This window comes from Bradyrhizobium sp. USDA 4461 (assembly GCF_054055655.1).
The window spans coordinates 2,222,227-2,278,002 of record NZ_JBSRXM010000001.1 but is presented as its reverse complement, the minus strand read 5'-3'; the positions used below and the strand labels follow the sequence as shown (position 1 = coordinate 2,278,002).

58 protein-coding genes and 1 tRNA gene (2 of these 59 cut by a window edge) are annotated in these 55,776 nt (G+C 62.4%); 39 read left to right on the top strand and 20 right to left on the bottom strand.

All coding sequences use genetic code 11. The features are described 5' to 3' along the window. Both ACVINW_RS10670 and ACVINW_RS10665 read right to left on the bottom strand, forming a co-directional pair. Window positions 1–337, bottom strand: partial view of a tryptophan 2,3-dioxygenase gene (locus ACVINW_RS10670; RefSeq protein ID WP_456751256.1) — the beginning only. 527 nt of this gene lie to the left of the window's left edge; only the first 337 of its 864 coding nucleotides appear in the window; it begins with the start codon at window positions 335–337; its stop codon lies beyond the left edge, outside the window. A gap of 369 nt (window positions 338–706) precedes the next feature. After that, window positions 707–1,360 (bottom strand): FMN-dependent NADH-azoreductase, encoded by a 654-nt coding sequence (locus ACVINW_RS10665; RefSeq protein ID WP_456751255.1) that lies wholly within the window; start codon window positions 1,358–1,360, stop codon window positions 707–709. 286 nt (window positions 1,361–1,646) lie between these two features. Between ACVINW_RS10665 and ACVINW_RS10660 the strand changes: the two genes are divergently transcribed. Both ACVINW_RS10660 and ACVINW_RS10655 read left to right on the top strand, forming a co-directional pair. Continuing rightward, on the top strand, window positions 1,647–2,678 hold the full coding sequence (locus ACVINW_RS10660) for a glutathione S-transferase family protein (protein WP_456751254.1): 1,032 nt from the start codon (window positions 1,647–1,649) through the stop codon (window positions 2,676–2,678). A gap of 194 nt (window positions 2,679–2,872) precedes the next feature. Next, window positions 2,873–3,862 (top strand): glutathione S-transferase family protein, encoded by a 990-nt coding sequence (locus tag ACVINW_RS10655; protein WP_456751253.1) that lies wholly within the window; start codon window positions 2,873–2,875, stop codon window positions 3,860–3,862. A 125-nt stretch (window positions 3,863–3,987) separates the two neighbouring features. On the opposite strand, the gene ACVINW_RS10650 is transcribed toward ACVINW_RS10655, so the two are convergent. Both ACVINW_RS10650 and ACVINW_RS10645 read right to left on the bottom strand, forming a co-directional pair. After that, complete coding sequence (locus ACVINW_RS10650) at window positions 3,988–4,527, bottom strand: hypothetical protein (RefSeq protein WP_456751252.1); 540 nt, start codon at window positions 4,525–4,527, stop codon at window positions 3,988–3,990. A gap of 397 nt (window positions 4,528–4,924) precedes the next feature. Then, window positions 4,925–5,854, bottom strand: a complete 930-nt coding sequence (locus tag ACVINW_RS10645; RefSeq protein ID WP_456751251.1) for a helix-turn-helix domain-containing protein — start codon at window positions 5,852–5,854, stop codon at window positions 4,925–4,927. A gap of 517 nt (window positions 5,855–6,371) precedes the next feature. On the opposite strand from ACVINW_RS10645, the gene ACVINW_RS10640 reads away from it, so the two are divergent. The 15 genes from ACVINW_RS10640 to ACVINW_RS10570 all read left to right on the top strand — a co-directional run bounded on the left by ACVINW_RS10640 (window position 6,372) and on the right by ACVINW_RS10570 (window position 22,103). Continuing rightward, on the top strand, window positions 6,372–7,040 hold the full coding sequence (locus ACVINW_RS10640; RefSeq protein ID WP_456751250.1) for a response regulator transcription factor: 669 nt from the start codon (window positions 6,372–6,374) through the stop codon (window positions 7,038–7,040). 39 nt (window positions 7,041–7,079) lie between these two features. Continuing rightward, window positions 7,080–7,517, top strand: a complete 438-nt coding sequence (locus tag ACVINW_RS10635; protein WP_456751249.1) for a response regulator transcription factor — start codon at window positions 7,080–7,082, stop codon at window positions 7,515–7,517. Continuing rightward, window positions 7,510–9,606 (top strand): ATP-binding protein, encoded by a 2,097-nt coding sequence (locus tag ACVINW_RS10630; RefSeq protein ID WP_456751248.1) that lies wholly within the window; start codon window positions 7,510–7,512, stop codon window positions 9,604–9,606. The genes ACVINW_RS10635 and ACVINW_RS10630 overlap by 8 nt, the downstream gene beginning before the upstream one ends. 215 nt (window positions 9,607–9,821) lie before the next feature. Beyond that, the gene (locus tag ACVINW_RS10625; protein ID WP_456751247.1) at window positions 9,822–10,769 is read left to right on the top strand and encodes a helix-turn-helix transcriptional regulator; all 948 of its coding nucleotides are present in this window, start codon (window positions 9,822–9,824) and stop codon (window positions 10,767–10,769) included. 228 nt (window positions 10,770–10,997) lie between these two features. Beyond that, window positions 10,998–11,855: an alpha/beta fold hydrolase gene (locus ACVINW_RS10620; protein WP_456756363.1), complete on the top strand. Its 858-nt coding sequence runs from the start codon at window positions 10,998–11,000 to the stop codon at window positions 11,853–11,855. 48 nt (window positions 11,856–11,903) lie between these two features. Continuing rightward, complete coding sequence (locus tag ACVINW_RS10615; protein WP_456751246.1) at window positions 11,904–13,109, top strand: NAD(P)/FAD-dependent oxidoreductase; 1,206 nt, start codon at window positions 11,904–11,906, stop codon at window positions 13,107–13,109. A gap of 77 nt (window positions 13,110–13,186) precedes the next feature. Then, window positions 13,187–14,143 carry an MBL fold metallo-hydrolase gene (locus ACVINW_RS10610; protein WP_456751245.1) on the top strand — a complete coding sequence of 319 codons (957 nt, stop codon included), beginning with the start codon at window positions 13,187–13,189 and terminating at the stop codon, window positions 14,141–14,143. Between the two features lie 82 nt (window positions 14,144–14,225). Beyond that, a complete protein-coding gene (locus ACVINW_RS10605; RefSeq protein ID WP_456751244.1) occupies window positions 14,226–15,008 on the top strand; it encodes an acetoacetate decarboxylase in 783 nt (260 codons plus the stop codon). A gap of 33 nt (window positions 15,009–15,041) precedes the next feature. Then, a complete protein-coding gene (locus ACVINW_RS10600; protein ID WP_456751243.1) occupies window positions 15,042–16,217 on the top strand; it encodes a DUF3734 domain-containing protein in 1,176 nt (391 codons plus the stop codon). Between the two features lie 42 nt (window positions 16,218–16,259). After that, on the top strand, window positions 16,260–17,042 hold the full coding sequence (locus ACVINW_RS10595; protein ID WP_456751242.1) for a 3-hydroxybutyrate dehydrogenase: 783 nt from the start codon (window positions 16,260–16,262) through the stop codon (window positions 17,040–17,042). Window positions 17,043–17,063: 21 nt separating this feature from the next. After that, window positions 17,064–17,813, top strand: a complete 750-nt coding sequence (locus ACVINW_RS10590) for an SDR family NAD(P)-dependent oxidoreductase (protein WP_456751241.1) — start codon at window positions 17,064–17,066, stop codon at window positions 17,811–17,813. 13 nt (window positions 17,814–17,826) lie between these two features. Beyond that, window positions 17,827–19,338 carry an ATP-binding protein gene (locus ACVINW_RS10585; protein WP_456751240.1) on the top strand — a complete coding sequence of 504 codons (1,512 nt, stop codon included), beginning with the start codon at window positions 17,827–17,829 and terminating at the stop codon, window positions 19,336–19,338. 2 nt (window positions 19,339–19,340) lie between these two features. Then, entirely contained in the window at window positions 19,341–19,730 is a 390-nt protein-coding gene (locus tag ACVINW_RS10580) for a response regulator (RefSeq protein WP_456751239.1), read from the top strand. Next, window positions 19,727–20,980 (top strand): adenylate/guanylate cyclase domain-containing protein, encoded by a 1,254-nt coding sequence (locus ACVINW_RS10575; RefSeq protein WP_456751238.1) that lies wholly within the window; start codon window positions 19,727–19,729, stop codon window positions 20,978–20,980. The genes ACVINW_RS10580 and ACVINW_RS10575 overlap by 4 nt, the downstream gene beginning before the upstream one ends. Before the next feature lie 97 nt (window positions 20,981–21,077). Continuing rightward, a complete protein-coding gene (locus tag ACVINW_RS10570; RefSeq protein ID WP_456751237.1) occupies window positions 21,078–22,103 on the top strand; it encodes a mechanosensitive ion channel family protein in 1,026 nt (341 codons plus the stop codon). Here ACVINW_RS10570 and ACVINW_RS10565 read toward each other — a convergent pair. From ACVINW_RS10565 to ACVINW_RS10555, 3 genes are all read right to left on the bottom strand, one after another. Beyond that, on the bottom strand, window positions 22,086–22,331 hold the full coding sequence (locus ACVINW_RS10565; protein WP_456751236.1) for a hypothetical protein: 246 nt from the start codon (window positions 22,329–22,331) through the stop codon (window positions 22,086–22,088). The two genes, ACVINW_RS10570 and ACVINW_RS10565, sit on opposite strands and share 18 nt — an antisense overlap. 37 nt (window positions 22,332–22,368) lie before the next feature. After that, window positions 22,369–22,983, bottom strand: a complete 615-nt coding sequence (locus ACVINW_RS10560; RefSeq protein WP_456751235.1) for an RES family NAD+ phosphorylase — start codon at window positions 22,981–22,983, stop codon at window positions 22,369–22,371. Window positions 22,984–23,057: 74 nt separating this feature from the next. Further along, on the bottom strand, window positions 23,058–23,453 hold the full coding sequence (locus tag ACVINW_RS10555) for an MbcA/ParS/Xre antitoxin family protein (RefSeq protein WP_456751234.1): 396 nt from the start codon (window positions 23,451–23,453) through the stop codon (window positions 23,058–23,060). Window positions 23,454–23,647: 194 nt separating this feature from the next. On the opposite strand from ACVINW_RS10555, the gene ACVINW_RS10550 reads away from it, so the two are divergent. Genes ACVINW_RS10550 through ACVINW_RS10535 form a run of 4 tightly spaced genes read left to right on the top strand, consistent with a single transcriptional unit; the run spans window position 23,648 to window position 26,410 of the window. Next, window positions 23,648–24,151 carry a hypothetical protein gene (locus tag ACVINW_RS10550; protein WP_456751233.1) on the top strand — a complete coding sequence of 168 codons (504 nt, stop codon included), beginning with the start codon at window positions 23,648–23,650 and terminating at the stop codon, window positions 24,149–24,151. Between the two features lie 3 nt (window positions 24,152–24,154). Continuing rightward, on the top strand, window positions 24,155–24,670 hold the full coding sequence (locus ACVINW_RS10545) for a DUF7665 family protein (protein ID WP_456751232.1): 516 nt from the start codon (window positions 24,155–24,157) through the stop codon (window positions 24,668–24,670). Beyond that, complete coding sequence (locus ACVINW_RS10540) at window positions 24,621–25,082, top strand: Mov34/MPN/PAD-1 family protein (protein WP_456751231.1); 462 nt, start codon at window positions 24,621–24,623, stop codon at window positions 25,080–25,082. Before ACVINW_RS10545 ends, ACVINW_RS10540 begins: the two co-directional genes overlap by 50 nt. After that, complete coding sequence (locus ACVINW_RS10535; protein WP_456751230.1) at window positions 25,079–26,410, top strand: hypothetical protein; 1,332 nt, start codon at window positions 25,079–25,081, stop codon at window positions 26,408–26,410. The genes ACVINW_RS10540 and ACVINW_RS10535 overlap by 4 nt, the downstream gene beginning before the upstream one ends. A gap of 244 nt (window positions 26,411–26,654) precedes the next feature. Here ACVINW_RS10535 and ACVINW_RS10530 read toward each other — a convergent pair whose 3' ends face one another. Further along, on the bottom strand, window positions 26,655–27,923 hold the full coding sequence (locus ACVINW_RS10530) for an MFS transporter (RefSeq protein WP_456751229.1): 1,269 nt from the start codon (window positions 27,921–27,923) through the stop codon (window positions 26,655–26,657). 464 nt (window positions 27,924–28,387) lie between these two features. Between ACVINW_RS10530 and ACVINW_RS10525 the strand changes: the two genes are divergently transcribed. The 7 genes from ACVINW_RS10525 (at window position 28,388) to ptsN (ending at window position 35,378) form a co-directional block, all read left to right on the top strand. Next, window positions 28,388–29,002, top strand: coding sequence for a ribonuclease H-like domain-containing protein (locus tag ACVINW_RS10525; RefSeq protein ID WP_456751228.1), 615 nt, complete (start codon window positions 28,388–28,390; stop codon window positions 29,000–29,002). A 170-nt stretch (window positions 29,003–29,172) separates the two neighbouring features. Beyond that, complete coding sequence (gene lptC / locus ACVINW_RS10520; RefSeq protein ID WP_456751227.1) at window positions 29,173–29,904, top strand: LPS export ABC transporter periplasmic protein LptC; 732 nt, start codon at window positions 29,173–29,175, stop codon at window positions 29,902–29,904. A 5-nt stretch (window positions 29,905–29,909) separates the two neighbouring features. Continuing rightward, the gene (locus tag ACVINW_RS10515) at window positions 29,910–30,632 is read left to right on the top strand and encodes an LptA/OstA family protein (RefSeq protein ID WP_456751226.1); all 723 of its coding nucleotides are present in this window, start codon (window positions 29,910–29,912) and stop codon (window positions 30,630–30,632) included. 426 nt (window positions 30,633–31,058) lie between these two features. Then, window positions 31,059–32,042 carry an LPS export ABC transporter ATP-binding protein gene (gene lptB, locus ACVINW_RS10510; protein ID WP_456751225.1) on the top strand — a complete coding sequence of 328 codons (984 nt, stop codon included), beginning with the start codon at window positions 31,059–31,061 and terminating at the stop codon, window positions 32,040–32,042. A gap of 204 nt (window positions 32,043–32,246) precedes the next feature. Continuing rightward, window positions 32,247–33,902 (top strand): RNA polymerase factor sigma-54, encoded by a 1,656-nt coding sequence (gene rpoN / locus ACVINW_RS10505; RefSeq protein ID WP_456751224.1) that lies wholly within the window; start codon window positions 32,247–32,249, stop codon window positions 33,900–33,902. Between the two features lie 183 nt (window positions 33,903–34,085). Further along, the gene (hpf, locus tag ACVINW_RS10500) at window positions 34,086–34,685 is read left to right on the top strand and encodes a ribosome hibernation-promoting factor, HPF/YfiA family (protein WP_456751223.1); all 600 of its coding nucleotides are present in this window, start codon (window positions 34,086–34,088) and stop codon (window positions 34,683–34,685) included. Window positions 34,686–34,916: 231 nt separating this feature from the next. Continuing rightward, window positions 34,917–35,378, top strand: a complete 462-nt coding sequence (gene ptsN, locus ACVINW_RS10495; protein ID WP_029082506.1) for a PTS IIA-like nitrogen regulatory protein PtsN — start codon at window positions 34,917–34,919, stop codon at window positions 35,376–35,378. Between the two features lie 237 nt (window positions 35,379–35,615). On the opposite strand, the gene ACVINW_RS10490 is transcribed toward ptsN, so the two are convergent. Continuing rightward, complete coding sequence (locus ACVINW_RS10490) at window positions 35,616–36,254, bottom strand: TetR/AcrR family transcriptional regulator (RefSeq protein ID WP_163153963.1); 639 nt, start codon at window positions 36,252–36,254, stop codon at window positions 35,616–35,618. A 329-nt stretch (window positions 36,255–36,583) separates the two neighbouring features. Between ACVINW_RS10490 and ACVINW_RS10485 the strand changes: the two genes are divergently transcribed. From ACVINW_RS10485 to ACVINW_RS10470, 4 genes are all read left to right on the top strand, one after another. Continuing rightward, a complete protein-coding gene (locus ACVINW_RS10485) occupies window positions 36,584–37,387 on the top strand; it encodes an SDR family NAD(P)-dependent oxidoreductase (RefSeq protein ID WP_456751222.1) in 804 nt (267 codons plus the stop codon). 35 nt (window positions 37,388–37,422) lie between these two features. Further along, complete coding sequence (locus tag ACVINW_RS10480; protein WP_456751221.1) at window positions 37,423–38,553, top strand: DUF5938 domain-containing protein; 1,131 nt, start codon at window positions 37,423–37,425, stop codon at window positions 38,551–38,553. Between the two features lie 141 nt (window positions 38,554–38,694). Further along, on the top strand, window positions 38,695–40,218 hold the full coding sequence (locus ACVINW_RS10475; RefSeq protein WP_456751220.1) for an AMP-binding protein: 1,524 nt from the start codon (window positions 38,695–38,697) through the stop codon (window positions 40,216–40,218). Between the two features lie 73 nt (window positions 40,219–40,291). Next, the gene (locus ACVINW_RS10470; protein ID WP_456751219.1) at window positions 40,292–40,630 is read left to right on the top strand and encodes a DUF6665 family protein; all 339 of its coding nucleotides are present in this window, start codon (window positions 40,292–40,294) and stop codon (window positions 40,628–40,630) included. Between the two features lie 68 nt (window positions 40,631–40,698). Here ACVINW_RS10470 and ACVINW_RS10465 read toward each other — a convergent pair whose 3' ends face one another. The 8 genes from ACVINW_RS10465 to ACVINW_RS10430 form a co-directional block, all read right to left on the bottom strand. Then, window positions 40,699–40,968: a BQ00720 family protein gene (locus ACVINW_RS10465; RefSeq protein ID WP_456751218.1), complete on the bottom strand. Its 270-nt coding sequence runs from the start codon at window positions 40,966–40,968 to the stop codon at window positions 40,699–40,701. A gap of 50 nt (window positions 40,969–41,018) precedes the next feature. Continuing rightward, window positions 41,019–41,444: an Hsp20 family protein gene (locus ACVINW_RS10460; protein ID WP_212019554.1), complete on the bottom strand. Its 426-nt coding sequence runs from the start codon at window positions 41,442–41,444 to the stop codon at window positions 41,019–41,021. Window positions 41,445–41,614: 170 nt separating this feature from the next. Further along, window positions 41,615–42,697 carry a sn-glycerol-3-phosphate import ATP-binding protein UgpC gene (locus tag ACVINW_RS10455; protein WP_456751217.1) on the bottom strand — a complete coding sequence of 361 codons (1,083 nt, stop codon included), beginning with the start codon at window positions 42,695–42,697 and terminating at the stop codon, window positions 41,615–41,617. After that, complete coding sequence (gene ugpE, locus ACVINW_RS10450; RefSeq protein WP_456751216.1) at window positions 42,697–43,545, bottom strand: sn-glycerol-3-phosphate ABC transporter permease UgpE; 849 nt, start codon at window positions 43,543–43,545, stop codon at window positions 42,697–42,699. The genes ACVINW_RS10455 and ugpE overlap by 1 nt, the downstream gene beginning before the upstream one ends. Next, window positions 43,545–44,426, bottom strand: a complete 882-nt coding sequence (gene ugpA / locus ACVINW_RS10445) for a sn-glycerol-3-phosphate ABC transporter permease UgpA (RefSeq protein ID WP_173639768.1) — start codon at window positions 44,424–44,426, stop codon at window positions 43,545–43,547. The genes ugpE and ugpA overlap by 1 nt, the downstream gene beginning before the upstream one ends. Before the next feature lie 62 nt (window positions 44,427–44,488). After that, window positions 44,489–45,805, bottom strand: coding sequence for a sn-glycerol-3-phosphate ABC transporter substrate-binding protein UgpB (gene ugpB, locus ACVINW_RS10440; RefSeq protein WP_456751215.1), 1,317 nt, complete (start codon window positions 45,803–45,805; stop codon window positions 44,489–44,491). Window positions 45,806–46,006: 201 nt separating this feature from the next. After that, entirely contained in the window at window positions 46,007–47,212 is a 1,206-nt protein-coding gene (locus ACVINW_RS10435; RefSeq protein ID WP_456751214.1) for a CaiB/BaiF CoA transferase family protein, read from the bottom strand. Window positions 47,213–47,499: 287 nt separating this feature from the next. Then, window positions 47,500–47,925 (bottom strand): organic hydroperoxide resistance protein, encoded by a 426-nt coding sequence (locus tag ACVINW_RS10430; protein WP_456751213.1) that lies wholly within the window; start codon window positions 47,923–47,925, stop codon window positions 47,500–47,502. A gap of 170 nt (window positions 47,926–48,095) precedes the next feature. Between ACVINW_RS10430 and ACVINW_RS10425 the strand changes: the two genes are divergently transcribed. Next, a complete protein-coding gene (locus ACVINW_RS10425) occupies window positions 48,096–48,557 on the top strand; it encodes a MarR family winged helix-turn-helix transcriptional regulator (protein WP_456756362.1) in 462 nt (153 codons plus the stop codon). 19 nt (window positions 48,558–48,576) lie between these two features. Here the strand turns inward: ACVINW_RS10425 and ACVINW_RS10420 are convergent, their stop codons facing one another. The 3 genes from ACVINW_RS10420 to ACVINW_RS10410 form a co-directional block, all read right to left on the bottom strand. Continuing rightward, window positions 48,577–48,813, bottom strand: coding sequence for a GIY-YIG nuclease family protein (locus ACVINW_RS10420; protein WP_456751212.1), 237 nt, complete (start codon window positions 48,811–48,813; stop codon window positions 48,577–48,579). 159 nt (window positions 48,814–48,972) lie between these two features. Beyond that, window positions 48,973–49,048: transfer RNA gene (locus tag ACVINW_RS10415), tRNA-Ala, on the bottom strand. 95 nt (window positions 49,049–49,143) lie between these two features. Beyond that, window positions 49,144–49,551 (bottom strand): TIGR02300 family protein, encoded by a 408-nt coding sequence (locus ACVINW_RS10410; RefSeq protein ID WP_456751211.1) that lies wholly within the window; start codon window positions 49,549–49,551, stop codon window positions 49,144–49,146. Between the two features lie 145 nt (window positions 49,552–49,696). Between ACVINW_RS10410 and aroA the strand changes: the two genes are divergently transcribed. The 6 genes from aroA to ACVINW_RS10380 form a co-directional block, all read left to right on the top strand. After that, complete coding sequence (gene aroA, locus ACVINW_RS10405) at window positions 49,697–51,034, top strand: 3-phosphoshikimate 1-carboxyvinyltransferase (RefSeq protein WP_456751210.1); 1,338 nt, start codon at window positions 49,697–49,699, stop codon at window positions 51,032–51,034. Next, complete coding sequence (gene cmk / locus ACVINW_RS10400; protein WP_456751209.1) at window positions 51,031–51,660, top strand: (d)CMP kinase; 630 nt, start codon at window positions 51,031–51,033, stop codon at window positions 51,658–51,660. Before aroA ends, cmk begins: the two co-directional genes overlap by 4 nt. 394 nt (window positions 51,661–52,054) lie before the next feature. Beyond that, the gene (gene rpsA / locus ACVINW_RS10395) at window positions 52,055–53,764 is read left to right on the top strand and encodes a 30S ribosomal protein S1 (RefSeq protein WP_076863580.1); all 1,710 of its coding nucleotides are present in this window, start codon (window positions 52,055–52,057) and stop codon (window positions 53,762–53,764) included. 281 nt (window positions 53,765–54,045) lie between these two features. Further along, the gene (sppA, locus tag ACVINW_RS10390; protein ID WP_456751208.1) at window positions 54,046–55,023 is read left to right on the top strand and encodes a signal peptide peptidase SppA; all 978 of its coding nucleotides are present in this window, start codon (window positions 54,046–54,048) and stop codon (window positions 55,021–55,023) included. A 174-nt stretch (window positions 55,024–55,197) separates the two neighbouring features. Next, on the top strand, window positions 55,198–55,527 hold the full coding sequence (locus ACVINW_RS10385) for an integration host factor subunit beta (RefSeq protein WP_456751207.1): 330 nt from the start codon (window positions 55,198–55,200) through the stop codon (window positions 55,525–55,527). Between the two features lie 118 nt (window positions 55,528–55,645). Next, window positions 55,646–55,776, top strand: the start of a protein-coding gene (locus ACVINW_RS10380) for a LapA family protein (protein WP_456751206.1). It continues 253 nt past the right edge of the window; the window shows 131 of its 384 coding nt (coding positions 1–131); its start codon is at window positions 55,646–55,648; its stop codon lies beyond the right edge, outside the window.

Below are 55,776 nucleotides of genomic sequence, written 5' to 3'. Positions count from 1 at the left end.
TCGCTCCAGCCGCGCCCAGCATCGGAAGCAGGTCGGACGGGGTCAGCCACGATAGAGAACGCCACGTGGCATTGAGTGGTTCATGTGCATCGACCACTCGGCGCAAGGCTTGCTGAGCCTTCGCAAGGTCATTCTGTCTCAGACTGCTCTGAGCGGCCTGAAGTTCTCGGACAATGAGAGCCCAATAAAGCTCCATTACCTGACAGTTGACGATGAACGAGTACTCGCCTGGATGATCGCTCACCGTCCTTTGCAGCGTGTGCAGAATCTCTGTCTGCAGCCACATGCTATACGGTGTCTGTTCAAATCTGTCTTTGTCGGTGATCTGGACGTTCATCGCGTTGGTGCTCCCATTCTGTAAGAGTTTCGTTACTGGTCCGGAATCGAACGTCGCCAGGCAAATGTTGGCCTGGCGAGCTTGATACGCGAACATGCGTCGCAAGCAGCCGCCGAGTCTGTCGATCGAACGCCGCCGACGGATTGTCCAAAACGTCCAATCCTCCAATCAATGTTCGTGGTGTTTTGCGCTCATTGGAAAGACGCCCGCACCTGAACACATCGTCCATAGTTTTGAACAGGAGGGCACGTATCTCTTCCGGCCCATCTGAGTGTTGCTCCAGCGCGATGTCTTGGAAGGTGTTTTGGGTTGCAGGATGCTGGCACGGCCAGCATCCTCAGCGATTAATCTACTACTCAAAGAGTGCCATCAAGCGACGGTAAGAGACTCCAAACGGTCCGTCCTCTGCCATGCTGCGGCTGCAGAGATTTCGGCATCGAACCGTTTGGCAAAATCCGCAAGGGTCGTCTCGCCTTGATCGATAGTGAGAGTCTTGGCGGCGAGAACGATGTTCACATCGGTAATGCCGACAAACCCGAGAATCTGTTTGAGATACGAGCTCGCCACGTTGGCTGAGGCGAATGGGGCTCCAGGAGAAAAGTCGCCGCCAGTCGCAAGGATCACGGTCGCCTGTTTGCCCTTCAACATGCCTTCATAGGTGGTTGAGACCGTAACGCCGATGCGCACGATCTGATCGATGTAAGCTTTGAGGAGTGCCGGTATGGAAAAATTGTACATCGGCGTGCCGATGACGATGTGGTCGGCAGCCTTGAGTTCTTCGATCAAGGCGTTTGAAGTCTTCAACGCTGCAGCGGTTTCCGGCGAATGTTGGTCAGGCGGTGTAAAGGCGGCCCCGATCCACGGAAGGTCAACGAATTGTAAGTTGGATCGCGCAAGGTCGCGCCTAATGACGGAAGCATTCGGATGTAGGCGGCACCATTTCTCGACAAACTGAGCGGTCAAGACGCGGGAAGTCGAATGTTCAAAGCGTGGACTCGCTTCAATTACCAAGAGACAAGTCATTTCTTAGCTCCAGAGTTTTGAGGAGTCAGCCGCCGACGACGTCAATGCGGCAGCTGATGACCGTCTTGGAAGTAAATGCAGCACGGGCAGGGCGGGAAGCCGGGCGTTATCGGACACATCGTTCCATGAATTGGAACGATGGTCGCGAGATCCTGCCTTGCATCGCCGGTGGAAGCATCGTCCGATAGCTTGGACGCTTGGTTCTAAAAATGTCGGCTTCAAGTCGCGCAGTCTGCGACTAGTCTGACCGTAGCGGGAGTGTCAGACCCAACTTTTAGGAAGCGCTATGACCATCAATTTCAGAACGTCTGTCGACGCGTTGGCGGAGCAAGCGCGGACTTCCGCAATCGGAGATCCTGAGCGGAGGTGCATAGTTTCAAGTGGCAGTGTGCATCCGAAGCCGAAAGGCGACCAGTCGCCCATCCCGAGGCTCGAACTTTTTCATTTCACTATGTCGATCTGCTCTCAGAAGATTCGCGGGGCGTTATTCCAGATCGGGGCTCCATTCGCCAGCAGCGAGCTAATCATTATGCCGCCGTTCAGTGAAAACTATTCGGCGGAATATGTGAAGCTCCGCATGGCGTCTGCCATCGCGCGTAGCCGCCCATTCGTGAAGGGATATTCCGGAAGCTCAAGTGTTGAGAACGAGGGCTTCGATCCACTGGCGGTACCTACGCTTGTCGATCATGAAAAGGGAGAGGTTGTCGCGGATTCGCGCCTGATTGCGGCCTATCTCGACATGTTGAGTGGAGGTGCGTTGGTTCCGTTGCAGTGGCAAAACAGGATCTGGAATGAAATAGCAATCGTCGACACATTGCCACATGCTGGGTTGTTCTATGGCGCGAATCCAGACGGCGACGATCGGCCTGAAGAGATCCGTGCGGGAATGCGGGATGCTCATAACAAGAAGATCGAACTGGTGCGCAAGCGTTTAGAGGGCCTGCCGGCGGACTCCCTTCTTCGCGAGGCTTACAGGCAGAAGATTATAAAGGAAGAAGCGGGGCGTGAATTCATATCGCAGCCGGCCAATATGCGGAGGATTATCGAGGCAACGCACAGCACTATCGTGCAGCTGGATCGAAGATTGGAAAGCAAAAACGAGTGGTTGATGCCCGATGGATTTACCCTGGCTGATATCTTCTGGGGTGTAAGTCTCTTCCGGCTTCTCTTTCTTGGTTACAATTGGATGTGGAAGGACTGCCCGAGGGTGCCCGAATACGCTGAACGGCTTTTTGCCTCGCCGGCGATGCAAAATGGCGTAATAAATTGGCCTGGTCATCCGCCCGGCGAGCGCATCGAGCGCTTCAAGAAGCACTAGAATTTGGGCTTGTCTTTGGCGCTAGAACGGGCTCCCGATCGGAACCTCTTTTAGTGATTAGAATACGTGACATGGGCGCAATTCAAGTACCGCCGATTGGCATTCTCGACAAACCCACCGGTGCCAGCCATAAACACTTGTCTCTCGTTCTTACCAGAGATGACCCCGCGAGATGATAACTCCTGGAGGACGGTATGGGACTGTTGGTGGAAGGTGAATGGCGTGACACCTGGCATAACACCGGCGCGACCGGCGGCTTCTTCGTTCGCAAGGACGCAGCTTTCCGCAACTGGATCACCGCGGACGGAAGTCCCGGTCCGAGCGGTGTTGGCGGGTTCAGGGCCCAAGCGGGTCGGTATCACCTCTACGTCAGTCTTGCTTGTCCCTGGGCTCATCGAACGCTGATCATGCGAGTGCTCAAGGGTCTTGAAGACAAGATCTCCGTATCCATTGCGCATTGGCTAATGGCCGAACGCGGCTGGAGTTTCGCGAAAGGCCCGGGGGTGATACCGGACCATGTCAACGGAGCGGAATTTCTGCATCAGATCTACACGATGGCCAACAGCCACTATTCGGGCAGGGCCACCGTGCCAGTGCTGTGGGACAAGCAACAAGGCACTATCGTAAGCAACGAATCTTCCGAAATCGTTCGCATGATGAATTCTGCGTTCGATCATCTCGGTGCAAGATCGGGCGACTTCTATCCGGTGCAGCTTCGAGACGAAATCGATGCTGTGAATACCCGGGTCTACGACACGCTCAACAACGGTGTCTACAAGGCCGGATTTGCTACCACACAAGCTGCCTACGATGATGCTGTCGGTCCGCTGTTCGAGACACTGGATTGGCTCGAAGAGCGTCTGGCGGATAGCCGCTTCCTTTTCGGCGATCGTCTGACCGAGGCGGACATCCGGCTCTTCACAACGCTGATCAGGTTCGATGCCGTCTATTTCGGCCATTTCAAGTGCAACATTCGATCTGTTGCCGACTATTCAAACCTCTCCGCGTACGTCCGTGACGTTTATCAATGGCCAGGAATCGCATCGACCGTGAACTTTGAGCACATCAAGCGTCACTACTATCAGAGCCATCGCTCCATCAATCCCACGGGTATCGTCCCTGCGGGCCCTCTGCGTGATTTTGGCGCGGCGCATGGGCGCGAACGGCTCTCGGCAGATAAATAGCAGTTTTCGGCCTTGGGCCGACGGGCGTTTGATAATCTCCAACGCCCGTTAGCACGCGAGGATCCGTTCACGTAAAGCCCGCTGTGCTCGGGGAGGAGCACGAAGCGGGCATCAACAAGTCGTTCTCAAGTCCGCGTGTCGACTTGATTTACGCGGCCAAGTGACGCTGCCTGGTTGGTTGCATAGGCAGAGGCCGCGGTCGAAGCCGGCGAATATCTTGCAAAGACCTCCGCCAGTTCCTCCGCGGCATCTGTGAGCTCCTTCATGACAGCGGCATTGTCTGTCGTTTGACCGGCGGAGGAGTGTCGCACCTCGAACGAAATCCCGTTCGGAAGATCCACGTGGATTTTGTCCAACCCAGCGATGTCTGATGCCTCATCGCCGCCTGAACTTGCGCTTGGCTCATCCGTGGCCGATGCCTGCTGTCCGGGGATATCCTGGCTCGCCAATCTCTGTACGAAATTCTCGATCGTTTTGAGGGTCTCGCTATCGAGTCCTGTTCCGCCGAAGCTGTAGACTCCGACGGACATGCCATTTGGTAGATTGACCTTAATCTCGTCGTAAGGCGCATCGGCGCTCATGCCGAGTGCGAGCTTCGAACCTTCGCCTTTTGAACCGGCTGCCGAAACGGAATTGGTTTGGCGGACCGAAGAAGGCCAGCTCACGGCGTTTCCGCCGGCTATGCTTCCGATACCCACGCTGAGACTCCACTGTCATTTCAAACATTCGGGCTGCCAGCAATAGATATGCCAATTTCGATCACTTGCGTTCTCAACGACATATTGCACGTCACGGACTTCACGCGCTGCCCAGCGGCAAATGCTATCCGGCAAAAGCTGCCCGTCTGGACGCGCGCTCTTGTCGGTATCGATGCTGCGCGCGCAGCAGGATCAGATAAAACATGCCGGTTTTAGGAAATGTCGCTTCACCACTGCTTACGTAGAACGCGCATGTCGCTCGCGATGGTCAGGAAAACAGGGCACGAATGTTGCGGCTTGGGCGATCGGCATACGAGTGTCGGTTTGACGCTGCGTGGCATGCGCCGCAATAAAGTAATCAGGATCAGGTCTCGCTGTCCGACGAGCCCCGCACTTCTCGCCGCCAGGCTCCCGGGCTGACGCCAACTATGGTCGAAAAAACCTTGGTAAAGTGGCTCTGATTGGCAAACCCAGCCGATTTCGCCACCTCGGATAGCGGCAGATCGCGGACGGTCATCAGCTGTTGGGCCGTCTTCACTCGCTGGCGAAGCAGCCATCGATGCGGCGGCAGACCCGTGGAGATTCGAAATGCTCGCGAAAAATGATCGACTGAAAGACCGAACTCGGCCGCGATCCGCCGTAATGGAATCTTTCCAGCGAGATCGGCCTCGAGCCTATCGCAAGCACGGTCTAACTGCCACGGAGCAAGACCACCGCGGATCGGCTTGGCGTTAGGTCGAAGTCCACCATAGGTCTGAGCGACGTGCGCAGTAAGTGCGTGCAACATGTGGTCGACGAAAAGCTGGTTGGTCTCGTCCGATCGACGGAGAGCGTCCAATAGCGATGCACCGAGGTTACGGATGACTGTGTCGTCGTGGCCTATACCCGGCTCATAGGCGAGCTCGCCAATGCGCGGTGCGCCGGCCTGCCTCGCAATGTCGTTAAGAGCGGAGCGTGGAAGATAGAAAAAGAGGGAGTGAAACGGCTTGTCGATGACGTAGCGCGGATCGCGCTTCAGATCGTAGAGATAGGTCGCGCCGCCGTGGACATTCGTCTTGATGACACATCGGCCCCGCTCCCAGCACTCGCAGTCCGGGTAATCACGAAATTTAAGGCTGACGAGGTAAGCGTCCTCGGAGGGCAGCGAACCGGAAAGGCTCGGCACCGGATCGTCGTTTCGGGTTTCGGTCACCGCCAGCTCGGCACTGCGCAGCGTACGTGCAATCAGCGAAGGTGCGTTCTTCGCCTGTAGGGGTCGTCCGAGCCTCAATCCGTAGACGCCGGCCTGTGCCATTTGAGTTGATCCGGAAGGTTAGACCGCAGGCGCTGATTGCCCTGCGAATTTTGCGGTGCATTATCGGAAATAGGCAAGCGGCTGTCCACGGCCACCCGGCGATGCGCAACTTTTCGTGAGGGCAAATCGTCGCGAAAGTCGCGACGGATCCGGAAGCAATTTCAATGCAGGTCGACTCAATCAACTGCCGCCAGGAACTGGGGTGGAATCCGGAGCGCAGGTCGCCATTATTCGCAAGCACACGTGATTCCGCGACTCGCGGTCGCATGGTCCTCGTTTGGCACGGAATGGGGCAAGAAATGACGGTTTTGGGAAAGACGCGGGCGCCCTGCGAGCCCTAGAAACACGCCGTAGAAGCCAAGTGACCGTGGCGGCCGTGTCGTGACATGGACCTTACGGGCATCTGCGAAGAAGCAGCGAAAGACCGCGGGACAGAAGAGATCGGGAGGCCACGCACTTGCTTAGGGCAACCGAATCCACGGGCTCGCAGCCTTCATCGCACGTAACGCGCTTACCTATGACTCTCAATTCCAACAGTGCAGACCGCCCACTTGTTTTGATCGTGGACGACGACGAGGAGATCCGGTCGGCGCTTCGGGAGCTTTTGCTGTCGGTCGGCATCGACGCGTGCTGCTTTGGCTCGACGCAGGAATTGTTGCGTGCCGATCTTCCGGAGCGGCCCGGCTGCCTGATTCTCGATGTTCGCATGCCCGGAGCAAGCGGGCTGGATCTGCAACAGCGTCTGGCATTGAACGGCAACACGAGACCGATCATTTTCCTCACGGGTCATGGCGATATCGCCATGACCGTCCAGGCAATGAAGGCGGGAGCCGTCGACTTCCTGACGAAGCCAGTCAGAGACCAGACGCTCCTCGACGCTGTCGCGGCGGCGATCGAGAAGGATGTCTCGCAAAGAGCTGCGGCCAGACGCATCACGCAACACGCTGCCCGCTTCGCAACGCTGACACCGCGCGAACGTGAAGTCCTGGGTGAGGTAGCAAGGGGCCGCCTCAATAAGCAGATCGCCTTTGATCTCGGCATAAGCGAGATTACTGTGAAGCTGCATCGCGGCAACGCGACAAGAAAGCTGCAAGCAACGTCCGTCGGAGACTTGATCCGGATTTGGGAAGCACTTCCTGCGGAACTTCGAGGGAAAGTAGGTAGCCCAGCCTACACCAAGGAATAGGTACAACTCAATCAACAATGGGCAGATGGTCGTCGGGCCATGCCAGCGAAAGACATCTGTTTGTCCAACACGCCCCTAGTTGCCATCGTAGATGACGACCAAGCTGTACGAGAGGCTCTTTGCGATCTCCTCCTGGTGTTGAGCGTTGCGTGTCGCTCGTTTGATCGGGCGGAGGCCTTCATGGCCGAATTTGTGCCGGGCCGCTTCGATTGCTTGATTACCGATGTGAGCATGCCCGGCCGGAGCGGGCTCGAACTACAGGAGCGATTGCGACAGCTGGGCTCGTCAATGCCGGTCATTTTTATCACCGCGGACACAAGTCCGGCGACAGAGGCTCGCGCACTGAGGGGCGGTGCCTATGCCTGCCTGACGAAGCCGGTCAATGATGAGGTCCTCTTTCATCTCTTGCAGAACGCAATGAACTGCGCAGGCCGCTCGCGACGCAACGAGCGACGGGGTCCGCCGTCAGATGACTAATCTCGTCCGACAGGTATCGCAAGGCGGCCAGCCGAACCTCCTTGCCTCTGGCACGGAACTGGCTGACCTTGTGTCCGAAAGCATCATCGTCAGCAACCTGCACGGTGTCATCCAGTACTGGAATGCCGCATCGGAAGTCCTGTATGGCTGGCCTTCCATGGCGATGGTCGGTCGACACATGGCGGAGGTCGGCTCGCGCGGTCAATCCGGTATCGATCACATCGACATACTGCTCCGCGAAGGTCGATGGGAGGGTATCGTCTTTCGGCGTAGCCTGACCGGAGTCGAGGTTGCGGCCGCCGTGCGGCAAGTGGTGCGGCGAGACGCAACCGGCGCCGTGCTTGACATCGTTGAGTTTGGCCGAAACGCGGGACCACTCACCGAAGCAGCATACCTGCGCATGGATGCCGAGTTGCAGGGATCTCTGGCCGCTGCTTGGGAGCTTGATGCCTCGCCGGCCCGGCCCCTGCTTGATGCAATCGCGGAGCACAGGCGCCGCGGAGCCGCTATCAATCTTGATCAGCATCCGGACTGGGTCAACGGACTGCTTACCGCAACTCGAATTCTGGCTGTCAATGATCGCGCGGTTCGCATGTTCGGCGCACATGCTGGGCACGAGCAGATGATCAGTCAACCGGTCGGTACATTCTGGCCGGCTGAAAGCCGCTCAATCCTGGCCGGACTAATCGAAAATGTTGCCACAGACCGCTCGCGCCTCGAGACCCGCAGAATGGTCCTGAGCGGCGCGATACGCAACCCCATCATCAGGGCCTGGCATTCTGCCGACCCGAAGCCGCCGGGCACCGTGCTCGTGACGATCAACGGCGCGATCGATGACGACCGCACGTCCTGGGAGCTACAGGCGAGCGAGGATCGGTATCGCAAGCTCATTCAGTACTTACCGACCGCTCTCTGGCAAGTCGATTCCCGACGCGCGGGTGAGGTCTTCGACGATCTGAAGGCGAAAGGCGTTCGCGATATTGCTTCCTATCTGGCGACAAACCCTGATCTTGTCGAGCACGCCAAGGACGTTGTTCGTGTGACGGACGTCAATCACGATGCAGTTTCACTGTTTCGAGCTCATACTCTCGCCGACCTGATCAAGCCCGTTCGATACCTGTTTGCTGCCGCCCCGGGGCTCGCCGAGCGGGTCATGGTGGCTCACTTTGAAGGTCGACGCAATCTCATAGAAGAGACCAGAATCCGTGCATTCGACGGTTCGCTCATCGATGTCCTGTTCACGGTCACATATCCTGTGCCTCCCGAGCAACTCGACAACACCTTAATCACAATCCAGGACATCAGTGAGCGCTTGAACGCAGAGCGGCAACTTCGGAAGCTTCAAGCTGATTTCGCGCATGCGGGCCGCATCGCAACTCTCGGAGAGTTGGCAACTTCGATCGCACATGAAATCAACCAGCCGCTTGCAGCCATCGTGACCAATGGCGAGACAAGCTTGAGGTGGCTGGCGCGCGCTGATCAAAACATCGAAAAGGTCACCCAGCTCACGTCCCGAATCGTGACGAACGCGCGGCGCGCGAGTGAGATCATTAATCGCATCCGGGGTATGGCGGCGAAGCATGAGCCAGAGAAGCGCCTCATGGATATCAATGAGGTCGCAAGAGAAGCGCTGTTATTCATTCGCCACGACATTGATTCAAAATCAATTGCCTTGTCGACGACCTTCGCGTCCGGGCTTCCCCAGGTGCTGGGCGATCGCATTCAGTTGCAACAGGTGATCATCAACCTGCTCGTCAACAGCGTCCAGGCCATTGTGCAATCCGGTCAGCCGATTCGCCGGATTGACGTTCAAACTTCGATCGACGAAGCCGGCTCGGTCGGCCTTTCCATCTTCGACAACGGGCCTGGCATCGCCGACGCAAACCTCACGCGCATCTTCGACAGCTTCTTCAGCACCAAGGATGCCGGAATTGGCATCGGCCTCGCGATCTGTCATTCGATCATCAGTGCCCACGGCGGCAGCATTTGGGGCGCGAATCGCCCGAATGGCGGCGCACATTTTCGCTTCACGCTTCCCGTGCCGGTGACTGCCGGTCCCGATTCCAGCGTTGTCGCGCTCGTTCGCTAAGTGCGCCTACTTTTGCAAGAAATTGCGCCCGTGATGGGGAGCATCTCTCCCGAACTATACCGAGGTATAGGTCGATCTATTCGCTGAATCAGCGCGACCAGACCCGCTGCACGATACCCTCGTACAGCGCTCGCCGCCATGATCGCAGCACACGGGAAGCGATGCATCCGCAGACGCGCGGAATGAGCGCACTTCCCCAATGCGAGCGGAAGTTCATGAGCAAGCCCATCTTGGCCCCCCTGGACAATGCGCCCGGCGCGACGCAATCGCATAGGAGTGACTCGCCGGTCAGTGAGCGGCGCCCCGCCAATGAAGAGATGGCACGCGTGCTCAGGACCAAGCCCTTTCGCGTTGCTTTGGAACCGTCCAGCGGCACGATCGCATACTGGAAGCACGAGCCCGTACACGACATCGTCAAGCCGATGGTCGATCACGTCATCATGACCTACCCGACCGGCGTACAACGGCTCGAGCGGCGCACCGGGCGATCAGTTGCGATCGGAACGGCTCGTCCCGGCGTCGTGACGCTCATTCCGGCTGGTTCGACCTCTCGGTGGGATATTCACCGGCCGATGCACGTCCTTCAGCTCTATCTTCCGCACGCAACACTCTCGCGCGTTGCCGACGAAGCCGACGTGACCGCGCCCGGCGATCTTCTGGAGCGGACAGTGCACTCGGATCCCGTTACATCCCGGTTGCTGATGAGTGCAGTGGATGTTCTGGAAGGACACGCGACGCTGGACGCATTGTTCAGGCAGCAATTGATGGACCTGCTGGCAACGCGCCTCTTGGCAGCACATGCTGGCTCGTCGATCACGGTCCAGCCAACTCTGGGCGGTCTGTCGCCGAATGCCCTGCGCCGCGCCGTCGAGCGCTTGCGCTCCGATAGCGATACCGACGTTTCCCTCGGAGCACTCGCTTCCGAGGCCGGCCTTTCGCGCTTCCACTTTTGCCGTGCCTTCAAGGAGAGCACAGGCCTTTCGCCCCATGCCTGGCTGCGCCAGCGGCGGCTCGAGCAGGCCATGGAGCTGCTGCGGGACACTGACACGTCGGTCGTCGCGGTCGCGGAGGCTCTCGGCTACGGCTCTCAGACCGCGTTCGCTGCGGCATTCAAGCGTTTGACCGGCGAAACACCGACCAATTGGCGGCGCAGCATGCGTTAGCAGCAATCGCGCTGCAATCGGCGCAATCGCTCTTGGGCAGTGGTCCGCGAGATCCCCTAGATAACCCGTAAAGAAATCTGACCACACGGAGACGAACAGATGATTTCCAAAAAACCCTTCAGCGACCTCGCCACGTCACGTCGAAACTTGCTGGCGAGCACGCTCATTTGCGCGACGTCGCTGACCGTTCGCCCGTCTTTGGCGATTGGCAAGGAAAGGGACCATTCTATGTCGCCTACACAAGGAAGCGATCCCACGACCTCTGTCACGACCAAGGATGGCGTGCAGATCTTCTACAAGGACTGGGGCCCGAAGACCGCGCAGCCAATCGTTTTCCACCACGGGTGGCCGCTGAGCTCTGACGACTGGGAGACCCAGATGCTCTTCTTCCTCGGCAAGGGCTATCGTGTCATCGCCCATGACCGCCGCGGCCACGGACGCTCGACCCAGGTGAGCAATGGTCACGACATGGATCATTATGCAGCAGATGTCGCTGCGCTTGTCGAGCAGCTCGATCTTCGCAATGCCATTCACGTCGGACATTCCACTGGCGGCGGAGAGGCCACGCGCTATGTTGCACGCTATGGCAAGGATCGCGTGGCCAAGCTGGTTCTCATCGGTGCCGTACCGCCGTTGATGCTGAAAACGGAGGCCAATCCGGGTGGCCTGCCGATCGAAGTGTTCGACAACCTTCGCGCTCAGCTCGCCGCGAACCGCGCGCAATTCTATTTTGATTTCGCGAGTGGTCCCTTCTACGGCTACAACCGGCCGGGTGCAGCGCCATCCCAGGCCGTGATCTGGAACTGGTGGCGTCAGGGCATGATGGGAAGCGCCAAGGCGCACTACGATTGCATCAAGGCCTTCTCGGCGACCGATTTCACCGAGGATTTGAAGAACATCGCCGTCCCCACGCTCGTCGTGCACGGCGGCGGCGATCAGATCGTGCCTGTTGCGGATTCTGCCCTCCTGTCGGCGAAGCTGCTGAAGCACAGCGTCCTGAAGATCTACGATCTCCTGCCTCACGGCCTGTGTACGACCCACGCCAACATCGTCAACGCCGAGCTCCTCTCGTTCATCTCGGCCTAGTGCGTTCCGCCGACCTCTCTGCATCACCCAGATCTACAGGAGTATTACATGCGCCTCGTCATCATAGGCGCCGGCTTCGCCGGCATGTACGCCGCACTCTCCGCCGCCCGCCTGCGCGAAATTCAGGGTGTTTCCCCCGGAGACCTCGAGATTGCGCTGGTCGCACCGGAGCCGACGCTGGTGATTCGACCGCGCCTCTATGAGCCGAAACCGGAGACCCTGACAGCTTCGCTTCTGGATGTGCTGAAGGCCGTTGACGTTGCCTATGTGAAAGGCAGCGCCGAGTCGATCGATACCAAGTCCAAAGTGGTAGACATCGTTGCGGCCAAGGGTGCGAAGCAGAGACTCACTTATGACCGATTGATTGTCGCCACTGGCAGCCGGCTATTCCGTCCCAGCATCCCCGGGCTCGCTGAACACGGCTTCAGCGTCGACCAGCTCGACGACGCGATCGCCCTCGACCGGCATTTGCATCATTTGGTGGGGTGGCCGGTATCACAGATGCGTGACACGGTTGTCGTGGCCGGCGGCGGATTCACTGGCATCGAAGTCGCGACAGAAATGCCCGCGCGGCTTCGTGAGATCCTTGGCAAGGATGCCAAGCCGCGCGTCGTCATCGTCGAACGAAACAGTTCGATCGCCCCCGACATGGGCGAAGGTCCTCGTCCTATCATCGAAGCTGCGCTGCATAAGCTTGGGGTGGAGACTCGGCTCGGCGTTGGCGTCACCTCGCTCGACAAGTCCGGCGTCACGCTTTCCAGCGGAGAGCACATTGACAGCGGGACCGTGATCTGGGCGGCCGGCATGCGCGCCGCTCCGCTAACCGCACAGATTCCAGCCGAGCGAGACAGCTTTGGACGCCTGCTCGTCGATCCCGACTTGCGCGTGCTGTCGGTGCCTGGCGTTTTTGCAACCGGCGATGCCGCGAGAGCGGCATGTGACGAGGTTGGCAACTACGCGCTCATGTCCTGCCAACACGCCACGAGGATGGGCGCCTTCGCCGGCAACAATGCGGCCGCCGAGTTGCTCGGGGTCCCGACCAAACGGTACCACCAGAAGGCCTACGTCACCTGCCTCGACCTGGGAAAAGCCGGCGCGCTGTTCACGCGAGGCTGGGAGCGCAAAGTCGAAATGGTTGGCGACGAAGCCAAGAAGACCAAGAAAGATATCAATACCGTCTGGATCTATCCGCCGCGAGCCGTGCGTGCCGCTGCTCTTGCGTCCGCTGATCCGGAGCGTGTCACTGATCTCTGAACACCTCACGAGCATTGACCGCGCTCTCTGCGCGAAAAGCACGAGCCGCTCAGGATCCAGCGCAGAAGTTCTTGAAAATGGATCGGATGATCCGCAATACTCAACAGGAGACAACCATGAGCTTAGACACTGCCGCACGCTCCGTTAGATCGAAGCCCGACGAATTGGTACCATCGCGCTACGCGCTGAAAATCGGCGACATCGATGTTATGGTGATCAGCGACGGCGTGCTGCCGCTGCCGTCCAAGATGCTGGCGCACAACGCCGACCCGGCCGTCCGCGCCGCCTGGCTGGACGACATGTTCCTGCCGCCGGACGCGTTCGACTGGGCACTGAACGTGGTTGTGGTACGCAGCGGCGCGCAGACCATCTTGATCGACGCGGGTCTCGGACTGGACCCGGATCTGCACCTGCCGCGGGCCGGGCAGTTGGTCAAGCGACTGGAAGCCGCCGGCATCGATCTGGCATCCGTGACCGACGTGGTGCTGACCCACATGCACATGGACCATGTCGGCGGCTTGCTGGTCGAGGGCGTGAGGGACCGGCTGCGGCCGGACCTGCGGATCCACGTGGCGGCCGCGGAGGTCAAATTCTGGGAGGCGCCCGATTTCTCCCGCGTCTCCATGCCGCCGGGATTCCCGGACGCGCTTCGGGCCACCGCAAAGCGGTTCGCGAACGAGTACCACAACCAGCTGCGGACGTTCGAAGATGAGCACGAAGTTGCGCCGGGCGTCGTAGTCCGCCGCACCGGTGGCCACACTCCCGGACACAGCGTGGTTCGCGTGGCATCCGGCGGCGACCGGCTGACATTCGCAGGCGACCTCGTCTTCACCGTCGGGTTCGAGCACCCGGATTGGCACAACGGCTTCGAGCACGATCCCGAGGAAGCCGCTCGCGTCCGGATCGAACTTTTGCGCGAACTGGCGGCGAACCGCGAACTGCTGGTGGCCACGCACATGCCGTTCCCGTCGGTCGGTCACGTCGCGGTCGCCGGCGACGCGTTTCGTTGGGTGCCGGTCTTCTGGGACTACTGACCGCGCGTTGAGTCAAATCCGAACCAGGGGCGGGTGCTGCAAGCGCGATGCGCCCGCCACTGATAAACTTGGAGCTTACCCCGTGAAACACGAGACCGTGCGCGCATCGTCGTTCGCGATGCCGCTAAGCAGTCCGGCCTTTCCTCCCGGTCCTTACCGCTTCGTCGACCGCGAGTATTTCATCATCCAGTACCGCACCGATCCCGACGCGCTGCGCCGCGTGGTGCCGGAACCGCTGGAGGTCACCGAGCCGGTGGTGAACTACGAGTTCATCCGCATGCCGGATTCCACCGGTTTCGGCGACTACACCGAGAGCGGCCAGGTCATTCCCGTATCCTACAAGGGCCAATTGGGTGGCTTCACCCATCAGATGTTCCTGAACGACCATCCGCCGATTGCGGGCGGGCGCGAGCTGTGGGGGTTTCCCAAGAAATTGGCGCAACCGAAGCTGGAGGTCGAGATCGACACGTTGGTTGGCACATTGAACTACGGCTCGGTCCGCATTGCGACCGGCACCATGGGGTACAAGCATCGCACGCTCGATACCGCGGCAGAAGCCCGGAAGCTCGCAGCTCCCAATTTCCTTCTCAAGATCATTCCGCATGTCGATGGTTCGCCGCGCATCTGCGAGCTGGTGCGCTTCCACCTCGAGGACATCACCGTGAAGGGCGCTTGGACCGGGCCCGCTGCCCTGGATCTGTACTCGCATGCCCTGGCACCCGTCGCCGAGTTGCCGGTGCTGCAGGTTCTGTCGGCCAAGCACCTCGTCGTGGACCTGACGCTTGGGCTCGGCGGCGTGGTCTATGACTATCTTGCTACCGACCAGGCAACTCCGCGCCGCGGCATCGAAGCGAATGCCGGCTGACCGAGATCAGCCCTACATCTGGAGCTCCAGAAAATGCTGAACGTCATGCGCGGGAAAATCGATCCGGCGCCGCAACCGGCCAAGCCGTTGCCATATGATGTCGTGGCCCTGGTGCTGCAGGGTGGCGGCGCGCTTGGTGCCTATCAAGCCGGCGTTTACGAAGGCCTGCACGAAGCCGGCATACGGCCGAACTGGTTGGCTGGCATTTCGATCGGTGCGCTGAACGCCGCCATTATCGCCGGCTCGCCCGAGGCCGAGCGAATCGAACGGTTACGCAAGTTCTGGGAGAGCATCTGCGCGGCGGCGGTGGAATGGCCGGTCGGCGAAGGGCTTGCCAATGCGATGCCGTTCGCCTTCGATCTCCGCTCAGCGCACAATGCCCTGGCGGCCCTCAGGGCCCTCCTCCAGGGGCAGCCCGGCTTTTTCAAGCCACGCTTCCCGCCACCGTTCCTGTCGCCCTTCTCGGGCAACGCGGCGACGAGTTTCTACGATACCTCACCATTGCGGCAGACGTTGGAGCGGCTTGTCGACTTTGATCGGCTGAACGCGGGGGAGGTGCGCGTCGCCGTTGGCGCGGTCAACGTCCGTACGGGCAACCTGACCTATTTCGACACGGCTGAACGCCGGCTCGGACCGCAGCATTTCATGGCATCCGGTGCCCTGCCGCCGGGCTTCCCTGCGGTCGAGGTCGACGGCGAGCACTATTGGGACGGCGGCGTCGTTTCGAACACGCCTCTATCCCGAGTGCTGTCGAGCGAACCGCGCGACACGCTGACCTTCCAGGTCGATCTTTGGTCGGCGCGGGGCCGTGTGCCGAATGACCTGATGGAGGTGTCGAGCCGCCAGAAGGACATTCAGTATTCCAGCCGCACACGCGCCATCACGGACCAGGCGCTACGGATGCAGAAGATGCGTCAGGCGTTGCAGCGAATGCTCGAAATGTTGCCGGATGGCGCGAAGCAGGATCCGGAAATCCGCGCCATCGCGGACATGGCTCGCCATCGCTCCTGCAACATCATCCATCTGATCTACCAGTCCAAGATCTACGAGCGCCATTCAAAGGATTACGAATTCGGGTTGAACGCGATGCGGGCGCATTGGCAGAGCGGTCTGGAGGATATCCGCCGTACGTTGGCCGATCCACGACGGCTCGACCCGCCTGCTCCCGAGCTCGGCATTGTTACGCACGATATCCACCGCCGTGACTGATCTCGCGGCCAATCTCACCCCAAAGCATCGAAAGGAAGTCCCATGTTGAAGGGCAGGGTAGCCGTCGTCACCGGATCGACCAGCGGTATTGGGCTCGGTATCGCTAGGGAGTTGGCCAAGCTCCGGGCTGATATCGTTTTGAATGGCTTTGGCGATGCCAGCGAAATCGAGGCGATCCGCGGCGGCATCGAACGTGAGCATGGTGTACGCGCCGTTTACGATGGCGCCGATATGTCAAAGGAGGAGGCCGTGCGCGGATTGATTGCAGCGACGGTCGAGAAATTCGGCCGGCTCGACATCCTCGTCAACAATGCCGGCATCCAGTTCACTGCGCCGGTCGAAGAATTCCCAGCCGCCAAGTGGAACGCGATCCTGGCGATCAATCTGTCGGCCGCGTTCCACGGCATTGCGGCGGCGGTCCCGCAGATGAAGAAGCAGTGCTGGGGGCGGATCGTCAACATTGCCTCCGCGCACGGCCTCGTCGCTTCGACGCATAAGGCAGCCTACGTCGCGGCCAAGCACGGCCTGGTCGGCCTTACCAAAGTGGTTGGCCTGGAGACTGCCGGGAGCGGGGTCACATGCAATGCGGTCTGTCCGGGCTGGGTACGAACGCCACTGGTCGACAAGCAGATCGACGACATCGCTGCGCAAAGAGGGGTCAGCCGGACGGAAGCCGCTAGGACACTCCTGGCGGAGAAGCAGCCGTCCCTCGAATTTGTTTCTCCGGCGCAGCTTGGCGGCACTGTCGCCTTTCTATGTTCGTCCGCCGCCGACCAGATCACCGGAACCGCGATCTCGGTTGATGGCGGCTGGACCGCCCAGTAATCGCAGAGGAGCGCGATCAACATGCATAGCAAAGAAAAAGTCATTGTGCTGACTGGCGGCACTTCAGGAATCGGGCGAGCGGCGGCGATCCGCCTTGCCAATCAGGGCGACAAGGTGCTCGTGACCGGCCGCCGGGCGGCTCCTCTGGACGAAACGGTTGCTGAGCATCCGAACATCGCGGGTATCGTTGCGGATGCGGCCTCGACCGATGATGCCAAGCGCACAATTGCCAAGGCGATGGATCTCTGGGGCAGAATAGACGCCTTGGTCAACAACGCCGGCGCCGGCGCAATCCTTCCATTGGCCGATACCACGGCCGATCGGATCACGGATATCTTTTCGGTTAATGTGCTCGGTCCTAGCCTGCTTGCCTCCGCTGCCCTTCCGCACCTGAAGGCGAGGCGCGGCACCATCATCAACGTGTCGAGCACCTTTGGTCACCGGCCCGCAGCCGGACTGTCTCATTATGCAGCGAGCAAGGCGGCGCTGGAGCACCTGACCCGTTGTTGGGCGCTGGAGCTTGCGCCATTCGGCATACGGGTGAACGCCGTCGCCGCTGGGCCAACGGAATCCGGCGCCCTCACCGGCATGATGGGGCTGACGCAGGAGCAGGCCGCCGCAGTCAAGGAACAGGAGCGTGCGCGCATCCCGCTCGGGCGGCGCGGCGTCCCGGACGATGTCGCAGAATGGATTGTCCGGCTCGCCGGCTCAGCCTCGGAATGGATGACCGGCCAAGTGGTTGCCATCGACGGCGGCCTGGGGTTGGCCTAGTCGCGATCGGGGGGTGGCGCTGAACCCGGAAGTGATGATCAGCAGAATGGATGCCGACCTGAGGAACAGGGTCGATGAGCTCGAACAACGACTGCAGAGCGGAGTAGCGGAGAATGCCCGCCTCCAGGGCGAACTCGCTATCGCGTTGGAGCGGCAGACCGTCACGGCAGGGATCCTCAATGTCATCGCCAGTTCACCAACTGACGTGCAGCCGGTATTCGACGTCATCTCCGAAAGCGCGAGGCGGTTGCTTGCCGGCCAAACGGCGCTCGTGACACGTGTCGTCGGCGACATGCTTCATCTGGCGGCATGCACGGCAGGAAGCGTGGCCGGTGATGAGGAGATCCGAATCTCATTTCCCACGCCGCTCACGTCCTCCGGGATCCACAGCCGGGTCGCACTCACGTCGACGATCGCATTTCGCTCCGATATCGAGACCGAACCGGGTGTCCATCCGGCGATCAGGAGCATGGCACGCGCGAGGGGATATCGAAGCATCGTGGTCGTGCCCATGCTCCGGAAAGGCGTGGCGATCGGTACAATCGGCGTTTCGCGCGCCGAACCAGGAACCTTCACTGGTAGCCAGATCAACCTTCTCAAGACGTTTGCCGATCAGGCCGTGATCGCGATCGAGAACGCGCGGTTGTTCGAAGAAGTAGAGGCCCGCACGAAGGAGCTCGCCAGATCCCTCGACGATCTACGGGCGGCCCAGGACCGCCTGGTTCAGACAGAAAAGCTCATTTCACTCGGTCAGCTCACCGCTGGCATTGCGCACGAGATCAAGAACCCGCTCAACTTCGTTAACAATTTCGCCGCGCTCTCCGTCGAGCTGACCGGCGAGTTGAATGAGGTCCTCGCTCCGGTCATGCTCCCCGACGACATCCGCGGCGAAGTGGATGAACTGAGCGAGCTGCTAACGGACAATCTTCAGAAGATCGTACAGCACGGCAAGCGCGCCGACTCCATCGTCAAGAACATGCTCCTGCATTCGCGTGGCGGCGGCGGCGAGCATCGGCCTGCCGACGTCAATGCGCTGGTCGAGGAGAGCCTCAATCTTGCCTATCATGGCGCGCGCACCGAGAGACCACAGTTCAACGTCACCCTCAGGCGCGAGTTCGATCCGGACACAGGGATCGCCGACGTGTTCCCGCAGGAGATCACGCGGGTGCTGCTGAACGTCATCTCCAATGGCTTCTATGCCGTCGCCAAGCGCTGTGACGACGGTGATCCCGGATTTGAGCCCGCGCTCTGCGCCATCACGCATGATCGCGGCGATTCCGTCGAAATCCGCATCCGCGACAATGGCGTTGGTATTCCACCGGAGGTGAAGGAGAAAATGTTCAATCCGTTCTTCACGACCAAACCGCCGGGCGAGGGAACAGGCCTCGGACTTTCCATGAGCCACGACATCATCGTGAAGCAACATGGCGGCAGGATCGATGTCGAGACTGAGCCCGGCGAATTCACCGAGTTCACCATCCTGCTGCCGCGTAACATCGGTGTTTCTCACAGTATCGGGGGCTGATTATGACTGTATCGGTTCTTGTGGTGGATGACGAACCCGATTTGGAGGTTCTGTTTCGCCAGCAATTTCGACGCGAGCTTCGCGCCCGGCGCTTTGTGATGGACTTTGCCGGCTCGGCAGCGCAGGCCCTGAACCGCATTTCCGATACCGGCGAGCAAACGCTGATCCTCATCCTCTCCGACATCAACATGCCCGGGATGAGCGGGCTAGAGATGCTGCCGGAGCTTCGCGCACGGCGACCCGACGTTCCGGTGATCATGATCACGGCGTACGGTGACGCCGAAACGCGCAAGACGGCACTTGAGCGGGGCGCGCAGGCCCTGTTGACCAAGCCGATCGACTTTGGCCAGGTCCGTCAGGCGATCCAGGCGAGACTGGAACAGGCCGCATGACCGCCACCGTTCTTGTAGTCGATGACGAGCCGGATCTGGAGGCGCTCGTCCTCCGAAGGTTTCGCCGGCAGATTCGCGAACGGCAGGTAAGCTTCGTGTTCGCGCGTGACGGTCTTGAGGCGTTGCAATCGATCGAGCAGCATCCGCATATCGATCTCGTGGTCTTGGACATCAACATGCCGCGCATGGACGGCCTTTCACTGTTGGCGAAACTGCAGGAGCGAGAGGACAAGAAGGTGGCGATTGTCGTCTCGGCGTACGGCGATATGAGCAACATACGTACCGCAATGAATCGCGGCGCGTTCGACTTCCTGACCAAGCCCATCGATTTCGCCGACCTGGAATCCACGATCCACAAGACCATCCGTCACATCGAGGTCTTGCGAGAGGCGCGCCGGCGACAGGCGGACGCGGAGCGCGCTCATGCGTCGCTGTCGAGATATTTCTCGCCTGAGCTCGCTAAGCGCCTTGCTGCGGTAGATGGTGACGATGGAATGCAGGTCCACTGGCGCGACATTGCGGTGATTTTCACCGATATTACGGGCTTTACCTCACTCGTCGAGATGGCCGATTCGAATGTGCTGACAGATATGCTCAACGAATACGTCGGTGGACTGACGGATGTCGTCTTCGCCTATGAGGGGACGGTGGCGAAGGTGATCGGTGACGCCATTCAGGTCCTGTTCAATGCACCCGGCGACCAGATCGATTACCCCAGCCGTGCAATCGCGTGCGCGCAGGCGCTCGATCGATGGGCCGAAACATTTCGGGAGCGCTGGAAACAGAGGGGCGTTGATTTCGGTGTCACGCGGATAGGCGTCCATGCCGGGCCTGCGCTGGTCGGCAATTTCGGCGGCGGCCGTTACTTTGACTATACAGCCTACGGGGACACAGTTAACACTGCCGCCAGACTGGAGGCGGCGAACAAGACATTGGGCACGCGAATCTGCGTCAGCGACTCGATCGCGTGTAAGGCTCGAGAGTTCAGGGGGCGGCCGATCGGCGATCTTGTTCTGCGGGGACGAAGTGAGGCGCTACGCGCCCACGAGCCCTTGTCAGCTGCGGAGAGTAATGGGCCGGCCGCGACGCAGTATGCGACTGCCTTTAACAAGTTGGAGGCGAATGACACTGACGTGGTGCCAGCCTTCGCAGCACTGGTTGGTCTCAACGCCCATGACCCGCTGGCGAATTACCATCTGAAGCGGCTCCTCAACGGGGCCAAGGGGGTTCGAATGCATGTGGGTGATTGATCTCACCTCCGATGCGTGGACGCATTGATGCGTAGCTTCACCTGAGCGTAAGGCCTTTCCGTCGATCGCAGCCGACCGCTATTGCTGAGTCTCAACTATGTTAAGCGAAGATCACATGATGCCGCTTGTTCTGACCAACACTCTCGGAATTGCCGGTATCGTCGTTTGGCATGTTCAGGGGAGCAACCGTCCGACAGGCCGACTGATCGCCCAGATTCTGTTCTTTGTCGGCATGAGCCTCGTGCTCTATCTTGGCGGCATCTCTCCGCACCACGTCGATGGCGCTCACTTGCGGGGTTTCGGCGCGTTGCTCTCCATATCGGCTAGGATCCTGTGGTGGACCCATCTCGCATGGGCCATTATTGGCCTGGTCCACATCTATATGTTGGTCAATCGCCGGCCACGGGAAGCGCATCTGATCCAGGACATGGCCGTCGGTGTCATCTATCTCGGTGTGGCGCTGTCGATCATTGGCTTTGTATTTGGTGTCCCGGTCGGCACGCTGGTCGCGACCTCAGGCGTTGTCGCGATCATTTTCGGCTTGGCGCTGCAAAATACCCTTGGTGATGTCTTCTCAGGGATCGCGCTGACGCTGGGGAGGGCCTATGCCATAGGCGACTGGATTCAGTTGAAGGACGGTACGGAAGGCCGCGTCGTTGAGACCAACTGGCGCTCCACCAATCTGCTCACCGGAGGGTACAATGTCGTCGTTGTGCCGAACAGCATCCTGGCAAGACAGGGTGTCACCAATCTCAGCCGGCCCGACGAGACGCACCAGATCACGTTGACCGTACGCATTGCCACCACGACGCCAAAATTCGTCGAGCAAATCATGCGGTGCGTACTGGAAGCCAGCACGCGGATCGTCCAGGACCCGTCGCCGATTGTCGCCCTGAATTCGATTGACGCAGCCGCGATTGAAGTCGAGTTGTTGTTCCGTGTGGAGAGTCCCGCCGGCTGGACGGCGGCCCGCAACGAAGTCATCGACCTCCTTTACAGCCAATGCAAAGCAAACGGTCTTTCGTTGGCCGCGCCGGCCGAAAGCCTTGTCTTCGGCCCGGCCGCGATGAGCGGCGAACATTCTGCCAGGGCAATCGAGGCGCATTCATCCCGCGCGGGATAAGACCCACGCGAACGTATCCTTCCAGAGCGCCGCAGGTGTTTCCTTTGAAATGATTTGCACGAGATCGGACAGCGTGACGCTGCGCGGTTTCTCGCGCCAAGCTTCGTCGCCCATAATCCGTGCGCCAGCGCACATGCCACGGCTGCGATGGTTCTCGATCAGGCAGGGATTGTTGTCCCGGATGTTGTTGCAGACGAACGTGGACGACTTGCCTTCCTCAGCCTCCACCCAACGCGCAAAGCGACCGGTGTTTGAACCGGACCGACTATGCCGCCGTGACGGATCTCATCAAGTCTTCCGGTACCATCACCTTCGTTTCGGCCGGCAGCAAAAACAGCTGATGGATTCGCTCGCCGTTCCAAAGAAAGCAGTAGTGCTCAGTCTGCGACGCTGGCTGAACGAAGGCGGTAGGCCTCAGTACGACCGCCAGGGGATCGTCTTTTCCCCGCGGCCCGCGCACGAGCACGCCGTGAGATTTGGTGGCACGCAGATCCGCAATGAGACCTTTCAACGAAGGGTCCTCAAGATCAAGATGGGTAAGATCTTGAAGCGTCGCCTTCAACGGGACCTTGATGACCCGCATCACCAGCCGCGTCGGCGCTTCCGCCGTTCGGCGAAGAAATGTCTCGCGACGTGAGATCGCGAGCAATAGGGCGGAGTGAAGAGATTCGGCGACGATCGAGTAACCAAACGATCCGTCGCTGAAGGCAGACGGTTCAGGGTCTGGATATGCAAAGGGAGCGACCAGCCAGCTCTGATCGACTTTTCCTTCATCCTCCGGAAGAAGCGTCCCTCGGCGCAGCCGCGGATTGGTGAGCTCTTCGATGCGTTTGACAGCGTCCCAATCCTGCGGGGCCGACACGCCCTCGTACAGCTGCACGGGCGGGAAGCGGGACGGGATCAGCCTAAAGCATGCCGGCCAGTTGATCTTCCTGTTTCGCACGCGACTCAAATTCAACCCCCGCGCTGAGCGTCCAGATACGATCGGACCCTGAAGACGTCGGCGACGTGCCCCGTCGTCGTCATGAACTCGACGGCCGAGAGACCATTCAGGAACGGAGCCTGATTAGGTTTTCTGACCCAGTTGTCGCCGGTGCCGTCGTCGGTGAAGAGGATGCGCAGGCATTTGTGGATGCCGAGAACGTGTGAGAGTCGTTCGACGGTGTCCGCAGGGATCGCGCCGCCTTCCTTCTTCCACTTGAAGAACGTCGATCGGGGAGGCGAGCCGAGAAGCTTGATCTGCTCCTCGGTCGACAATCCCCATTTCTCCGCGATGCCGAAGAACGCGCGTAAGGCCGCTTCAGCGTCGTTCTGACGTCTTTCCTCCCGCTCTCGATCTGGTAGCTGCATACCATCTCCCGTCTCGTTATGGACTTTTAATCCAATTAGTCTATTAATGGACAAGTCCATTGGTGGACCCGAATCGCATCTTAGTCCGGCGAATCAGGCCGGGGAAGACGGGACACCGGGGCTCCGAGCATGCCGGTCAAGCCTGCACATCGAACTGGCTGGGTATTCCAGCCGCTCATGAACGAGGACTGGAAATGACTGAATTGATCGAAGAAGTAACTGAGCGCGTCGCCGTCGTGTTTGCGGCGGAGGGGCAGGCCGGGCACCACGACGCCGAAATCGGCCCCACCACCACCGTGAAGGAATTCATCGAAATCGCGGTCACCAAGACGGGCATCGAGGGTCTGCTCGAGGTCTACCTCGAGGACGCCGAAGAGCCGCTCGGGCACGAGTTGATCCTGATCGAGCACCTGTCGATTGAGTTCGCGCCGCTTCACGTCGCCAAGCCGGGCAAGATCGCGACCACGGTGCGCTATCAGGGCAACCGTCACGTCGAGCACGAGTTCCGGCCGGCGGCGACGATCGCGAAGGTGACGAAGTGGGCGGTTGGAAAGCTCGCCCCGACCGAGGACCCGAGCGACTTCCAGCTGAAGCACGACGGCAAGGTGTTGCCGCCGGACTTGCACTTGGGCCAGGCGGCTCACGGCGCGAAGTCGATCGTCCTCGATCTCGTCTTCAAGGTGAAGCCGCAGGGCTAGTCCATGGGACCCGATCAGAACGCTCTCCTGCGCGACCTGGCGTCGCCGACCTTCAAGGTCGGCGTACGCCGAGGTCGTTGGGCCTTGCTCGGCCTGAAGTTTCCGATCGCGATGTTCTTCGTCGCGGCGCCGGTGCGGCTCGGCGGGCCGACCGGATTCCTGCTGCGGTCGGATTGCTCCGGATATCCCGCGACGGCGCCGAACTCGCAGCTTTGGCACGGTCGCGACAACCAGCCGCTCGCCGACGCGCATCGTCCCAAGAACAGGCAGGCCGGCACCATGATCTCGTTCAGCGTGTGGGGGGCGTGCCTCTATCACCCCATCGATCGGTTGGCGCGGAGCCATTGGCCGGGTCAGCACGAAGAACTGTGCTGGACTGCCGACAAGACCATCGTTTTTCTTCTGGAGACTGTACATGGCATTCTCGATTCTACGGACTATGCGGGCGCTAATCTTCCCGCCGCGGCACTTGAACTGCCGCCGGAGTTTGTGGCTAGACACGCTGGCGCTGCTGCGTGAGCGCGGCCGTGGTCATCGCGAAAGCGGCGGTTTCCTTCTCGGCCGTCGCGTCGACGGGCTCAGGACGATCGAAGCCTTTCTGCCGTACGACGATGTCGATCCGCACGCCTTGCGGGGTACCATCCTGTTCGACGGCTCGAAGATGGACGTCGTCTGGGATCTCTGCCGTCGCGAGGGCCTGGAAGTGGTGGCCGACGTCCACACTCATCCCGCTGGCGTCGGTCAGAGCCAGACTGACCGCGACAACCCGATGATCCCGGAGGTCGGGCATGTCGCGCTGATCGTGCCGAACTTCGCCGACCGCGCGTATTTCCCCGGCGACATCGGCATCTACGAATATCGCGGGCGCCGGCAATGGACCGACCGCAGCGACGACGCGGGTCGGTACTTCGCGGTCAGGAGGTTCGCATGAACCTCTCGATCGAGAACGATCGCCTAGCGCATCTGCTCATGCGCGGCGATGGCCATGCCGGTTACGACGCAGCGCGGCGCAAGCTCGACCGCGCCGCGCTCGTCCTGACTGCGGATGTCGCTGCCAGTCTGCCGTGGGGCCAAGCGGCGCTGCTGACCGCCGCGGAATGCGGCGTGCGGATGTTTCCCGGCGGCGTCTATCTCGGTTCGGATTTCGGAGAAACGACCATGGTCGGCCAATTCGGCAGATGGCCGCTCAGGCGGCATCTCGAAGTCGCCGGCTGCAGGACTACGAACGCACCCGAGCATGCGATCGCCTTGCATGTCGGCGCCGGGCGGCGGCGAATGCAACGCGGCGCGCTATGTTGGGCCGACGGCTGGGCCGGCCTGGTTGGCATCGAGGCGCCGGCCGATCCGCCCCGCGGCGGCAACGAGATCGGTGGCGTGCTGGCGGGCGCTATGGGCATCGGCGAGGTCTTCCGTAGCGCCGTGCTCGGAGACAAGCTCGCCTGTCGCAGGACGTCGAGAATCTCGGCGTTGTCGCCCGGCTATGAGGACGGGCACGACATAGATCTTGCCTACCTGCCAGCGGCGTTCTGGCTGCTCGGGCTCGGCAATCTCGGGCAAGCCGCGCTGTGGACGATAGGACTTCTGCCGTATTCCGATCCCGGCCTGGTCTCGCTGTTTCTCCAGGACGGGGACAAGTCGGAGTTCGGCAATCTCGCCATCCAGGTTCTAACCAAGCCGGACTGGATCGGTCGCAAGAAGGCCCGCAGCGCGGCGCTGTGGGCAGAGGAGCGTGGCTTCGGCACCACGATCATCGAAAGCAGGTTCGTCGAGGGCACGAAGCGCTCGGCGGCCGAGCCTGGCTTGGCGCTCGTCGGAGTCGACAATCTGGCGGCGCGGCGCGCCGCGGCGGGTTCGAACTTCGAGCTCGTGCTCGATGCGGGCCTGGGCGCCACACCTTCGGAGATTTTCGACATTCGCATCCACGGTTTTCCGGGTGCGCGATCGCCGATACAAGCTTGGCCCGAACCCGACGTCCAACCGGAAATGCCTCTCGACCCGACCCTTCAGGAGCTCGTCGATGCAGGTCGCATCGATCGATGCGGTGCCGTCACCATCGCCGGCCGCAGCCTTGGAGTGCCTTCGACCGCGGTCGCCGCGGCTGCGATCCAGATGGCGCAGGCTTGCCGGGCCGTGAGCGACGGCGGCTTCTTCGATCTGGTGGATGTGACGCTAGTCAATTGTCGTCGTGCGACAGGCCGTCGGCACGCGTTGGCCAAGCCGGGCATCCTGCCTTTCCTGCAGGCCAGGAGCGAATACTGATCGCGTCCCGGCGATCAGAGCAGGATCGACACGAGCACAATCCAGTGGTACAAACGTCGGACTTGGCGCAGAGGTAAGTTACTGTTTTTGCTGTAGTTTGACGGATCGAGCCCCAATCCTTTCCTGGGCACCACCCACTTTTTAAGCGATTGAAATCGCTCAGCATCCGGAGGGTGGGTGCGACGAGGCCGTGACCCGCTGAGGATGCGGTGGCAGAGTACGCCGACGCCGGGCCGAGCTTGCCTCACACCACCCGCCGCCCAGCCCGCCGCGCGATCGGCTTCTGCACAAAATACATCGCGATCATCGAGATCATCGAGCTCGCCACGACGACGTAGCCGATCCGGTCGAAATGCAGCAGCGAGCCGTCCGCATTCTCGGCGACGATCGCGGCTGCGACCACCGAGCCCAGCCCGCCCGAGAGCTGCTGCACCGAGGCCGAGACCGCGCTGAACGCGCCGCGCTGGCTGGCGTCGGGGATCGCCGACATCAGCGCCTGCGACGGGATCATGCGCGAGAAGATGCCGACGAACATCAGCACGTTGACGATGATCGCGGTCAGCAGCGAGACGTGGCCGAGATGAGTGTAGATCAGCACCATGATCGCCGACACCACGCAGCCGAAGATGAAGGTCGGATATTTGCCGAATGCATCGCTGGCGCGGCCGACCAGCGGTCCCATCAGGATGCTGAACAGGCCGGAGACCAGATAGATCGTCGGCAGATGGACGATGTCGATGCCGAGATTATGCACGGTGAAGGCGCTGCCGAACGGCATCAGCATGAAGCCGCCGGTCGCCAGCAGCGTCGTCACCAGGAAGGCCAGCGTGTAGCGCGGCTGCGTCACGGTCGCGAACAAATGCTGGAACGGGTTGCGGTCGTGCTGCAGCTTGAGATGGCCGTCGACCGGCTCCATGAACAACGCGATGGTGGCGATCGCAGCGATCGACAGGCCGACGATGGCGACGAAGCAGACGTGCCAGTTCCAGTGATTGGCGAGGAAGAGTCCGGCCGGCACGCCGAGCACCTGGCTTGCGGCAAATGCGGTCTGGATCAAGCCCATCACCCGGCCGCGCAGCTGCAGCGGAAACAGGTCGGTGACGATGGCGAGCACCACGGAGCCGATCACGCCGCCGAACAGACCGGTAACGATGCGGCCGAGCAGCAGCACGTGGAAGTTCTGCGCCAGCGCGCACAGCACGGTGCCGAAGGTGAAGCCAACATAGAAGAACAGCAGGAGCCGCTTGCGGTCGAAGCGATCGGCAAAGCCGGCGGCGAGGATGCCGGAGATGCCGGCCGCGAAGGCGTAGGCCGACACCGCGACGCCGAACTGCCCGGCGGTGATGTTGAGCGACGGCATCAGGATGGCGCCGAGCGGCGACATGATGATGAAGTCGAGGATCAGGGTGAATTGCGTGAAGGCGAGCAGCGCGATCAGGAACGTTTGATAGCGCGAAAAGCCGCGCTCCTGCTGGTCGTCATCGATCGGCGCGGCGATGGTCTGTTCCGACATGAGGCTCATTTCTGAAGATGAGTAGGACGTGCGAGCGGCTGGCCACAGATAGGGCGCCGCTCGTGGATTTCATCGGCGCGGATACGCAAAAAATGCGCGGAAGTGCGATCAAGAACCGCGAGATTTCCGCTTCTTCATATGGGTGTTGCCGGGCCTCGGGTCATCCCGGCGCCTATCGTTTGAATTGCAGCGTGATCCAAATGCAACAGGGTCGGCGCGATGCTGGGCAGCCGTGTCGGGATATGGCAAGAGCAGGGAGTAACGCCCGGCTGAGCCGCCCGGCAACTGCCTATCCGCTCGCATCCGGGGCGTTTGGGGCAGAGCGTTTTCGAGCGAAGCGGATACCGGTTCGCGTAAAGAAAACGCGTCAAAACAAGAGTCTAGAGCTCCGTTCCGATTTCATCGGAACGGAAAAGGCTCTAGTGTCGCCTGTCGAATCGAACCGAGACCCGAGGCCTTGATACATGACCATCCGCCTGCATCGCGGCGACCTGCCCGATCTCACGCGCTACACCGATTCCGTTGCGATCGACACCGAGACCATGGGGCTGCATCCGCATCGTGACCGGCTCTGCGTGGTGCAGATGTCGAACGGCGACGGCACCGCCGACGTGATCCAGATTCCGAACGGCCACACCGATGCGCCGAACCTGAAGGCGCTGCTCGCCAATCCCAAGATCACCAAGATCTTCCATTTCGCGCGGTTCGATGTCGCGGTGCTCTACAACACCTTCGGCGTGATGCCGACGCCGGTCTATTGCACCAAGATCGCCTCGCGGCTGTCGCGCACCTACACCGACCGCCACGGCCTGAAGGATCTGGTGCGCGAGGTGCTCAACGTCGAGCTGTCGAAGCAGCAGCAGTCGAGCGACTGGGGCGCGCAGAGCCTCAGCGAAGCCCAGCTCGCCTACGCCGCGTCCGACGTGCTGCATCTGCATGCGCTGCGCGACAGATTGAATGCGATGCTCGCGCGCGAAGGACGCACCGACCTCGCTCAGGCCTGCTTCGATTTCCTTCCCGCCCGCGCCAGGCTCGATCTCGATGGCTGGGAGGCCGAGGACATCTTCGCTCATTCATGAATTCGCCGTTCATGATGGGCGTCGAATTCGTCGCGGCAGGGGCCGTTCCGCCCCGTTTCGGCCAAACTGTTCACGCGTGGTCTCCTTGCGGGGGCGCGACGCGAGGTCCGGGCTGCATGATTGGGCGGCTCCGGCTAGAATAGGGGCAATTTCGTGCCTCTGGAGCTCAGGTGAATTCGGTTCAGAATCCAGCCTATGTGACTGGCCTCGAGGCGCGCTTTGCTGCCGCCGCGCGGCACAGCCGCATGGTGCGGATACTGCGCGTCGCGGTGCCCGCTGTGGTCGGGCTGTCGATGGCCTCGATCATCTTCGTCTCGGTCTACAATCCGTTCCGCGAACTGATCCCCAAGCTGCCGGTCGAGATGGACAACCTCGTGGTGTCGGGCACCAAGATCACGATGGAATCGCCGCACATCGCCGGCTTCTCGGCCGACGGGCGGCCCTACGAGATGTGGGCCAAGGCGGCGATCCAGGACGTCACCGATCCCGACCATGTCGAGCTGAAGACGATCCGCGCCAAGGTCGCGCAGCAGGACGAGTCGACCGTAACGATGGATGCGCGCACCGGCTTCTTCGACAACAAGAAGCAACTGCTCGATCTGCGCCAGGATGTCTTCCTGCAATCCTCCACCGGCTATGAAGCGAAGCTGACTCAAGCTTTCGTCGACATCAACAAGGGCAACGTGTCGTCGGACGAGCACGTCGACGTCAAGCTGCTCCAGGGCACGCTGACATCGGACCGGCTCAGGATCTACAACAGCGGCGAGCTCGTGCGTTTCGAAGGCAATGTCGTGATGTATCTCGACAAGCTCGGCGACAACAATCCGAGCCCGCAAGCCGAGCCCGCACCGCCTCCTCCTCCGGCGCCGCCGAAGGCGCGCAAATCCGCCAACCCGAAATGATTTTGATGATGAGACGTTTTCCGTACGGCACGGCAATTGCGACTTTCCTGCTTGCGCTGCTCGCGAGCGGCGCGGCCTTCGCGCAAGGCTCGATGAGCGGCGTTCCCAACGCCATGCAGGGCTTTTCGCAGAACCGCGATCAGCCGATCCAGATCGAGGCGGCTGCGCTCGAAATGCGCGACAAGAAGAAGGAGGCGACCTTCTCCGGCAATGTGAAGGTCGTGCAGGGCGACACCACCATGACCTCGAAGATCCTGGTCGTGTTCTACGAGGATAAGTCGACCCAGACGCCGGCGCCCGCGCCGGCCGGCACCAAGGCCGCGGCCGCCAAGGGGGGTGCCGCGCCGATGCAGTCGGCGACGCCCGGGCCCGGCGGCGCGTCCTCGATCAAGCGGCTCGAGGCGAAAGGCAATGTCGTCGTCACCCAGAAGGACCAGGTCGTCACCGGCGAGACCGCGATCTTCGACACCAAGACCAATCTGATCACCATGCTCGGCGGCGGCGGCGGCGGCGGCCAGGTGGTGCTGACCCAGTGCCAGAACGTGCTGCGCGGCGATCGTCTGCTGGTCGACATGACCACCGGCGTCTCGCGGGTGGAATCCGACAGCGGCAAGGTGCAGGGCCTGTTCAATCAGAGCGCCAAGGGCGGCTGCGGAACGCCGGCCGCCCCCGGCGCAGCCCCGGCGCCGTCGCCGCTTCAACTGATTCCCGGCAGCAAACCGAAATAGCCGACTGGTGGTGCGCGGATGGCCATCAGAGTTGCTGGCGGCGCGCCGGCTGCGGCCAGCCCGTAAGCCCCCCGTCAGCTTTGGCCAAGCCACCAAAAGCAAGATAGATCAATGCATTAGATAATATTTTGCAGCCGCGAGGTTGAAGCGCGCGGGGTGAGGCTGTATCTACTGCTGCGGCCCGGCCGAACGATGCGCCTTGAGGGGGAGTCTTGTCGGCCGGAGGGGCATCCATTCATTCAAGGCGCGGGCGATCGCGCTTTGCCGTGTTGTTTGAGCATGATCTCCGCCGCAAACGCGTCCGCTTTTGTTGCGCAGGGAAGGCCGGTGTTCAGTTTTCCGGCTCATGCTTGCGCCTTCGCATGCGAATCGATTGGTCCGCAGGCAAAAGTCGCGGGATCCGTGAAAGGCTGAAGCGAAGCGGGGATGGTGGATTTTCTCGGCATGTTCCGGCGGCGCCCTGCGAAACGCAGTTCCGGATTTGCGCGCGCGCATGACGACATCACGGCGCTCGGCGACCAGTTCGGCGAGATGCTGACGTCTCCGGTGCGCGACGCACCGCCGATGGCGCGCGCCGCCTCGGCGCCCGCAGTCGAGCTGCGAGCCCAACCGGCCGCAGCGCCCGCACCGGCGCGTGCGCGGCCCGCCCGCAACAACGCCACGGCGGCGCCCCAGCTGATCAAGCGGCCGGGCTATCTGGCTGTGCATAGCGTGGAAAAGAGTTTTGGCAGCCGCCAGGTCGTGCGCGGCGTCAGCATCTATGTACGCCGCGGCGAGGCGGTCGGCCTGCTCGGGCCCAACGGCGCCGGCAAGACCACCGTGTTCTACATGATCACCGGCCTGATCAAGGCCGATCGCGGCGCGATCGAGCTCGACGGCCACGACGTCACCAAGCTGCCGATGTACCAGCGCGCACGCCTCGGCATCGGCTATCTGCCGCAGGAAGCCTCGATCTTCCGCGGCCTGTCGGTGGAACAAAACATCCGCGCCGTGCTCGAAGTCGTCGAGCCTTCGAAGAAGAAGCGCGAGCACGAGTTGGATTCGCTGCTCGACGAGTTCAACATCACGCGGCTGCGCAAAAGCCCGTCGATCGCGCTGTCCGGCGGCGAGCGCCGCCGCGTTGAAATCGCGCGCGCGCTGGCGACGCGGCCCAATTACATGCTGCTCGACGAACCGTTCGCCGGCATCGACCCGATCGCGGTCGGCGACATCCAGGACCTGGTCCGCCATCTCACCAACCGCGGCATCGGCGTGCTCATCACCGACCACAATGTCCGCGAGACGCTCGGCCTGACCGACCGCGCCTACATCGTCTATGCCGGTGAGATCTTGACTGAGGGCAGCCCGGAGGAGATCGTTAACGATCCGGATGTACGCCGGCTTTACCTTGGCGAGGAATTCCGCCTGTAGCGCATGATCCGCCAAAGTGTGAAGCGGTGTGGCGACAAGATCATGCGCAAATTAGAGAATCTGACGCGCGATCGGACGCAAAACCGGACGTCCACTTTTGCTGATCGCGCTTACCCCAAAAATTGCATCCGTCAAGCCGTGTACAAGCTTCACGGACTAAGATAAGCAAGAATCGAGCCAACTTTCAGGGTCGATCTTGCCTCCATGGCGCTGACGCAAAGACTAGAGTTCCGCCAGTCGCAGTCGCTGGTGATGACGCCGCAGCTGATGCAGGCGATCAAGCTGCTGCAACTGTCGAACCTGGATCTGTCGACCTTCGTCGAGGAAGAGCTGGAGCGTAACCCGCTGCTGGAGCGGGCGACGGACGGGCCGGAACCCCCGGTGGCGGGCGAGCCGACCATGGAGCGGGCGGACTACGACGATTCCGACGGTTCGAGCAGCTACGGGGATGAGGGCGACTCGTCCGACATGGCCGCGGGTTCCGGTGGCGAGGCCGCTTTCGAACCCGGCCAGGAGGAATGGCTGAACCGCGACCTCGGCACCCGCGCCGAGATCGAGCAGACGCTCGATACCGGTCTCGACAACGTGTTCTCCGAGGAGCCGGCGGAAGCCGCCGCGCGCGCCGCGCAGGACGCGCCGCCGTCGGTCTATACCGAATGGGGCGGAGGCGCCTCCAGCGACGACGAGTACAATCTCGAAGCCTTCGTGGCCGCCGAGCTGACGCTCGCCGATCACCTCGCCGAACAGCTCGCGGTGGCGTTCTCGGCGCCGGCGCAACGCATGATCGGGCAGTACCTGATCGACCTGGTCGACGACGCCGGCTATCTGCCGGCCGACCTCGGCCAGGCTGCCGAGCGGCTCGGCGCATCGCAGGAAGCGGTCGACGAGGTCGTCGCGGTGCTGCAGAAATTCGATCCGCCGGGCGTGTGCGCCCGTAACCTGAGCGAGTGCCTGGCGATCCAGCTGCGCGAGCTCGATCGCTACGATCCGGCAATGCAGGCGCTGGTCGAGCATCTCGACCTGCTCGCCAAGCGCGACATCGCGGCCTTGCGAAAGCTCTGCGGCGTCGACGATGAAGACATCACCGACATGATCGCGGAGATCCGCCGGCTCGATCCGAAGCCCGGGCTGAAGTTCGGCACCTCGCGGACGCAGACCATGGTGCCTGACGTCTATGTGCGTCCGGGTCCCGATGGCGGCTGGCATGTCGAGCTCAACAGCGACACTCTGCCGCGCGTGCTGGTCAACCAGACCTATTACTCTGAGCTGTCGAAGACGATCCGCAAGGACGGTGACAAGTCGTACTTCACCGACTGCCTGCAGAACGCGACCTGGCTGGTCCGCGCGCTCGATCAGCGCGCCCGCACCATCCTCAAAGTCGCGACCGAGATCGTCCGCCAGCAGGACGGCTTCTTCACCTATGGCGTCGCGCATCTGCGGCCGCTCAATCTGAAAGCGGTCGCGGACGCGATCCAGATGCATGAATCGACGGTGTCGCGCGTCACCGCCAACAAATACATGGCGACCAATCGCGGCAGTTTTGAATTGAAGTATTTTTTCACCGCGTCGATCGCGTCCGCCGACGGCGGCGAAGCGCATTCGGCCGAAGCGGTGCGTCACCACATCAAGCAGTTGATCGACGGCGAGGCGCCGTCAGCGATCCTGTCCGACGACACGATCGTGGAACGTTTGCGGGCCTCGGGCATTGATATTGCCCGCCGCACCGTCGCGAAATATCGCGAGGCGATGCGGATACCATCCTCGGTGCAGCGCCGCCGTGACAAACAGAGCATGCTTGGTAATGCCCTTTCGGCCCCTGCCTCCTCATCCGACCGGTCGCGCGATACAGCCCCCGTTTAGGTTACTTCTTGAGCATGCCCCCGTCCGAGTACGGAGCGGCCCATGCGCTCGTTGCGTTCGCGCCAAATCGGGATAGTCTCAATCTCCAGGTGAAGCGTCGTCCAGAGAGGGAGGTTACCGGAAGCCCAGCAAGCATCATGCTCCAGCAAGAGTGATCGAGGCATCCAGCAATCGAGGCATCAAATGACCCTTCGTATCTCGGGAAAGAGCATCAGCATCGGCGAGGCGCTTCGCGCGCGCGTCAGCGAGCGCACCGACGAGGTCCTGCGAAAGTATTTTGATGGCAACTATTCCGGTCACATCACCCTGAGCAAGGATGGCTTCGGCTTCCGCACCGACTGCGCGCTGCATCTGGATTCCGGCATCACGCTGGAAGCCGAATCCAACGCCGCCGACGCCTATGCCAGCGCCGATGCCGCGCTCCTGATGATCGAGAAGCGTCTGCGCCGCTACAAGAGCCGGCTCAAGGACCGCTCCGCGCGCAAGGCCTACGCCGCGACCGCCGCACTTGCCGAGTTGAACGGCGCAGGTCTCGACGCGCCGAGCTACGTGATCGAGGCGCCCGAGAACGAGGACGAGGTCACCGAATACAGCCCCGTGATCATTGCCGAGGCAACCACCGCGCTGAAGCGGCTGTCGGTCAGCGAAGCCGTGATGGAGCTCGACCTGACCGGCGCCTCCTGCCTGGTGTTCCAGCACGGCGGCAGTGGCCGGTTGAACATCATATACCGCCGTACGGACGGCAATGTCGGCTGGGTCGATCCGCCCGCGGTGAGCCCCTGAGGATAGTTGGCCGATGGCATTGACGTCCGAAGCCAGCCCTGCTTATGGTCCGCCGCCTCCAGGAATAAGGGGGCGGAACAGGGTTCGCAGGTGTTGGCACCGCCGATACGTTGGAGTAGAAGCCCTGCCAGCTGGACCCGGGCTAAGCCCGCATCCCACCTCAACTTCTTGACGCCGCCGCTGTAAAGCCCATTTCGCAACCTGACGGTTCATTCACCTCGGAACGTCCCAATGCCGATTACCGATTTGGTCGCACCCGAGGCGATACTTCCGGCTTTGAAAGTCATCAGCAAGAAGCAGGCGCTGCAGGAACTCGCCGCGCGTGCATCGGCGTTGACCGGGCAGAACGAGCGTGCCGTTTTTGAAGTGCTGCTGCAGCGCGAGAAGCTCGGCACCACGGCGGTCGGCTACGGCGTTGCGATTCCGCACGGCAAGCTGCCGAAGCTCGAGAAGCTGTTCGGCTTCTTCGCCCGCCTCGAGCGCCCGATCGATTTCGAGGCGATGGACGGCCAGCCGGTCGATCTGATCTTCCTGCTGCTGGCGCCTGAAGGCGCCGGCGCCGACCACCTCAAGGCACTGGCGCGCATCGCCCGCTTGCTGCGCGACCAGGACGTCGCCAAGAAGCTGCGCGCCTCACGCGACGCCCAGGCGATCTACTCGGTGCTCGCACTGCCGCCGGCGAGCGCGGCGTAATCATCCCCGTCAGCGAATTCGTTCGCGCTGCTGTCACCAGAGCATAGCCGATGCGTGACGTGATGACGTTCGCCAATGCGTTGTTGATGTTTGAATTCCCGTAGCCCGGATGGAGCCAACGGGTCGCGCGAACGCGCGCCCGATGACAGGCTCCGCGCAATCCGGGAAAGTCTCGCCGCCGGCACAAATCCCCGCTGCGCTTCATCCGGGCTACGAAGCTGTGTACGTCGCAACGTCTCAGCAGATCGTCGGCAGCAGACGGCGGACTTCGTCGAGCAGGTCCGGAACGGCTTTTTTGTCGTCTGCGAGATGCCTGAGCAGCGCGCTCTGGAACAGGCCGTCGAACAGCGCGTAGAGCGCCGCCGGTGACGATGCCGGGCGTTTGTTGCCGAGCTCGGCATAGCGCGTGGCGATGCGCCAGATCATCGCTTCCAGGCTCTTGTCGATCTCCAGCACATCCTTGCGAAATGCCGGTTCGAACATCGCCTGCGAGCGCAGATCGTACCAGAGTCGATGCATGCGCGCTTCATTCTCGAGCGTCGCTGCGAGCTTGGCGAGGAAGCCTTCGGTCAATTCGTCGCGGCTCTGTGCCGTCGTCACCACCTCGTCATAGCGCGTCACGCATTTCGCCTTGTAGTGACGCACGCAGCAGCAGATCAGATCGAGCTTGTCGCTGAAGTAGTAGTGAAACACGCCGTGCGTGAAGGCGGAGTTCTGCGCGATCTCGCGCAGGCTGGTGCGCGCGAAGCCGAGTTCGCCGAGCGTCTCAAGCGCGGCCTCCGCAAGTTCGATGCGCCGTGCGTTGAACTTTTCGTCGCGCAGCGTCTCGGCCGCTACGGCAACACGCTGGGCCGCTCCTGTCGCTTGCCGCGCCATCCGGTGCCTTTCCTCTTCTTCCTTTCAGCAGCTTATACCGCGGCAACCGCGGCGCGCTCCATCTCTTCACAGCATCCTCTTTGACACTTGTCAAATTCAGGCTTGACAAGCGTCAAGTTCCTGGACGAGGGTTGGGTCAATAATTCGGACAACCGTCAAGACGGCTGACCAATCGACAAAACAGGAGGAAATGCACCGCGGGGCGCCAAGGCTGCGCCCCGCCGCCGCCGGCCGCGACCACCAATGCGCTCCAAATGCGCGAAGCGCCCCGGCCCGCGCTGCCCCCGTCCGCAGCACCATCAATCAGCAAGCAAAGGGAGGACTACGTCATGAGTGGGAAGAGCCTCGAAGGCAGGAAAGCCCTGGTGACCGGCGGCGCCCGGGGGATTGGCGCTGCGATCGCACAGGCGCTGGCGCGCTCCGGCGCCGCGGTCATGATCGGCGATATTCTCGAAAGCGTCGGCAAAGACACCGCCGGCGAGATCGCCAGGGCCGGCGTGAAGACCGGCTTTGCCAAGCTCGACGTCACCGACGATGCGCAATGGGAGCGGGCCGCCGCCGCGACGGTCGAGACGCTGGGCGGCTTCGACATCCTGATCAACAATGCCGGCATCGAGATCACCTCGCTGGTCGCCGACATCAAGGCCGAGGACGCGCGGCGGATGTGCGACGTCAACATCGTCGGCACCGTGCTCGGCATGAAGTACGCCTTCCGCGCGATGCGGCCGGGTGGCGCCGCAGGCAAGGGTGGCGCCGTGGTCAACATTGCCTCGGTTGCCGCGACGATCGCCTTCCCGAGCATCGCCGTCTATTCCGGCACCAAATCCGCGGTCGATCGCATGACCCGGGTCGGCGCGATGGAAGCCGGCAAGCTCGGCTACGGCGTGCGCGTCAATTGCATCTATCCCGGCCTGATCCCGACCGACATGGGCCTGCAGCTCGCCAACGACATCGTGAAGATCGGCCTCGCGCCCGACGTCAACGCCGCGGTCGGCTCGGTGGTCGAGCAGACGCCGCTCGGCAAGCTCGCGGAGGTCACCGACATCGCCGACGCCGCGGTGTTCCTGTGCTCGAACGATGCCCGCTTCATCACCGGCATCGGCCTGCCGGTCGACGGCGGCATGGGCATGTAGCAACAAGCCGACAACAGGCATTTCGGAGGAACGCAATGAGCGAGAAGAAGCCCGTCATCGTCTATGGCGCATCCGGCTACACCGGCCGGCTGGTCTGCGAATATCTGCGCGAATACAACATCCCCTTCATTGCCGCCGGCCGCAGCGCCGACAAGCTCAACGCCGCGATGAAATCGAACGTGGCCGGCATCGAGACGGCCGACTACGAAGTGGTGACGGTGCCGCACACCGCGAGCGCGCTGACCGAATTGTTCAAGGGCGCTTCGGTGGTGCTCAACACCGTGGGCCCGTTCGCCAAGTTCGGCATTGAGGTCGTGCAGGCCTGCCTCGCCGCCAAATGCCACTACGCCGACACGACCGGCGAGCAGGACTGGCTGATCATGCTCGAGCAGGAGTTCGGCACCAGGTTCGGCAATGCCGGCCTGCTGCTGGCGCCGGGCATCGCCCAGATGTACACCACCGGCGAGATCGCCGCGCAGCTCTGCCTGGAGACACCCGGCCTCGACACGCTCGATATCGCCGTGTTCTGGGGCGGCAGCCCGACCATCGCCTCGACGCAGACCATCCTGGTCAACGCCGCGATGGCCAAGGCCTACTACCTCGAGCAGAACAAATACGTCGAGCATCAGCCCGATGCCGGTCTCACCAGCCTCGCGATCCCCGGCCAGCACGAGCTGGCGCTGGCGCTGCCCTGGGGCGGCACCTCGCACCCGGTGTGGTTCAAGCGCGATCCGCGCGTCGCCAATGTGAAGGTGCTGGGCGGCGTGTTCAATCGCGCGCTGATGCTGGGCGTGCCGCAGATCGTCGCCGCCGCGCTGGAGGCGACCAAGGACATGAAGCCGGATGAGCGCTACGCCGCGCTGGCGCAGACCGCGGCCGGCGTGATGAACACCATGCCGCCGCGCGAGAACCCGCGCGTCAACAAGTCGCTGGATTCGGTGTATGCCTCCGGCCCGCTGGGGCGCGCGCACTGCGTCATCTACGGCAACAGCAACTACAAGCAGACCGGCATGCTGCAGGCCTATGCTGCCGCGCACCTGCTGCAGCAGCCGCCCAAGCGCGTCGGCTTTGCCTCGGCCTGCCAGGCGTTCGGCCATCATGAGCTGCTCGGGCAGTTGCGCAGCTTCGGCCTGGTCGGCAAGCCGGTCCTGACCGTCCACGACTAGGCCTGAGCCCCGATCGGATCGGGGCTCAGCACTCCGTTCCCTGAAGCGTTTTCGTCAAGCGGACAGGTATCCGCTTTGCTCGAAGACGCACTGCGGGTGACGCAGTCGCGCGTCACCCGCCCCCCTTTCGCGAGACCCGCCATGCGCTTCATCGATTATCTCGATAAGGGTGCCTCGCTCGGCGCCGACGCGCCGTGCCTCACGATGGATGGCCGCGACCTCAGCTATGGCGAGGTGCAACGGCTGAGCTACCGCATCGCGCGCGGGCTCGAGCGATCCGGCATCACGCCCGGCGAGAAAGTCGCGATCCTCTCAAGCAACGATCCGCTCGCGTTTGCCTGCGTGTTCGGCATCTCGCGCGCCGCCGCGGTGTGGTGCCCGATCAATCCGCGCAACGAGGCGGCCGAGAACAAGTTCATCCTCGATCAGTTCGATTGCAGCCTGCTGCTGTTTCATTCGAGCTTCGCCCCGATGGTCGACGCCGTGCGTCAGGATCTGCCCAAGCTGCGCGCGCTGGTCTGCCTCGATACCGAACTGCCGTTCGCGCCGTCGTTCGACCACTGGCTCGGCGGGCTCGCCGGCGATGTCTATCAGCGCGACACGATCGACGATCTCGCGATGATCCCGGGCACCGGCGGCACCACCGGCAAGCCGAAGGGTGTGATGCTCTCGGGCCGCAACATCGAGGCAATGACCGCGCTGACCCTGATGGGCTACCCGTTCGAGGGCCGCCCGATCTATCTCGCGCTGGCGCCGCTGACGCACGCCGCCGGCGTGCTGTGCTTTCCGATCATGACGCTGGGCGGCCGTATCGTGATCATGCACCATCCCGACATCGGCGAGTTCCTGGCGCTGATCGAGCGCTACCGCGTCACCCACACCTTCCTGCCGCCGACCGTGATCTACATGCTTCTCGATCATCCCAGGCTCGACGCGACCGATCGCAGCTCATTGCAGTGCTTCTGGTATGGCGCAGCGCCGATCTCGGCGACGCGGCTTGCCGAAGCCTTGCGGCGGATCGGGCCGATGGCGCAGCTGTTCGGCCAGACCGAGGCGCCGATGATGATCTCGATGATGGCGCCGGCCGATCATTACAATGCGGACGGCACCATCGCGCTGGAGCGCCTTGCGTCCGCGGGGCGGATCGGCCCGCTGGTGCAGGCCGGCATCATGGACGGCGACGGCAAGCTCTTGCCGGCGGGATCGCGCGGCGAGATCGTGGTGCGCGGCTCGCTGGTCATGGAGGGCTACTACAAGAACCCGGAAGCCACCCGCGAAGCATCAGTGCATGGCTGGCACCACACCGGCGACATCGGCTACATCGACGGCGACGGCTATCTCTACATCGTCGACCGCGCCAAGGACATGATCATCACCGGCGGCTTCAACGTCTACTCGATCGAGGTCGAGAACGCGTTGCGCGCCCATGCAGCTGTGCAGGATTGTGCGGTCATCGGATTGCCCGACGACAAATGGGGCGAGCGCATCGTCGCCGTGGTGCAACCGCGCGCCGGCCACACCGTCGACGCGGGAGCGCTGGCTGCGTTCGTCAAGCAGCAGATCGGCAGCATCAAGACGCCGAAGCAGATCGAGGTCTGGGACGACCTGCCGCGTTCCAAGGTCGGCAAGGTGCTGAAGCCGGACATCCGCTCGCGATTGACCTGAGCGTGTATTGACATCCGGCCTGTGGCGCCAGACAAGCGGGGATAGTATCGCGCTTGCGACCCGAGGGATCGGTATGTCCCGTGACTTTCGCCTTGATCGCGTTCCCGTCGACGTTCTCGCCTACGAGCTCGCCGAAGAGAGGGCGAGCGCGCTTGGGCGCATGGGCCGCGCGCTGGAACAGGCGCTCGCCAGACTGCGGGAGTTTGATGCCGCGCATCCGCCCTCCGAAGCTAGGCAGCAGGCCCGGCGCATCCTCGTGCGGGAAGCCGGTCATGCGCTCTGGATGTTCGTGGTGCAGCGGGAGGCCTGCGGGCTGCGCAACAACCGGATGCTGATGCGCGACTATAGCGTGCCCGGCGAGGTGCAGCTCAGCATGGGTCCGCTACTGGCCACGTCGACCTCATCCCAATAAAAAAGCGCGGGCCGCCTCGGTGTCGAGGCCTGCCCGCGCATTGTATCGGCGGATGCTTCAGCCGTGCGTCAGTGGACGCTGACGGCCTGCAACTCGTTGCTCCAGGCGTTGGCGATCGCGGCTTCGCGGCTGTCGGTCAGCATGATCGGCGTGCCGTCGGCGGCATGTAGTGCGAACAGCTTGAGGCCGGGCGCGATCTTCGGCGCCTGTGGAAAGAGGTCGGGCACGTCCTCGGAACGGACCTGCTTCACATAGGCGATGTGGCCTTCGCCCAGATGAGCCAGTGCTTCCGGCGTGACGCTGGTGGATTCGATGGTCGTGGTACTCAGCTCACTCATGGTCTCGACTCCTCAGTCAGATAAGCGGTCGAGTCCGCTCGTTGTTTCTATTATTCGTGTTCATTGATAGCGATTGTCTTAATGACCCGTTCAGGTTCTGGCCTGGCCAGGTCGATCGACAACAGCCCGTTCTTCAGATCCGCGCCCAGCACCTGCATCCCCTCCGCCAGCACGAAAGTGCGCTGGAAGTGGCGCGCGGCGATGCCGCGATGGATGTATTGCCGAGCCTTGTCGTCCTGCTGGCGGCCGCGGATGACGAGCTGATTTTCCTCAATAGTTACATCGAGTTGGTCGCGGGTGAAGCCCGCCACCGCCAACGTGATGCGCAGCTTTTCAGGCTGCCCGTTGGACCGGTCGCACCGCTCGATATTGTACGGAGGATAGCCGTCGGCGCCCTTGACGACGCGGTCGAGCGCACGCTCGATCTCGTCGAATCCCAGCAGGAACGGACTGGACAACGATGGAACACGAGACATTACAAAGTCCTCTCGAAGCGACTTTGAGGGGCCCTTGCGGCGCCCCATGCAACCGGCGGGCCGTCGGGCCTCCGGTCAGTGAGGGATATGGGGGCGATCTGGATAGCGTTCAAGCAGCCCCGAAACCAGCCTAAACGCCCGCAACATGAGGGCAAATTCTTCTCGATCTGTTACCCCGCGAGCCGCGTGCGGCCATCGGCGGTAAAAAGATGCAGTTTGTTGCGCGGGGCCACTGCCCGGATCCGCTCGCCGGTCGCCGGACCGGTGGCGCCGGGAACCCGGACGATCACCTCGCCCGGCGGCAGCTCGCCCGGATTGGCAGCAACGCCCCGCTCCTCGCGCTGGCGGCTGCCATAGACGAAGGTTTCGGCGCCGACATGTTCGATGGCCTCGACCGTCAGGTCGAGCGCAACGCCGCCGGACGCGGTCTCGCCCGTGATCACAAAGTCCTCCGGGCGGATGCCGACAATGCCGGCACCGTCGGTGCCTGATATCTGGGAGGTCAGCTCGTCCGAGCGCAGCGGCATCAGGTTCATCGGCGGGGCGCCGATGAAGGAGGCGACGAAGGTGGTCGCCGGCTTCTGGTAGATCTCGAGCGGATTGCCGATCTGCTCGACCTGGCCGCCATTCATGACCACCAGGATGTCGGCCAGCGTCATTGCCTCGAGCTGGTCGTGGGTGACGTAGATCGAGGTGGTGTTGAGCCGGCGCTGCAGCTTGCGGATCTCGACCCGCATCGCGATGCGCAGCTTGGCGTCGAGGTTCGACAGCGGCTCGTCGAACAGGAACACCTTCGGCTGGCGCACGATGGCGCGGCCCATCGCGACCCGCTGGCGCTGGCCGCCGGAGAGCTGCCGCGGCTTGCGCTCCAGCATCGGCAACAGCTCGAGCACGCGCGCGGCTTCCTCGACCCGGGTCCTGATCTCGGCTTCGGCCATGCCGCGGTTACGCAGGCCGTAGGCCATGTTGTTGTAGACGCTCATATGCGGATAGAGCGCGTAGTTCTGGAACACCATCGCGATGTCGCGATCGGCGGGCTCAACCTGGTTGACGACGCGGCCGCCGATGTCGATCTCGCCGCCGGTGATGGTCTCGAGCCCGGCGACCATGCGCAGCAGCGTGGACTTGCCGCAGCCGCTTGGGCCGACCAGCACGCAGAACTGGCCGTCGCCGACGTCGACATCGACGCCCTTGATGGCCTCGAAGCCGCCGGGATAGGTCTTGCGGACACTGCGCAGCGTGACGTTGGCCATTACTTTTCCGTCTCCACCAATCCGCGCACGAACAGTTTCTGCATCACGACGACGACGAATACCGGCGGCAGCATCGCGAGCAGCGCGGTCGCCATCACCACTGGCCATTCGGTTAGCGCGTCGGTCGTGGTGATCATCTTGCGGATGCCGACCTGGATGGTCTGCATGTCGTCGCGTGTCGTGATCAACAGCGGCCAGAGGTACTGATTCCAGCCGAGGATGAACAGGATCACGAACAGCGCGGCCATGTTGGTGCGCGACAGCGGCAGCAGCGTATCCCAGAAGAAGCGGAACGGGCCCGCCCCGTCGATCCGCGAGGCCTCCAGCAATTCATCCGGCACCGTCATGAAGAATTGCCGGAACAGCAGCGTTGCGGTGGCGGACGCGATCAGCGGCAGCGACAGGCCTGCGTAACTGTCGAGCAGATGCAGGTCGGCGACGATCTTGTAGGTCGGATAGATGCGCACCTCGACCGGCAGCATCAGCGTGATGAAAATGATCCAGAAGATCGCCATCCGGAACGGAAAGCGGAAATACACGATCGCATAGGCCGAGATGATCGAGATCGCGATTTTGCCGACCGCGATCAACAGCGCCATGATCAGCGAGTTCAGCATCATGTTGAGCACCGGCTCGCGGGTCGAGCCGCTCGTGCCGACAAACAGCGTCTGGTAGTAGGTCTCGAGGAAATGGCCGCCGGGCAGCAGCGACATCTGGCCGTTGGCGATGACGGCGTTGTCCTGGGTCGAGGCGACGATCGCCAGATACACCGGGAAGGCGACGATCGCGATCCCGATCCACAGGATGACGTGAGCCAGATAGCGCTGGAAGCCCTCCTCCTCGACCATCAGTAGGTCACCTTGCGTTCGACGAAGCGGAACTGGATGCCGGTCAATACGACGACGATGACCATCAGGATGACCGACTGCGCCGCCGAGGAGCCGAGATTGCCGCCGAGCAGGCCGTCGGTATAGACCTTGTAGACCAGCGTTTCGGTCGCCTTGCCGGGGCCGCCGCGGGTCATCGTGTCGATGATGCCGAAGGTGTCGAAGAAGGCGTAGACGATGTTGATGACCAGCAGGAAAAAGATGGTCGGCGACAGCAGCGGGAAGATCACGGTCCAGAACCGCCGCATCGGGCGGGCGCCGTCGATCGCCGCGGCCTCGATCACGCTCTTGGGGATGCTCTGGAGCCCTGCGAGGAAGAACAGGAAATTGTAGGAGATCTGCTTCCACGCCGCGGCGAGGATGATCAGGGCCGCCGCCTGATCGCCGTCGAGCAGCGGATTCCAGTCAACCCCCATGGCGCGCAGATAGCGCGACAGCACGCCGAGCGAAGGGTGCAGCATGAACACCCAGAGCACGCCGACCACCGGCGGGGCGACGGCATAGGGCCAGATCAAGAGCGTGCGGTAGAGCGTCGAGCCGCGCAGCGGCTTGTCGGCCATGACCGCGAGCAGCAGCGCAAACGACAGCGAGGACACCGCGATCGCGAACGAGAACGCGAAGGTCCTGACGATCGCGGCGAAATAGGCCGGGTCCTTGAACAGCTCGAGATAGTTCTCGAACCAGACGAAGGTGGTGGACAGGCCGAAGGCGTCCTGCAGCAGGAAGGACTGGATCACCGCCTGCGCGGCCGGCCAGTAGAAAAAGATCAGGACGATCGCGAGTTGCGGGGCAACCAGCGCGTAAGGCAACAGCTTTGATTGGAAAATCGCTTGCTTTTGCATGACATCCTGAAAAATGGCAGGCCGCATGATGCGGCCTGCCGGATCGTTGGTCTAGGGCCGGATTATTTCACGGCGGTCTTTTCAAACTGCCGCAGCATCTGGTTGCCGCGCTCGACGGCCGAGTCCAGCGCCTGCTTGGCGGTCTTCTTGCCGGCCAGCGCCTGCTCGATCTCCTCCGACCACATGTCGCGCAGCTGCACCATGTTGCCGAGGCGCAGGCCGCGGGAGTTCTCGGTCGGCTCCTTGTTGGTGAGCTCGAGCAGCGGGGTCTCGAGATAGGGCTGGTCCTTGTAGAAGCCCTCTTCCTTGGCCTTGGCGTAGGCGGCCTTGGTGATCGGCAGATAGCCCGACGCCTTGTGGATCCAGACCTGGCGATCGGTGTCCGACAGGAAGGTCAGGAACTTGGCCACGCCCTTGTATTCCTCGGCCGATTTGCCGCCCATCACCCACAGCGAGGCGCCCCCGATGATCGAGTTCTGCGGCGCGCCCTTGACGTCGGGATAATACGGCATCGGCGCGGCGGTGAAGTTGAACTTGGCCTGCGCCTTGACGTTGCCGAAGAACGCCGACGAGGTCAGGTAGATCGGGCACTCGCCCGAGGTGAAGCGGCCTTCGCCGGTGTTGGTGCGGCCGGCATAGTCGTAGGTCTTGTCCTTCTGCAGCTCGACCAGGTTCTCGAGATGCTTGACCTGCAGCGGACCGTTGAATTCGAGCACGGTGTCGAAGCCGTCGAGGCCGTTGGCCTTGCTGGCGAGCGGCACGTTGTGCCAGGCCGAGAGCTGCTCGAGATTGACCCAGGTGACCCACGAGCCGGAGAAGCCGCAGGTGGTGTAGCCGGCGGCCTTCAGCTTCTTGGCGTCGTCGAACACTTGCGGCCAGGTCTTCGGGATCTCCGCGATGTTGGCCTTCTTCAGCGCGTCGAGATTGACCCACATCACCGTCGACGACGAGTTGAAGGGGAACGACAGCATCTCGCCCTTCGAGGTCGAGTAGTAGCCGGTGATCGCGGGCAGATAGACGCTCGGATCGAACTTCTCGCCGGCATCGGCCATCAGCTTGTAGACCGGCTTCACGGCGCCGGTGGCGGCCATCATCGTCGCGGTGCCAACCTCGAACACCTGCATGATGTGCGGCGCGTTGCCGGCGCGGAATGCGGCGATGCCGGCGTTCATGGTGTCGGCGTAGCCGCCCTTGTAGGTCGGGATCACCTTGTAGTCGGATTGCGAGGTGTTGAAGTCGTTGGCCAGCTTGACGATGACGTCGTTGTTGGCGCCGGTCATCGCGTGCCACCACTGAATCTCGGTCACCGCAAATGCAGGCGACGCGAATGCAAGCGTAGCGGCGGCGACAGCAGCAGCGCCCAATCGTCGAAAAATCATCAAGGCCCCTCCCGGTTGGAAACGTCATGTTTCGTTGCGCGCGTTATCAGCGCCGGATGACGTTCAAATGACCGTATAAACGAAAGCCATCGTAGGGGGGAAGCCGCGACAAAGGGAAGCGGTAAAAAAGGCGAAGAAGCCGGCGCCGTGCGGTGCAGCGCCAGACGCGACGCTGCACCGCACGGCTGACGGATGGTTGTGTCAGCGCTTGCGCTGGGGGCCGCAGACCACGCCCTTGTCGACCAGGCCGTTGATCTCGTCCTTTGAGTAGCCGAACTCGCGGAGCACTTCCGTGGCGTGCTGGCTGAATTTCGGCGGCGTGCGGCGCAAGCTTGGCTTGGTGCGTTCGAGCCGGATCGGCGAGGCGACGCCCTTGTACCAATCCTTCTCGATGACGTCGCCGCGATGGATGGTGTGCGGGTTGGTCAGCGCCTGGTCGATCTTCTGCACGGGGCCGGCCGGCAGGCCGGCGGCGAGCAGCCGGTTGCACAGCGGCTCGGCCTCGTGCTGGCTGAACACCGCCGCAAGCTCGATCCGCAGCGCATCGCGGTTGGCGATGCGGTCCTTGTTGCGGGCAAAGCGCGGATCGGTGCCGAGCTCCGGCTTGCCGATCTCCTTGGCGAGCTTGCGGAACGTGCCGTCATTGCCGACGCCGATGAAGATGTTGTCGGTCTTGGTCGGGAAGATCGCGTAGGGCACGAGGTTCGGATGCTCGTTGCCGGTGAGCTGTGGCGGCTTGCCGTGCATGAAGTAGTTCGCGGTGTGCGGATGCATGATCGCAAGCCCGGTCTCGTACAACGTGGTCTCGATGAACTGGCCGAGCCCGGAGCGCTGCCGCTCCGACAGCGCCATCAGGATCCCGATCGCGGCATAAAGACCAGTCGTGATATCGACCAGCGGCACGCCGATGCGCATCGGGCCGCTCTCCGGCGAGCCGGTGGCCGCGATCATGCCGGTCATCGCCTGGATGATTGCATCATAGCCGGGGTTGCCGCCGCGCGGGCCGTCGGCGCCGAAGCCGGAGATCCGGCAATGCACGAGGCGCGGAAACTTCGCGCGCAGCACGTCGTTTCCGATGCCCCATTTGTCGAGCGTACCCGGCTTGAAATTCTCGATCAGCACGTCGGCGGTCTCGAGCATCTTCATCAGCACCGCGCGTCCGCCTTCGGAGGCGAGGTCGAGGCCGATCGAGCGCTTGTTGCGGTTGATGCCGACGAAATAGGCCGCGTCTTCCTCATGGAAGGGAGGGCCCCACTCGCGCACCTCGTCGCCGGCGGGCGGCTCGACCTTGATCACATCGGCGCCGTGGTCGGCGAGAATCTGGGTGCAATACGGGCCGCCGAGCACGCGCGTCAGATCGATCACGCGCAGTCCGGTCATCGCGCCCGCAGCCGCTGGGGTATTCATGGAAACAACCTTCGCTCAGTTGGGATTGGAAATGCGGTCCCAGAGCTAACGGTCTTCAGGCAAGGCAGCAATGCTTTGATCGGCGCAGGCCCATGCAGGGGCGGCGCGGGCGTTCGCCAAACGAACCGGCATCTGAAAGACAATGGTCCGCCACGTATCGCGGCGGACCATTGCGTGATGTGGAATGAGAGCGTTTTCGAGCGAAGTGGATACCGGTTCGCGTGAAGAAAACGCGTCAAAAGAAGAGTCTAGGGCCCCGTTCCGATTCAATCGGAACGGAAAGGGCTCTACACGACGGTCAGCTTGACGTCGACATTGCCGCGGGTGGCGTTGGAGTAGGGGCACACCTGGTGGGCCTTCTCGACCAGCGCTTCGGCGTCAGCGCGGGACAGGCCCGGCAGCGAGATGGCGAGGTCCACGGCGAGGCCGAAGCCGCCCTCCGAGCGCGGGCCGATGCCGACCGTCGAGGTCACCGCGGCGTCGGCGGGAACCTTGGGTCCACCCTGCGAGGCCACGAACTTCATCGCGCCGATGAAGCAGGCGGCATACCCGGCCGCGAACAGCTGCTCCGGATTGTTGCCGGCGCCGCCGCCGCCACCGAGCTCCTTCGGGGTCGTGAGCTTGACGTCGAGCGCGCCGTCGAGCGTCGCCGCATGGCCGTCGCGGCCGCCGGTGGCCTTGGCGCTGGTCTTGTAGAGCACGTTCACAGACATCGTGGTCTCCCTTGATTGTGGGCCGGTTTGAATTCGGCGATGCATGTATTGCATCCAATTGAATTGTGCGCAATATAAATTATGGAGCCTCCCATTTAATTGTCCGCAATTGAATCCACGGTCCCTTGAGCCCAGAATGACCCGGAAACGAGATGGATTCGATGACAATCATGGTCAGGAAACAGACGGCGGCGGATCAGGCGCTGCGGCTCGATAACCAGATCTGCTTTGCGGTCTATTCGACCGCGCACGCCTTCAACCGCGTCTACAAGCCGCTGCTCGACCGGCTCGGGCTGACCTATCCGCAGTATCTGGTGATGCTGGCGCTGTGGGAGCGCGACGACGTGCCCGTGAAGGACCTCGGCGAGCGCCTGTTCCTGGATTCCGGCACGCTGACGCCGCTCCTGAAGCGGCTGGAGGCGGCCGAGCTGATCAGCCGAACCCGCAGCAGCGCGGACGAGCGGATCGTCCTGATCACGCTGACGCCGCAGGGCCACGCCCTGCGCGAAAAGGCAAAAGCCGTCCCGCAGTCGATCCTCGCGGCATCAGACTGCACGGTCGGGGAGTTGCTGGCGATGAAGGACGAGATCGTCGCGTTGCGTGATCGGTTGAACGCGGTGCTGGGGGAGTAGCGGGCGGTGCGAGCTGCGGCTAGAGGCGCTTCTTGGCGAAGGCGCGGCCGGAGGCGGACTTCAGGTATCTTTCAAAAGCAACGGCCTGCTTCTCGTCGCTGAAGGCAACGTAGGTCTTGAGCCGCCAAGGCCCATATTTGGATGTATGGGGCACTTCGCCAGCGTTGTGCTTGGCCAGTCTGGCCCGCAGAACGTCGGTGAGCCCGACGTAGAAGTGCAGGCCGTCGAGGCTTTCGAGAATGTAGACGTATTTCATGAGGCTCCCCGCGCGGCGGATGGGGAGCATGCTAGCGTATTTGAATTCGGTGAGAGCCCGGCTTCGCCCTTCGGGCTACGCCGCGGCAGCCTTCGTTCACTTCGCTACGAGGGACTTCCCCAGGCTTGCCGAGCCGTAGCTCGCGAAGCGAGCGAAGGCTGGTGGAGCCAGGCGGGATCGAACCGCCGACCTCTTGCATGCCATGCAAGCGCTCTCCCAGCTGAGCTATGGCCCCATATTCCAGTGGGATGATCCTGGGGGATCGATCCCGATCCGCGCGGCCTGGATGACTCGCGCGGCAGCACCGTTGATCATAGATCGGCGCCGATCTCAAGTCTCTTCATCACCGCCGACGTCACCAATGATGTCGGTCACGTCCTCATCGCCCTCTTCCTCGTCGGCGATGAAGGTCGAATCGTCGTCGTCATCGTCGTCGATGGTCTCATCGACCTCGATATCGTCCTCGGATTCGGGAACCTGGGCCTTGACCTTGCCGGTGTTCTCCTCGGCATCGGCCTCCTCCAGCGAGACCAACTCTTCGGCCTCGGCGGGTTCCGGCATGTCGGCGGCGGTCGCAGGCGAATTGACGGTGGCGCCACGGCCCCGCGGCGGGGCCACCGGCGCGATCGGCACGACCTCGCCGGTGTAGGGCGAAATCACCGGGTTCTTGTTGAGGTCGTAGAACTTCTTGCCCGTGGTCGGGCAAATGCGCTTGGTTCCGAGCTCGGACTTGGCCACGTGGTCATCCCAGAATTTTGCTGAAAAACGGTGCTTCACTTGGCTAGTTGAGGGGCCGCTGTCAATAGCGGTTTGCGCGCAAGTGACGGGCGCGTGACGCGGTGTTGCCTATGTGATACCTGCCGCGGCGCGAGAGGACACAGTCTTGGCCCATTCTGACATCCCGACCCCGCTGGAATCGCGCGCCTGCGGCCCCCTGGCCGGCAAGGTCCGCGTCCCCGGCGACAAATCGATTTCCCACCGTGCCCTGATCCTGGGAGCGCTTTCGGTAGGCGAAACCCGCATTTCCGGCCTTTTGGAGGGCGAGGACGTCCTCAACACCGCCAAATCGATGCGCGCACTGGGCGCCAAAGTGGAGCGGACCGCGCCTTTTGCCTGGTCGGTCGCAGGCGTCGGCGTCGGCGGCTTCGCCCAGCCCGCAGCCCCGCTCGATTTCGGCAATTCCGGCACCGGCTGCCGGCTGGTGATGGGCGCGGTGGCGGGATGCCCGATCGCGGCCATCTTCGATGGCGACGCCTCGCTGCGGTCGCGCCCGATGCGCCGGATCCTCGATCCCCTGGAGCTGATGGGCGCCCGGACCAGCGATATCGGGGCCGGCGGCCGGCTGCCGCTGACCCTGCATGGTGCCCGCTATCCGGTGCCGATCGTCTACAAGACGCCGGTCGCCTCGGCCCAGATCAAGTCCGCGGTGCTGCTGGCGGGGCTGTCCGCGCCCGGCGTCACCACCGTGATCGAGCAGGAGGCGAGCCGCGACCACACCGAATTGATGCTGAAGCATTTCGGCGCCGAGATCTCCTCCGAAAAGGAAGGCAGCCATGGCCGCCGGATCACGCTGAATGGCGAGCCTGAGCTGCGCGGCGCCGAAATCGTGGTGCCGGCCGATCCGTCCTCCGCGGCGTTTCCGATCGTCGCGGCGCTGATCGTCCAGGGATCCGACGTCATGTTCTCCGACGTGATGACCAATCCGCTGCGCACCGGCCTGTTCACCACGCTGCGCGAAATGGGCGCGGCGATCGAGGAGAGCGAGGTGCGCGGCGATGGCGGCGAGCCGATGGCGCAATTGCGCGTCCGTGCCTCGAAGCTCAGGGGCGTCGAGGTGCCGCCGGAGCGCGCGCCGTCGATGATCGACGAATATCTGGTGCTCGCGGTTGCGGCTGCGTTTGCCGAGGGCACCACGATCATGCGCGGCTTGCAGGAGCTGCGGGTCAAGGAATCCGACCGCCTCGAAGCGACCGCGGACATGCTGCGGGTCAATGGCGTCACGGTCGAGGTCTCCGGCGACGATCTGATCGTCGAGGGCCGCGGCCATGTCCCGGGCGACGGTCTCGTCGCCACCCACATGGATCATCGCATCGCGATGTCGGCGCTGGTGATGGGCTGTGCTTCGGACCGGCCGGTGAAGGTCGACGACACCGCCTTCATTGCCACAAGTTTTCCGGACTTCATCCCGATGATGCGCTCGCTTGGAGCTGATTTCGCATGATCATCGCCATCGACGGACCGGCCGCCTCCGGCAAGGGCACGCTCGGCAAGCGGCTCGCCCACCATTACGGCTATCGCCATCTCGACACCGGCGTGATCTACCGCGCGGTGGCCTATGCGATGATGGCGCAGGGCGCCGACCTCAACGACGAGATGCTGGCAGTGGCCGTCGCGCTCGAGCTCGATCCCGAGAAATTCGGCAATCCGATCCTGAAGACCCAGAAGGTCGGCGAGGGCGCATCCGTTGTCTCGGCCTTTCCCAAGGTGCGCGAGGCGCTGGTGAATTTCCAGCGCCAGTTCGCGGCCGATCCGCCCGGCGCGGTGCTGGATGGGCGCGACATCGGCACCGTGATCTGCCCCGATGCCGATGTGAAGATCTTCGTGGTCGCCGATCCCCGCGTGCGGGCGCGCCGGCGTACCCTGGAAGCCCGGGCCCGCGGCGAGGATGCCGACGAGGAGGCCGTGCTCGCCGACATCCTCAAGCGCGACGAGCGCGACCAGAACCGGACCATTGCGCCGTTGCGGCCGGCGGCTGACGCCCACACGCTGGACAATTCCAACCTCGACATCGAGGCCGGCGTCCGCGCCGCCATTGCCATCGTCGAGGCGGCCCGCGCAAAACGCTAGAATCGCAGGCACGGGCGGGCCTTTCGGCCCGAAACCCCAGCAAAATGGGGCATTTCCTGCTTGCCGAAAGGTGCCCGCACGGCTATATCAGCGCCGTTCGGAGCACCATCGACATTGTCGAGATCGTGTCTGAGCGGGCCGGCGCCGGGTTTGAGCCATCCTCAAACGAAACTGACGCCGCATCTGGAGGAACGCCCGCTCCCAGGTCTTGCAGTCGATATTTTCGTGATCACGCTCCGGATTATCAAAACGTACCGAACGTGCAGTCTTGCTGCCGGCCCGCTGTTGCACCTCCTGCAATGAGCGGTCGTCAGGGTTTGCGGAACCCTGACACTTCACGCGCGGTGCGCCCATCAACCCGAACTGCCGGCGAAATCCCGCATCTGGAGATCAAATGGTTTCGAATTCTGCGTCTTCTTACACCCCGACCCGCGACGACTTCGCGGCGATGCTTGATGAGTCCTTTGCCGGCGGCAATTTGCAGGAAAGCTCGGTCATCAAGGGCAAGGTGGTTGCAATTGAGAAGGACATGGCCGTCATCGACGTCGGCCTGAAGACCGAAGGCCGCGTCGCGCTGCGCGAATTCGCCGGCCCCGGCCGGGAGAGCGACCTCAAGGTCGGCGACGAAGTCGAGGTGTTCCTCGACCGCATCGAGAATGCGCTTGGCGAAGCCGTGCTGTCGCGCGACAAGGCGCGCCGCGAGGAGAGCTGGGGCAAGCTCGAGAAGGCGTTCCAGAACAACGAAAAGGTCAACGGCGTCATCTTCAACCAGGTCAAGGGCGGCTTCACGGTCGACCTCGACGGTGCGGTGGCGTTCCTGCCGCGCTCGCAGGTCGACATTCGTCCGATCCGCGACGTTGCGCCGCTGATGAACAACTCGCAGCCGTTCCAGATCCTCAAGATGGACCGCCGCCGCGGCAACATCGTGGTGTCGCGCCGCACGGTTCTCGAAGAGACCCGCGCCGAGCAGCGCCAGGAGCTGGTGCAGAACCTCGAAGAGGGTCAGGTGATCGACGGCGTGGTCAAGAACATCACCGATTACGGTGCGTTCGTTGATCTCGGCGGCATCGACGGCCTGCTGCACGTGACCGACATCGCCTGGCGCCGCGTCAACCACCCGACCGAGGTGCTGACCATCGGCCAGACCGTCAAGGTCAAGATCATCAAGATCAACCACGAGACGCACCGCATCTCGCTCGGCATGAAGCAGCTGCTGGACGATCCGTGGCAGGGCATCGAAGCCAAGTACCCGCTGGGTGCCCGCTTCACCGGCCGCGTCACCAACATCACCGACTACGGCGCGTTCGTCGAGCTAGAGCCGGGCATCGAAGGCCTGATCCACGTCTCCGAGATGTCGTGGACCAAGAAGAACATGCACCCCGGCAAGATCGTTTCGACCTCGCAGGAAGTCGAAGTGCAGGTGCTGGAAGTCGATTCGGTCAAGCGCCGCATCTCGCTCGGTCTCAAGCAGACCATGCGCAATCCCTGGGAAGTCTTCGTCGAGAAGTTCCCGGTCGGCTCGACCGTCGAAGGCGAGGTCAAGAACAAGACCGAGTTCGGACTTTTCTTGGGCCTCGACGGCGACGTCGACGGCATGGTCCATCTCTCCGACCTCGACTGGAAGCTTCCGGGCGAGCAGGTCATCGACAACTTCAAGAAGGGCGACATGGTCAAGGCCGTGGTGCTCGACGTCGATGTCGAGAAGGAGCGGATCTCGCTCGGCGTCAAGCAGCTCGAAGGCGACCCCTTCGCCGAGCCGGGCGACGTCAAGAAGGGCGCGGTCGTGACCTGCGAAGTGCTCGAAGTGAAGGAGAGCGGCATCGAGGTCCGGATTTCGGGCACCGAGTTCACTACCTTCATCAAGCGGTCCGAGCTGGCCCGCGATCGCAACGACCAGCGTGCCGAACGCTTTGCCGTCGGCGAGAAGGTCGATGCCCGCGTCATCCAGTTCGACAAGAAGGCCCGCAAGGTGCAGGTCTCGATCAAGGCGCTGGAAGTCGCCGAAGAGAAGGAAGCCATCGCGCAGTACGGCTCCTCCGATTCGGGTGCGACGCTCGGCGACATCCTCGGCACCGCGCTGAAGAACCGCGGCACCGACAAGTAAGCGTTCGGGCGATTTAAGCGAACAACTAGAGGGCCCCGGCGCGAACCGGGGCCCTTTGTTTTTGGCGTAGCCCGGATGGAGCGAAGCGAAATCCGGGGCTTTATCCCCGCGGCGGACTTTCCCGGATTGCGCTTCGCTTCATCCGGGCTCCGGATGCGTCGATGGGACGGGCCTTGTTTTCTTCAAATTGCGCCGCAATTGATGTATTTGGCTAAGCAGATGGTGACGCTGCGACGGCAAAACGCGCGGGACTGCGCGCTGACTATTTCTGGAGAGATCGGATGTCGCTTGATTCGGATGTGATCGTCGACCGCCGCCGTATCAGGCGCAAGCTGACGTTCTGGCGCGTCGCCGCTGCGGTCATTGCGATCGCGGCCATCGTCGGCGTCGGCGTGATCGCCGCCGGCGACCGCGGCAGCCTCTCGGCATCGAACGCGATCGCGCGGATCAACATCGACGGATTGATCCGCAGCGACCAGGAACGCGTCGAAGCGCTGGAGCGGCTCGGCAAGTCGAGCTATGCGGCGGTTGTCGTGCACATCAATTCGCCGGGCGGCACCACCGCAGGCTCCGAGCAGCTCTACGACTCGCTGATGCAGTTGAAGGCGAAGAAGCCGCTGGTCGTCGTGGTCGAGGGCCTGGCCGCCTCGGGCGGCTACATCACGGCGATCGCCTCGGATCATATCGTCGCCCAACAGACCTCGCTGGTCGGCTCGATCGGCGTGCTCTTCCAGTTTCCGAACGTTTCGGAATTGCTCAAGACCGTCGGCGTAAAGATGGAGGAGATCAAATCCTCCCCGCTGAAAGCTGCGCCCAACGGCATGGAGCCGACCAGCCCCGAGGCACGCGCCGCGATCGAGGGCCTGGTCAAGGACTCCTATGCATGGTTCCGTGGATTGGTGAAGGAGCGCCGCGGCATGGACGACGCCCTGCTGGAGAAGGTCGCTGACGGTCGCGTCTTCACCGGCCGGCAGGCGGTCGATCTCAAGCTGATCGATCAGCTCGGGGACGAGAAGACCGCGATCGCCTGGCTGGTTGCGGAGAAGAAGGTCAAAAGCGACCTGCCGGTGCGCACTTACAAGCTCAATCCGCGCTTCAGCGACCTGACCTTCCTGCGCACGGCTGCATCCATGACGCTCGATGCGCTTGGCCTCGGCGGCATCGCGCGGCGGATCGAGCAGGGCGGCGTGGCCCAGGCGGTCGACCGGTTCGGGCTGGACGGCATGCTGGCATTGTGGAGTCCGGGCGGAACCGACTGACCGGCTGCCAAACGTGTGCTGTTTGATGAATTCCCCCTCTGCGGGAATCGCTGCATGCCCCAATCGGGCTATTTGTCACGCGATTTCACGGCGCTCTAAATCGATTTAGCGTCTTGACAGTGCACGGCATTTTCACGGAAATGGGTTTCCGCAAGAGCCCGGATCCCACTTTCGATGATCAAATCCGAACTTGTTCAGCGTATCGCCGAGCACAACCCGCACCTCTATCAGCGGGATGTCGAGAATATTGTGAATGCGATTCTCGATGAAATCGTCGCGGCGCTGGCGCGTGGCGACCGTGTCGAGTTGCGCGGTTTCGGCGCATTCTCGGTGAAGCATCGCCCGGCGCGCGCCGGCCGCAATCCGCGTACCGGCGAGCATGTGCCGGTCGATCAGAAGAGCGTGCCGTTCTTCAAGACCGGCAAGGAAATGCGCGAGCGTCTCAATCGCGACGAGACCGAGGCGGGAGCCTCCAAGGTCGACGCGTCCAAAGCCGACGCTTAAAAGGCGGATGCTTGAGAGGCTGATGCCTGACAAGGCTGCGGCCTAGCGCGCGAGATCAGACGTTGCCGTGCTGCGGGTGATCGGCCCGCCACTTTCTCCATCGCTGCGAGAGATGGTCATGCGAAAGTTCTTCACGGCAGTGGTCGTCATTCCGCTCGGACTGATCTTCATCATCTTTGCGGTCGCTAACCGGCACTGGGTGACGGTGTCGTTTGACCCCTTCAACTCTGTGACGCCGACAATCGCGGT

Bases quoted from the DNA above. Each gene is read 5' to 3' on its own strand.
- ACVINW_RS10665 (WP_456751255.1), bottom strand. From the start codon at position 1,360: ATGACTTGTCTCTTGGTAATTGAAGCGAGTCCACGCTTTGAACATTCG.
- ACVINW_RS10660 (WP_456751254.1), top strand. From the start codon at position 1,647: ATGACCATCAATTTCAGAACGTCTGTCGACGCGTTGGCGGAGCAAGCG.
- ACVINW_RS10655 (WP_456751253.1), top strand. From the start codon at position 2,873: ATGGGACTGTTGGTGGAAGGTGAATGGCGTGACACCTGGCATAACACC.
- ACVINW_RS10645 (WP_456751251.1), bottom strand. From the start codon at position 5,854: ATGGCACAGGCCGGCGTCTACGGATTGAGGCTCGGACGACCCCTACAG.
- ACVINW_RS10640 (WP_456751250.1), top strand. From the start codon at position 6,372: ATGACTCTCAATTCCAACAGTGCAGACCGCCCACTTGTTTTGATCGTG.
- ACVINW_RS10635 (WP_456751249.1), top strand. From the start codon at position 7,080: ATGCCAGCGAAAGACATCTGTTTGTCCAACACGCCCCTAGTTGCCATC.
- ACVINW_RS10630 (WP_456751248.1), top strand. From the start codon at position 7,510: ATGACTAATCTCGTCCGACAGGTATCGCAAGGCGGCCAGCCGAACCTC.
- ACVINW_RS10625 (WP_456751247.1), top strand. From the start codon at position 9,822: ATGAGCAAGCCCATCTTGGCCCCCCTGGACAATGCGCCCGGCGCGACG.
- ACVINW_RS10620 (WP_456756363.1), top strand. From the start codon at position 10,998: ATGTCGCCTACACAAGGAAGCGATCCCACGACCTCTGTCACGACCAAG.
- ACVINW_RS10615 (WP_456751246.1), top strand. From the start codon at position 11,904: ATGCGCCTCGTCATCATAGGCGCCGGCTTCGCCGGCATGTACGCCGCA.
- ACVINW_RS10610 (WP_456751245.1), top strand. From the start codon at position 13,187: ATGGATCGGATGATCCGCAATACTCAACAGGAGACAACCATGAGCTTA.
- ACVINW_RS10600 (WP_456751243.1), top strand. From the start codon at position 15,042: ATGCTGAACGTCATGCGCGGGAAAATCGATCCGGCGCCGCAACCGGCC.
- ACVINW_RS10595 (WP_456751242.1), top strand. From the start codon at position 16,260: ATGTTGAAGGGCAGGGTAGCCGTCGTCACCGGATCGACCAGCGGTATT.
- ACVINW_RS10590 (WP_456751241.1), top strand. From the start codon at position 17,064: ATGCATAGCAAAGAAAAAGTCATTGTGCTGACTGGCGGCACTTCAGGA.
- ACVINW_RS10580 (WP_456751239.1), top strand. From the start codon at position 19,341: ATGACTGTATCGGTTCTTGTGGTGGATGACGAACCCGATTTGGAGGTT.
- ACVINW_RS10575 (WP_456751238.1), top strand. From the start codon at position 19,727: ATGACCGCCACCGTTCTTGTAGTCGATGACGAGCCGGATCTGGAGGCG.
- ACVINW_RS10570 (WP_456751237.1), top strand. From the start codon at position 21,078: ATGTTAAGCGAAGATCACATGATGCCGCTTGTTCTGACCAACACTCTC.
- ACVINW_RS10555 (WP_456751234.1), bottom strand. From the start codon at position 23,453: ATGCAGCTACCAGATCGAGAGCGGGAGGAAAGACGTCAGAACGACGCT.
- ACVINW_RS10550 (WP_456751233.1), top strand. From the start codon at position 23,648: ATGACTGAATTGATCGAAGAAGTAACTGAGCGCGTCGCCGTCGTGTTT.
- ACVINW_RS10545 (WP_456751232.1), top strand. From the start codon at position 24,155: ATGGGACCCGATCAGAACGCTCTCCTGCGCGACCTGGCGTCGCCGACC.
- ACVINW_RS10535 (WP_456751230.1), top strand. From the start codon at position 25,079: ATGAACCTCTCGATCGAGAACGATCGCCTAGCGCATCTGCTCATGCGC.
- ACVINW_RS10530 (WP_456751229.1), bottom strand. From the start codon at position 27,923: ATGTCGGAACAGACCATCGCCGCGCCGATCGATGACGACCAGCAGGAG.
- ACVINW_RS10525 (WP_456751228.1), top strand. From the start codon at position 28,388: ATGACCATCCGCCTGCATCGCGGCGACCTGCCCGATCTCACGCGCTAC.
- ACVINW_RS10515 (WP_456751226.1), top strand. From the start codon at position 29,910: ATGATGAGACGTTTTCCGTACGGCACGGCAATTGCGACTTTCCTGCTT.
- lptB (WP_456751225.1), top strand. From the start codon at position 31,059: ATGGTGGATTTTCTCGGCATGTTCCGGCGGCGCCCTGCGAAACGCAGT.
- rpoN (WP_456751224.1), top strand. From the start codon at position 32,247: ATGGCGCTGACGCAAAGACTAGAGTTCCGCCAGTCGCAGTCGCTGGTG.
- hpf (WP_456751223.1), top strand. From the start codon at position 34,086: ATGACCCTTCGTATCTCGGGAAAGAGCATCAGCATCGGCGAGGCGCTT.
- ptsN (WP_029082506.1), top strand. From the start codon at position 34,917: ATGCCGATTACCGATTTGGTCGCACCCGAGGCGATACTTCCGGCTTTG.
- ACVINW_RS10490 (WP_163153963.1), bottom strand. From the start codon at position 36,254: ATGGCGCGGCAAGCGACAGGAGCGGCCCAGCGTGTTGCCGTAGCGGCC.
- ACVINW_RS10485 (WP_456751222.1), top strand. From the start codon at position 36,584: ATGAGTGGGAAGAGCCTCGAAGGCAGGAAAGCCCTGGTGACCGGCGGC.
- ACVINW_RS10480 (WP_456751221.1), top strand. From the start codon at position 37,423: ATGAGCGAGAAGAAGCCCGTCATCGTCTATGGCGCATCCGGCTACACC.
- ACVINW_RS10475 (WP_456751220.1), top strand. From the start codon at position 38,695: ATGCGCTTCATCGATTATCTCGATAAGGGTGCCTCGCTCGGCGCCGAC.
- ACVINW_RS10470 (WP_456751219.1), top strand. From the start codon at position 40,292: ATGTCCCGTGACTTTCGCCTTGATCGCGTTCCCGTCGACGTTCTCGCC.
- ACVINW_RS10465 (WP_456751218.1), bottom strand. From the start codon at position 40,968: ATGAGTGAGCTGAGTACCACGACCATCGAATCCACCAGCGTCACGCCG.
- ACVINW_RS10460 (WP_212019554.1), bottom strand. From the start codon at position 41,444: ATGTCTCGTGTTCCATCGTTGTCCAGTCCGTTCCTGCTGGGATTCGAC.
- ACVINW_RS10455 (WP_456751217.1), bottom strand. From the start codon at position 42,697: ATGGCCAACGTCACGCTGCGCAGTGTCCGCAAGACCTATCCCGGCGGC.
- ugpE (WP_456751216.1), bottom strand. From the start codon at position 43,545: ATGGTCGAGGAGGAGGGCTTCCAGCGCTATCTGGCTCACGTCATCCTG.
- ugpA (WP_173639768.1), bottom strand. From the start codon at position 44,426: ATGCAAAAGCAAGCGATTTTCCAATCAAAGCTGTTGCCTTACGCGCTG.
- ugpB (WP_456751215.1), bottom strand. From the start codon at position 45,805: ATGATTTTTCGACGATTGGGCGCTGCTGCTGTCGCCGCCGCTACGCTT.
- ACVINW_RS10435 (WP_456751214.1), bottom strand. From the start codon at position 47,212: ATGAATACCCCAGCGGCTGCGGGCGCGATGACCGGACTGCGCGTGATC.
- ACVINW_RS10430 (WP_456751213.1), bottom strand. From the start codon at position 47,925: ATGTCTGTGAACGTGCTCTACAAGACCAGCGCCAAGGCCACCGGCGGC.
- ACVINW_RS10425 (WP_456756362.1), top strand. From the start codon at position 48,096: ATGGTCAGGAAACAGACGGCGGCGGATCAGGCGCTGCGGCTCGATAAC.
- ACVINW_RS10420 (WP_456751212.1), bottom strand. From the start codon at position 48,813: ATGAAATACGTCTACATTCTCGAAAGCCTCGACGGCCTGCACTTCTAC.
- cmk (WP_456751209.1), top strand. From the start codon at position 51,031: ATGATCATCGCCATCGACGGACCGGCCGCCTCCGGCAAGGGCACGCTC.
- rpsA (WP_076863580.1), top strand. From the start codon at position 52,055: ATGGTTTCGAATTCTGCGTCTTCTTACACCCCGACCCGCGACGACTTC.
- sppA (WP_456751208.1), top strand. From the start codon at position 54,046: ATGTCGCTTGATTCGGATGTGATCGTCGACCGCCGCCGTATCAGGCGC.
- ACVINW_RS10385 (WP_456751207.1), top strand. From the start codon at position 55,198: ATGATCAAATCCGAACTTGTTCAGCGTATCGCCGAGCACAACCCGCAC.